This window comes from Segatella copri, assembly GCF_002224675.1.
GTDB lineage: Bacteria > Bacteroidota > Bacteroidia > Bacteroidales > Bacteroidaceae > Prevotella > Prevotella copri_U.
The window spans coordinates 1-57,671 of the sequence record NZ_NMPZ01000024.1; the positions used below are offsets into that span (position 1 = coordinate 1).

At 45.8% G+C, this 57,671-nt stretch carries 40 protein-coding genes, 4 tRNA genes and 2 pseudogenes (1 of these 46 running past the window's edge); 21 read left to right on the top strand and 25 right to left on the bottom strand.

Annotated features, from left to right (window positions below; genetic code table 11):
• Window positions 1-191: pseudogene (locus CFT61_RS12805) on the bottom strand (helix-turn-helix domain-containing protein); the annotation flags it as partial.
• Between the two features lie 397 nt (window positions 192-588).
• Here CFT61_RS12805 and CFT61_RS12815 point away from each other — a divergent pair.
• From CFT61_RS12815 to CFT61_RS12840, 6 genes and pseudogenes are all read left to right on the top strand, one after another.
• Complete coding sequence (locus CFT61_RS12815) at window positions 589-1,071, top strand: DUF3408 domain-containing protein (RefSeq protein ID WP_089544814.1); 483 nt, start codon at window positions 589-591, stop codon at window positions 1,069-1,071.
• A gap of 401 nt (window positions 1,072-1,472) precedes the next feature.
• Window positions 1,473-1,703, top strand: coding sequence for a hypothetical protein (locus tag CFT61_RS12820; RefSeq protein ID WP_089544815.1), 231 nt, complete (start codon window positions 1,473-1,475; stop codon window positions 1,701-1,703).
• Window positions 1,693-3,801, top strand: a complete 2,109-nt coding sequence (locus CFT61_RS12825) for a hypothetical protein (RefSeq protein WP_089544816.1) — start codon at window positions 1,693-1,695, stop codon at window positions 3,799-3,801. Before CFT61_RS12820 ends, CFT61_RS12825 begins: the two co-directional genes overlap by 11 nt.
• A gap of 5 nt (window positions 3,802-3,806) precedes the next feature.
• Window positions 3,807-5,997 (top strand): annotated as a pseudogene (locus CFT61_RS12830) (peptidase domain-containing ABC transporter).
• A gap of 12 nt (window positions 5,998-6,009) precedes the next feature.
• Window positions 6,010-6,486, top strand: coding sequence for a hypothetical protein (locus CFT61_RS17335; protein WP_233522190.1), 477 nt, complete (start codon window positions 6,010-6,012; stop codon window positions 6,484-6,486).
• Between the two features lie 629 nt (window positions 6,487-7,115).
• Entirely contained in the window at window positions 7,116-7,382 is a 267-nt protein-coding gene (locus CFT61_RS12840; RefSeq protein ID WP_142990639.1) for a hypothetical protein, read from the top strand.
• Window positions 7,383-7,519: 137 nt separating this feature from the next.
• Here CFT61_RS12840 and CFT61_RS12845 read toward each other — a convergent pair whose 3' ends face one another.
• The 13 genes from CFT61_RS12845 to CFT61_RS12910 form a co-directional block, all read right to left on the bottom strand.
• Window positions 7,520-10,195, bottom strand: a complete 2,676-nt coding sequence (locus CFT61_RS12845; protein ID WP_089544818.1) for a DEAD/DEAH box helicase — start codon at window positions 10,193-10,195, stop codon at window positions 7,520-7,522.
• 3 nt (window positions 10,196-10,198) lie between these two features.
• Window positions 10,199-12,142 carry a site-specific DNA-methyltransferase gene (locus CFT61_RS12850; RefSeq protein WP_089544819.1) on the bottom strand — a complete coding sequence of 648 codons (1,944 nt, stop codon included), beginning with the start codon at window positions 12,140-12,142 and terminating at the stop codon, window positions 10,199-10,201.
• Between the two features lie 5 nt (window positions 12,143-12,147).
• Entirely contained in the window at window positions 12,148-12,330 is a 183-nt protein-coding gene (locus CFT61_RS12855) for a hypothetical protein (protein WP_089544820.1), read from the bottom strand.
• A 545-nt stretch (window positions 12,331-12,875) separates the two neighbouring features.
• Window positions 12,876-14,447: an AAA family ATPase gene (locus tag CFT61_RS12860; protein WP_089544821.1), complete on the bottom strand. Its 1,572-nt coding sequence runs from the start codon at window positions 14,445-14,447 to the stop codon at window positions 12,876-12,878.
• A gap of 295 nt (window positions 14,448-14,742) precedes the next feature.
• Window positions 14,743-15,243: a pyruvate ferredoxin oxidoreductase gene (locus CFT61_RS12870; RefSeq protein WP_089544823.1), complete on the bottom strand. Its 501-nt coding sequence runs from the start codon at window positions 15,241-15,243 to the stop codon at window positions 14,743-14,745.
• The gene (locus CFT61_RS12875) at window positions 15,233-15,748 is read right to left on the bottom strand and encodes an RNA polymerase sigma factor (protein ID WP_089544824.1); all 516 of its coding nucleotides are present in this window, start codon (window positions 15,746-15,748) and stop codon (window positions 15,233-15,235) included. Before CFT61_RS12875 ends, CFT61_RS12870 begins: the two co-directional genes overlap by 11 nt.
• Window positions 15,749-15,813: 65 nt before the next feature.
• Window positions 15,814-16,587 (bottom strand): acetylglutamate kinase, encoded by a 774-nt coding sequence (gene argB, locus CFT61_RS12880; RefSeq protein WP_089544825.1) that lies wholly within the window; start codon window positions 16,585-16,587, stop codon window positions 15,814-15,816.
• A 19-nt stretch (window positions 16,588-16,606) separates the two neighbouring features.
• Complete coding sequence (gene speA, locus CFT61_RS12885) at window positions 16,607-18,499, bottom strand: biosynthetic arginine decarboxylase (RefSeq protein WP_089544826.1); 1,893 nt, start codon at window positions 18,497-18,499, stop codon at window positions 16,607-16,609.
• A gap of 108 nt (window positions 18,500-18,607) precedes the next feature.
• On the bottom strand, window positions 18,608-19,135 hold the full coding sequence (locus tag CFT61_RS12890) for a shikimate kinase (protein WP_089544827.1): 528 nt from the start codon (window positions 19,133-19,135) through the stop codon (window positions 18,608-18,610).
• Window position 19,136: 1 nt separating this feature from the next.
• Window positions 19,137-21,473, bottom strand: a complete 2,337-nt coding sequence (topA, locus tag CFT61_RS12895) for a type I DNA topoisomerase (RefSeq protein ID WP_089544828.1) — start codon at window positions 21,471-21,473, stop codon at window positions 19,137-19,139.
• A 106-nt stretch (window positions 21,474-21,579) separates the two neighbouring features.
• The gene (locus CFT61_RS12900) at window positions 21,580-22,113 is read right to left on the bottom strand and encodes an NUDIX hydrolase (protein WP_089544829.1); all 534 of its coding nucleotides are present in this window, start codon (window positions 22,111-22,113) and stop codon (window positions 21,580-21,582) included.
• Window positions 22,114-22,176: 63 nt separating this feature from the next.
• On the bottom strand, window positions 22,177-23,631 hold the full coding sequence (locus tag CFT61_RS12905) for a sialate O-acetylesterase (RefSeq protein WP_089544830.1): 1,455 nt from the start codon (window positions 23,629-23,631) through the stop codon (window positions 22,177-22,179).
• A 120-nt stretch (window positions 23,632-23,751) separates the two neighbouring features.
• Entirely contained in the window at window positions 23,752-24,930 is a 1,179-nt protein-coding gene (locus tag CFT61_RS12910) for a TlpA disulfide reductase family protein (RefSeq protein WP_089544831.1), read from the bottom strand.
• Between the two features lie 194 nt (window positions 24,931-25,124).
• Here CFT61_RS12910 and pnp point away from each other — a divergent pair, with 194 nt between their 5' ends.
• Window positions 25,125-27,443 (top strand): polyribonucleotide nucleotidyltransferase, encoded by a 2,319-nt coding sequence (gene pnp, locus CFT61_RS12915; protein ID WP_089544832.1) that lies wholly within the window; start codon window positions 25,125-25,127, stop codon window positions 27,441-27,443.
• A 319-nt stretch (window positions 27,444-27,762) separates the two neighbouring features.
• Here pnp and CFT61_RS12920 read toward each other — a convergent pair.
• Window positions 27,763-27,836 (bottom strand) — tRNA-Asn (locus tag CFT61_RS12920).
• Window positions 27,837-27,886: 50 nt separating this feature from the next.
• A tRNA-Asn gene (locus CFT61_RS12925) sits at window positions 27,887-27,960 on the bottom strand.
• 211 nt (window positions 27,961-28,171) lie between these two features.
• Between CFT61_RS12925 and CFT61_RS12930 the strand changes: the two genes are divergently transcribed.
• The 9 genes from CFT61_RS12930 (at window position 28,172) to CFT61_RS12970 (ending at window position 40,305) form a co-directional block, all read left to right on the top strand.
• A complete protein-coding gene (locus CFT61_RS12930) occupies window positions 28,172-29,836 on the top strand; it encodes a S41 family peptidase (RefSeq protein ID WP_089544833.1) in 1,665 nt (554 codons plus the stop codon).
• Between the two features lie 154 nt (window positions 29,837-29,990).
• Window positions 29,991-30,458 carry a ribosome assembly cofactor RimP gene (rimP, locus tag CFT61_RS12935; RefSeq protein WP_089544834.1) on the top strand — a complete coding sequence of 156 codons (468 nt, stop codon included), beginning with the start codon at window positions 29,991-29,993 and terminating at the stop codon, window positions 30,456-30,458.
• Between the two features lie 3 nt (window positions 30,459-30,461).
• Entirely contained in the window at window positions 30,462-31,724 is a 1,263-nt protein-coding gene (nusA, locus tag CFT61_RS12940; RefSeq protein ID WP_089544835.1) for a transcription termination factor NusA, read from the top strand.
• Between the two features lie 64 nt (window positions 31,725-31,788).
• Complete coding sequence (infB, locus tag CFT61_RS12945) at window positions 31,789-34,683, top strand: translation initiation factor IF-2 (RefSeq protein ID WP_089544836.1); 2,895 nt, start codon at window positions 31,789-31,791, stop codon at window positions 34,681-34,683.
• Window positions 34,684-34,776: 93 nt separating this feature from the next.
• Window positions 34,777-36,228, top strand: coding sequence for a Fe-S cluster assembly protein SufB (gene sufB, locus CFT61_RS12950; protein WP_022120773.1), 1,452 nt, complete (start codon window positions 34,777-34,779; stop codon window positions 36,226-36,228).
• Between the two features lie 43 nt (window positions 36,229-36,271).
• Window positions 36,272-37,027 carry a Fe-S cluster assembly ATPase SufC gene (gene sufC / locus CFT61_RS12955; RefSeq protein WP_089544837.1) on the top strand — a complete coding sequence of 252 codons (756 nt, stop codon included), beginning with the start codon at window positions 36,272-36,274 and terminating at the stop codon, window positions 37,025-37,027.
• A gap of 14 nt (window positions 37,028-37,041) precedes the next feature.
• The gene (gene sufD, locus CFT61_RS12960; RefSeq protein ID WP_089544851.1) at window positions 37,042-38,385 is read left to right on the top strand and encodes a Fe-S cluster assembly protein SufD; all 1,344 of its coding nucleotides are present in this window, start codon (window positions 37,042-37,044) and stop codon (window positions 38,383-38,385) included.
• A gap of 36 nt (window positions 38,386-38,421) precedes the next feature.
• Window positions 38,422-39,636, top strand: coding sequence for an aminotransferase class V-fold PLP-dependent enzyme (locus CFT61_RS12965; protein WP_089544838.1), 1,215 nt, complete (start codon window positions 38,422-38,424; stop codon window positions 39,634-39,636).
• A gap of 60 nt (window positions 39,637-39,696) precedes the next feature.
• Entirely contained in the window at window positions 39,697-40,305 is a 609-nt protein-coding gene (locus tag CFT61_RS12970) for a ribonuclease HII (RefSeq protein ID WP_089544839.1), read from the top strand.
• A 156-nt stretch (window positions 40,306-40,461) separates the two neighbouring features.
• On the opposite strand, the gene CFT61_RS12975 is transcribed toward CFT61_RS12970, so the two are convergent.
• Window positions 40,462-40,543 (bottom strand) — tRNA-Leu (locus CFT61_RS12975).
• A 50-nt stretch (window positions 40,544-40,593) separates the two neighbouring features.
• Window positions 40,594-40,675, bottom strand: a tRNA-Leu gene (locus tag CFT61_RS12980).
• A gap of 199 nt (window positions 40,676-40,874) precedes the next feature.
• Here CFT61_RS12980 and CFT61_RS12985 point away from each other — a divergent pair.
• Complete coding sequence (locus CFT61_RS12985) at window positions 40,875-41,978, top strand: mannose-1-phosphate guanylyltransferase (protein ID WP_428848525.1); 1,104 nt, start codon at window positions 40,875-40,877, stop codon at window positions 41,976-41,978.
• Window positions 41,979-42,021: 43 nt separating this feature from the next.
• Here the strand turns inward: CFT61_RS12985 and CFT61_RS12990 are convergent, their stop codons facing one another.
• The 3 genes from CFT61_RS12990 to CFT61_RS13000 form a co-directional block, all read right to left on the bottom strand.
• Entirely contained in the window at window positions 42,022-42,423 is a 402-nt protein-coding gene (locus CFT61_RS12990) for an HIT family protein (RefSeq protein WP_089544840.1), read from the bottom strand.
• Between the two features lie 111 nt (window positions 42,424-42,534).
• Window positions 42,535-43,002: a transcription elongation factor GreA gene (gene greA / locus CFT61_RS12995; RefSeq protein WP_089544841.1), complete on the bottom strand. Its 468-nt coding sequence runs from the start codon at window positions 43,000-43,002 to the stop codon at window positions 42,535-42,537.
• Window positions 43,003-43,216: 214 nt separating this feature from the next.
• The gene (locus CFT61_RS13000) at window positions 43,217-46,723 is read right to left on the bottom strand and encodes a DEAD/DEAH box helicase (RefSeq protein WP_089544842.1); all 3,507 of its coding nucleotides are present in this window, start codon (window positions 46,721-46,723) and stop codon (window positions 43,217-43,219) included.
• A 200-nt stretch (window positions 46,724-46,923) separates the two neighbouring features.
• Between CFT61_RS13000 and CFT61_RS13005 the strand changes: the two genes are divergently transcribed.
• Both CFT61_RS13005 and CFT61_RS13010 read left to right on the top strand, forming a co-directional pair.
• A complete protein-coding gene (locus CFT61_RS13005) occupies window positions 46,924-47,391 on the top strand; it encodes a nucleoside deaminase (protein WP_089544843.1) in 468 nt (155 codons plus the stop codon).
• A gap of 140 nt (window positions 47,392-47,531) precedes the next feature.
• Entirely contained in the window at window positions 47,532-48,839 is a 1,308-nt protein-coding gene (locus CFT61_RS13010; RefSeq protein ID WP_089544844.1) for a nucleobase:cation symporter-2 family protein, read from the top strand.
• 260 nt (window positions 48,840-49,099) lie between these two features.
• On the opposite strand, the gene CFT61_RS13015 is transcribed toward CFT61_RS13010, so the two are convergent.
• Window positions 49,100-50,086: a YqiA/YcfP family alpha/beta fold hydrolase gene (locus CFT61_RS13015; RefSeq protein WP_089544845.1), complete on the bottom strand. Its 987-nt coding sequence runs from the start codon at window positions 50,084-50,086 to the stop codon at window positions 49,100-49,102.
• A gap of 171 nt (window positions 50,087-50,257) precedes the next feature.
• Here CFT61_RS13015 and xpt point away from each other — a divergent pair, with 171 nt between their 5' ends.
• The gene (gene xpt / locus CFT61_RS13020; protein WP_089544846.1) at window positions 50,258-50,824 is read left to right on the top strand and encodes a xanthine phosphoribosyltransferase; all 567 of its coding nucleotides are present in this window, start codon (window positions 50,258-50,260) and stop codon (window positions 50,822-50,824) included.
• A 69-nt stretch (window positions 50,825-50,893) separates the two neighbouring features.
• On the opposite strand, the gene CFT61_RS13025 is transcribed toward xpt, so the two are convergent.
• Window positions 50,894-52,087 carry an SGNH/GDSL hydrolase family protein gene (locus CFT61_RS13025; RefSeq protein ID WP_089544853.1) on the bottom strand — a complete coding sequence of 398 codons (1,194 nt, stop codon included), beginning with the start codon at window positions 52,085-52,087 and terminating at the stop codon, window positions 50,894-50,896.
• A 126-nt stretch (window positions 52,088-52,213) separates the two neighbouring features.
• Between CFT61_RS13025 and gluP the strand changes: the two genes are divergently transcribed.
• Entirely contained in the window at window positions 52,214-53,425 is a 1,212-nt protein-coding gene (gene gluP, locus CFT61_RS13030) for a glucose/galactose MFS transporter (RefSeq protein ID WP_254918978.1), read from the top strand.
• 110 nt (window positions 53,426-53,535) lie between these two features.
• Here the strand turns inward: gluP and CFT61_RS13035 are convergent, their stop codons facing one another.
• Entirely contained in the window at window positions 53,536-55,170 is a 1,635-nt protein-coding gene (locus tag CFT61_RS13035; protein WP_089544847.1) for a RagB/SusD family nutrient uptake outer membrane protein, read from the bottom strand.
• Window positions 55,171-55,198: 28 nt separating this feature from the next.
• Window positions 55,199-57,671, bottom strand: partial view of a SusC/RagA family TonB-linked outer membrane protein gene (locus tag CFT61_RS13040; RefSeq protein WP_089544848.1) — the 3' portion only. 719 nt of this gene lie beyond the right edge of the window; the window shows 2,473 of its 3,192 coding nt (coding positions 720-3,192); the start codon falls outside the window, past its right edge; the stop codon is at window positions 55,199-55,201.

The window sequence follows — 57,671 nt, forward strand, 5'->3', positions numbered from 1 at the left end:
CCGTTGTCCCGAAGCGTCTGTACTGTCCGTGGGCAGATGTTGAGCGTCTGACACACGTCCTGCGTGTCGAGCCACTTGTTCATGGTCTTGTCCTCACTGCGCTCACGGATTCTGTCCATGCGCTTCACGAAGTTCTCCAACTGGGCATCAAGATAGTTGAATGCCTCTTCCTCGAATACGATGAATCCCATACTTTTCTTTTTTCTAAGTTAATACTATGTTATATGTCGCAAAGCTCCACGCATATGCTGTGCTCCACGTTTGTGAGTGCAAAGATAAGGCACGGCAATCTAAAAACAAGCGTTTTCAATTTCTGTGGCAGTATGTTGCCGGGGTTTGCCGACTTCAACGCCAAAAACAACAAGAAAAACTTGCACGACTGCAACGAATACATGAACAATGATGAGTTGAGAAATACGTTGAAGTTCTCACAACTATCTCGGTATGCAAATAAGCAAGCCACAACTAAATTGCCACGTTACACCCAATCAGTTGCATGGCTGCACTCAGTACACTTACTTTGCACCCGACAATCGGTCAATGGTGCTAACCGTGACCACTATACTAACAAATAAAACAGCATAAGCTATGGCAAGAACAAAAGATGCAGTCTTGGCTCCTGAGCAAAAGGAACTGATGGAAAAAGAGTATTTGGATTTTGTTAACCCATCTACGTATGGCAACAAAGCCAATCCAAGTAGTTGTAATTCTCTCTATGATGATGTAGAGAACCCAGAGTTGAGATCAATTGTAGAGAAAGTTGCTGCAACAACTCCCTATAGAGAGGAAACATCAACGAACGAGGCTCAATCGCCACCGAATCCGCAGAAGCGCATCAGCGGCAAGCAGCGCAAGGCGACATTGGAGGAGTATCAGCAGACCTTCCTCCAGGTTCCAAGGATTGACGACCGCAAGCCAGTCTTCGTCAGTTCCGATGTACGAGACCGTCTTGATCGTGTCGTCCGCATCCTCGGAGGGAGACGCATGAGCGTATCGGGCATCATCGAGAACATCGTGCGCCACCACCTAAGCCTTTATGAAGAGGACTTCGAGGCTTGGCGCAAATTGTGAGAATTAAGGTCTGCGACCTTGGACGTGGATAGCTGAAAGGCAGTAGTTCCAACTAACGTGTTCTGAGAGGGAGCGAGGTTATGTTTTGGGAATCCCAAAACGCCTCGCTCCACCATGAGGGCGGAGGAATTTTGCTCCCGACGGTCGCAGAAAGTGAGTGTACCAACTGTAAACAGTGTACAGAATGACAAGCATACAGGAATATAGTTACCAAATAGTAGCACTATACAATGCAACAGAATACAGCTAAAATCCACCCAAAATTAGCATTTTCAAACATTTTATATTAAACTGTGTTAAAAGATGCGCAACGTTTTGATAAAAATATTATTTTTGTAGTTTTATAGCAATAAGAACAATTCAATATTAATTTAACAGGGTAGGATCCTAAAACATCAAGTATGGAAGAAAGACATTTTTCTACATTAGTATCCTTATTGGGAGAAGATGTCCTGTCTGACGATTGTTTGGTAGTCGTGACAGGTGGTAATGATGACAAAAATCAGAATCAGAATCAGCAATTTGAAAAGGGAGAGAATTTACCTTGCATACTTAACAAGAAATATGGTAAGGAGAATTATATTATAGAAGATTTTTACAACTTTTTAATAGAAAGTAATAATGAGAAATAGTTTTTGTATATTTTTTCTTCTTTGGGTTACTTTGGATGTTTTTAGTGGGGAAAAATGTCTTTTCACAATAGACTCTGATTTTATAGTAACCGATACAATATCAAAGAGCTTGTCTGATACATCTAGAATCTTTAGCTTGTCAGATGTCGTTGTGAAAGGTTCAAATATCATAACAAAATCAGACCGCTTAATATTAATTCCAACTTCTAATATGCAGAAGGCATCATCATCTGCATGGGATTTGCTGAGCAAAATAAAACTGCCAGGAGTAATCGTTGACCGCCAGAACAAGAATGCAACAACTATTGATGGAAGTAATATACTTTTTAAAATCAACAACATTGATGCCACTATTGCAGATTTTTTGACGATAATCCCAAGCGATGTAAAAAAGATAGAGCTTTTTGATAAATTAGGAGCACGATATAATGACAGCAACATTAGTGCAATCATTAACATTGTAACCAAAAGGCATACTTCTGGTGGACAATTTGGACTCTATGAAGATGCAGCTCTAACAACAATGTCGCTATATAATAGTGCTTATGTCAAATTTAACAAGGCAAACAGTTTGTTTAGCCTAAGCTATAATAGCAAGTACCGAGATTATTCCAATTCATACACAGATACGTATCTAGAAAATGAAGATGTTGAAATATCCAGAAAGGGCATCGAATCGCCATATGGATACTTTCTTCAAAATATAGATGCTGCATATAATTATTATAAGAATAACTTTACATTTAATATAAAATTCAACTATAGTACAAACCGAAACACCAATCAAAATTGCTCACAGGAGATATTTGATAAGAAAAGTTTGATAGGAAATTCATTTAGGTCACCAAAAGACAAAAGTCATTCACCTGCAATAGACTTGTTTTCTGAATATAAAATTTCCTCCAAACAGTCATTGCTCTTTAATATGGTAGGAAAAATATTACAGACAAACTATGATTATTCATATACTGAAAATGTAAACGAAAATAATTCCCATTTTGAGTATGGGGTAGAAGGAAAGCGTAAGTCTCTTATAACAGAAATCATGCATACTTATTCTTTAAAAAATCTTTCATGGGATTCTGGTTTAAGATACAAATATTCAGACACTCACAATTTATATAGTTATGATATTATAAATGATTTTGATTCAAAAGACCAAAATTTATATGCTTATACCCAATTCTCGGGGAATGTTAAAAATATCTACTACATGGGAGGAATAGGTATAAATTGGGTTAGTTTCAAGGAAGGTGGCAATTCTTTTTACAAAGTATTATATCGTCCTTTAGGCAGAATTAAGTATATGCCTTTAGACAATTTTAGTATGTCTTATCAATTTTCAATGCAACCAACAATACCAAGCTTGTCAACATTAAGTGGAATTACAAAAAGTTTGAATAGATATGAATTCGAAACAGGCAATTCTGCCTTGCATCCTTATGACAACATAAAACATAAATTATCTTTATCTTGGAATCCTAACAGATGGTATATTTCACTAAACTACAATATCGAAAGTGCAAAAAATCTTTTTGCGCCTGGTATTTATTGTCAAAATGGGAAATTAGGTTATCAACATATAAATTTTGATTCAAAAACTGTTAGTAAAATAGATTTTTACACAAGCTTTGACATCATAAAGGATATGTTGTTCATTGATGGTTATATTTCATACAACTATTATAAATTTAGAATAGAAGACGAAACTTTCTCTTTAACAGACTATACATATGGTGGGAAGATAGTGTTCTACCTGAAAAACTTTTCTGCAAATATATCTTTCAATCATAATCCAAAGGAATTATTTGGAATGAAAAGTTTTTACGGAGAATCCACAGGTAGCGTTGATTGTTCCTATAAATACAAAAGAATGACTTTCTCACTTGGAATATGGAATCCGTTTAAAAAATATGTTCAGAGTTCTGGTTTCGAGTATGCTAGAAATGATTTATATAAAACTGAGCATTTCAGAATAAAAGACAATGCTAATATGATAACCCTAGGTGTTGCCTATGACATAAATTGGGGTAAATCTTATAAGGCAAGAAATAAAAGATTAAATAATTCGGACAACATAGATGGTATCGTAAAATAAAAATAATGAAAAAATTTCCACTTTTCATACAACATGATTCTATGCAATGTGGCATAGCTTGTTTGTGTATGATATGTAAGTTTTTCGGTCGTAGCATTTCCATAGAAACTATGGCAAACTTATGTCATGCTAATAAAGAGGGAGTGTCTTTAATGGGATTAAGTGAGTCTGCTACGATTCTTGGTTTTCATGCTATAGCTGCAAGAACCAGTATCAATAAGTTACAAATTGTTCCTCTTCCTTGCATTTTGCATTGGAATCAAAATCATTTTGTCGTTTTATAAAGAACAACAAATACTATATTGCTGACCCAGGAAAAGGTTTGATAACTTATACTCTTGATGAATTCAAGAAACATTGGCTAAGCACAAATACCAATGGTGAAGATAAGGGCATCGCTATGTTCTTGGAAACTACACCTGCCTTTTTTGCTTACAAGATGCAGAATGAAGAGAGCATAAAAGAAAAGCGGTCTTTTCGTTTTCTCTTGGGGTATGTGAAGAAATATCGTAAGTATTTTGGGCAAATTATACTAGGTTTGGTTGTTGGAAGCCTTTTACAGTTAGTCTTGCCATTTCTCACCCAATCTATTGTTGATGTTGGCATCAAAAACCAAGACATTGGTTTTGTTTGGCTTATATTGTTGGGACAGCTAATGCTAACAATTAGCCGAACTGCTATTGACTTTATCCGTAGATGGTTATTGCTTCATATCTCCTTGCGCATTAACATTTCACTATTGAGTGACTTCTTCATTAAATTACTGAAGCTTCCAATGTCTTTCTTTGACACAAAGCTTATGGGAGATTTGATGCAAAGAATGAGTGACCATAGTCGTGTGAATAAATTTCTCACACAGCAGACACTCAACATAACATTTGCGATGTTCACTTTTGTTGTGTTTTCTGTGGTGCTGTTTTTATACGATAAATTTGTGTTTGCTATCTTCTTGCTTGGAAGTGTTCTCTATGGCGCATGGATGACTCTATTCTTAAGACGGAGGAAAGTACTAGATTATGAGTTATTTGAACAGCAAGCCATCAACAACAACAAAACTTATGAGTTCATCACCTCTATGCAAGAAATCAAATTGCAGGATTGTGAGCAACGCAGAAGATGGGAATGGGAAGATACACAAGCTGATTTGTTTGGAGTACAGATGAAATCGCTCAAACTCCAACAAATGCAAGAAGCTGGGTGCATATTCATCAATGAAACAAAAAATACCATCATTACAGTTATAGCTGCAACAGCGGTAATTCACGGAGACATGACCCTTGGCATGATGCTTGCCATACAGTATATTATTGGTCAATTAAATACACCTGTAGATCAATTGATGAACTTCTTTTATTCCCTGCAAGATGTGAAGATTAGCTTGGAACGTATCAACGAGATTCACCAGATGGATGATGAGAATGGAAAGGAAGGCTTGCTGACTTCTATTGAAGATAAGAATGAGGGCATTGACATCAAGAACATCATATTCAAGTACGACCCACATGCTTTGCGCAAGACCATAGATGATGTGCGCATTCACATTCCGCACGGTAAGGTAACAGCCATCGTTGGCGCATCTGGCAGTGGAAAGACCACCCTCATCCGCTTAATGCTAGGTTATTATTCTGTCTTGGAGGGACAAATCAACATTGGCAATACCAACATTAACAAGCTCAACAAGAAATGGTGGCGCAGACAATGTGGCGTAGTGATGCAGGATGGCGTTATCTTCTCGGAGAGTATAGCACGAAACATTGCCGTTGACGATGCGATATAGACAAGGAACGGTTGTTGAAAGCAGCCGAGATAGCTTGTATCAAGGAGTATGTAATGGCTTTGCCTCTGAAGTTCAATACCAAGATTGGACGTGATGGCGTGGGACTAAGCCAAGGACAGAAACAGCGTATCTTGATTGCAAGGGCGGTTTACAAGAATCCTGACTATATATTCCTTGACGAGGCTACAAACTCGCTCGATGCCAATAATGAGAGAAGCATCGTGGAGAACTTGGATAAGTTCTATAAGGGCAAGACCGTTGTGATTGTGGCTCATCGCCTAAGCACGGTGAAGAATGCCGACCAAATCGTGGTCATCGACCATGGAAAGGTGGTTGAGATAGGCAACCATGAGTCTTTGACCGCCAAGCGAGGGGCATATTATAACCTTGTGAAGAATCAGTTGGAATTGGGAAACTAAAATGCTTTTGATATGGAACAGAATGAAAAAGAATCAGATAATATCGAGTTGAGAAGCGAGAAGGTGAGGAACGTGATAGGCAAAGTTCCTCCTCGCCTCGTCAGCTTGGGAACGGTTGTCATTACGATAATAGTCCTCGCCCTCGCAGTTGCTTTCTACAAGATACCTTATCCTATATCCATAGAGGCTAATGGTGAGGTCATCAATCAAAGAACAGTGCAAGTGTTTGTGCCATACAAGTATTTGTATCTTTTCGATGAGCCAAGGACGGCTCATGTATCTTTCGAGGGCAACGATAATGCATCTTATAACTGCGACATCACAAGCCATAAAGCCAGGCTCATACATAGGGAAGATGGTAACTATTTTATGGCTATAGCCACTGTGAGTACACAGGGACAAAAGTCCCCTGTGTTGCAAAAGTACATGAAAGCCGATGTCAGAATCATCGTCAGCAACAAAACGTTATGGCAGCAGGTATTCGGATAAGCTATATCCGAATACTGCTGTTTGTTTTTGGATACATATTGTTGGTAAGCATCAGATTTAACTCAAAAAGTTCTAAATTCCGTAAATTTCTCCTTGCTAGTTATGGGATATTTAGAAAATTGTCGTATCTTTGTCCCCGAATTGAGGCGTTCTTTGCATATTGCAAAATACAGAAACGAGCAGAAGTCCGCTCGTTTCCATATTGTTACCTATATAATATAGGCAAACGCCCAACTTCTTGATTTTCAATCAAAGCCCAATTTAGAGTGAGTTAGATTCGTTAACAAAGAGGGCAAGGAGTTAACAGGTTAACAGTTAACAGCTGTTTTTTGCATCCTCCCCCTCCTGCGTACCTTATTATATTTAAATATATATATACTTATTATTATATGTGAGCGGGGAGTAGTATGCATTTTCGGGCTGTTAACTGTTAACCTGTTAACCCCCATCAGGAAAACCACCCCCTTCAAGTTCTCCTTCTTGAGCTAGTCGGGAGCCATCAATGATGACTGGCAGGAGGCTTAAATGATGACCGGCGTGAGCCATCAATGATGACAGGAAAGTCTATAAAAGACTACGTATATCCCTCTTTCCAATCGTATTATTAGCAAAAACAAATGAAATATCGCATGACACAGAAAGTTTTATACATGACTTATAAGGTAATCGACCTGCCGGTATTGACCTTCGTGGCTCGCCAGAAGGATGAGGTTTGGAATCATCCTTTCGTCTGCGTATATGAACCAAGTTCTGATACAGAACCGGGCGAAATTGCATCGGTAGATTACTTTACCCCAAGTGAGCAGGGTGCCGTGGGCATCATCGTGAAACTGAAGAATGGAACCGAGCAGCGCATCGTCTGCTCGGAGAATGGAAAAGTTAGCCTTTCTAATTAATTTTACAAGGCAATCCCTATAGCAATGGTTTATTATCGCTATAGGGATTGTTTTTGTTGTATAGCTAAGCCATTATAAAGGCGATTTCATCTCGTGAGCAAGGGAATACTTATGATAGAGTTGCTGGTCGATGCTCTCTATTGATTAGCCCCTAATTGCTGGAGATTGTTGATGAAAGTATTGACACTTACCGCTCCTTCTATGGGGGAATTCTCAAATACCATAAAATAGTAGAATTTAGCTCCTGCCAACTTAGACCATGTATCTCCACAAACCAACTTGTTCTTGCTATCAGAACCATCAAGATAATTGCCCTTGGTCTCTAACATGACTGTGATGCCATTGTTGAGAATAATGATAAAATCAGGATAAGCATTGATAAAACCATTGATGCAGAAACCTTTCCCTCTTTCTTGATTGCGATGCCAGCATTTTACGCAGTCAAGGCTGATTACCTGCTCAATGACTGTTCTCTCAAACCCATTGAAGCCTTCTTCCTCTTGATACATTTTCTTCTCAATGGCTGGTGCCTTGTCTTTGCTCAATATAATATCGTTAGGGAGATGTTCTGTGGGTTGCAAAGAGATTTGCCCGGAGCGTATCTTGCCCTCGAATTGTCTCTTAGCATAGGATATTTTGAGAGCCTTGACTTTGCTCTTGAACGACTGCACGGTCTCATTCAAGTTCTTTCCTAACATTTGGAGGTGCGACAAGTCGTAATCTTGAAGCACGTTTGTAATGTAGGTATGCAATTCGCCGTCAGATATGCTGTTGTCTTGTGTTATATCGTCTCTGATGGACTTAGACAACTGAACGATAATGCTATTCTTGTCTTGGATGTTGCCATAGAAGTTTTCTAATTCGAAGGCCTCTTTCTCCTTGACTGTAAAAGCAGTGATGTCATTCTCGTTGTTCTTGTCAATGTCAATCCTTCTGATGTTGGAAGTGTTATAGTTGAATTCGATGTGACGGTCTTCTGCCAAGAGATTGAAGCCTTCGAGCAATACTTCTGGAGTAACGAGAATCTTGGTGCTGCTTGTACCGAATATCCCATAGTCTTTTTCGGTATTGACATAGAACTTGGGCAATAAGATACTCTCTGCTAAATCTTCGTAGCTTTTTCTGATAGGGTATATGTTTGTCTTTTGCATGATTTCTTCGCTTATTCCACTATTGGTGGATTCCTTCACTTGCCGTTCGTAAGTTCGGCTCATTTCCTCCGCCTGTTTCATGAGCGAAATGGTGGCGGAGTCTTCTTGTATCGCTTTTTGTTGTGAGGTAGAAGGCATGATGATGTCTTCTGCTTTAAAGTTCCATTCGGATTGCTCTTCTTGGGCGGTCTCGCCATTCTTGGGATCGTTAACACTGCCAAGTTTTAGAGCTTCGTCGTTTCTGAAGTTTAGCATAGGTTCATTTGGAGTATCCGTCTTGTTTATCGTCGTGTCGTTTGCGATATAGTCACGACGGCTGTACCCCGACATTCTCAGGCATTCCACCACATTGTCGATGGTGGTGTGGAAATTGGTGGATGATGTGAGTACATACGACATGTTGAGCAAGGCACTGCCATGCTGTCTCGTGTAAGGCTGGCGCAAGATACGGCCTAATATTTGTTCCACGTCAATCTTGGAAGAGCGATTGGCTACCGATGCCAAGATGTAGGCGAACGGACAATCCCATCCTTCTTTCAAGGCGTTGACTGTGATGATGTATCTCACAGGACATTCTCGGCTCATCAAGTCGATGCCTTTCAACTCATTTTGATTGGCTGTCTTTATCTTGATTTCCTCATTTGGGATTCCTGCTTTCACGAGTTTAGCCTTGATGTTGGAGAAGGTTACGCTGTCTTCGTCATTCTTGGGTTGTGCTTGGAAAAGGACGATAGGACGAATATAGTCGCCGCCATTCGTCTCTTCGCTCTTGGCTTTGTCTTCCAAGTTCTTTCTGAGGGCTATGGCGCTATTGATTACATCTATATGATTCTGGTAGTTGCTCACCATGACAGGGAGTTTGACCATGTTTTCTCTTTTCAGGCTTGCTGGGTCAACAAAACTGATGATGTTGCTCTTGTTGCGTGGAGTGGCTGTCAGGTTGAGCACGAAGCAAGGGTTGATGTTGGTAAGCGTATCGATGCGTAGGTCACCCTCGAAGTTATGGCTCTCGTCGATAATCGTGACGGGATTGAGATGGGCGATGACTTGAATGAGTGAGGTCTCGTCGGCACCTTCGATATGTTTCTCGTTAGGAGAGTAGGTCTTGGCAAACTCGGCAAGATTCTCATTCTCGTTATACACTAATCGCTTGTCTGTGGCTTTCGTGGCAAATGATTGGATGCTCAATACGAAAATACTCAGTTGCTCTTTTATGATAGTTGGGTTGAAGTTTTGACCGAATAGAAGGGCTTGCTTGTCATACACTTCAACTCTTCCATTGAAGAGCGTATCAATTCTTTGACGATAAGGATGTTGTGGATTCTTTAGATTCTCGTATGTCTGTTTGAGTATTGTGTCTGATGGTACAAACCATGCTACGACTTTAGTCCTATTCACAGGCATTGCGTCGAAGATAGTGCGTATGGCATTGCAGGCGATAAAAGTCTTACCTCCTGCGGTAGGTACTTTTATCGTCATGTTTGGAGCTCCATTCATGGTGTCGCAATAGGGATGAAAGGTCTCTTCACCTTGTTGGAGGGTAATGCCATTTTGCTTCCAGTAGGTGGAGAAAGCCTTATGGTTGCTTCCTTGCTCCTTTAGGATAGCTATGTATTGGGCAAGGTCGTTGAGGACTGCTTGCTGATATTGTTTCAATTCCATAATCTAAAATCGTTTGATGTCACGTGGTATCTTCTTGAACTTGATGTGATGCTCAGTCATGAACTTCTCATCGAGCAAACAACGGTCGGCGTAGATGATGTACATCTCGTGCTTGTTTTTTACGATGTTTGCCAATGTGTCGAAGCTTAGTGTTGTTGCCTTGTCTGTTTGATAATAGAAGTAATAGCCTGCTCGGTTGTACTCGTCGAGTAGGAATTCTTCGTCCTTGTCATGTTGGCGTAAGAGAGGCTGCTTGGTCTCGGCATAGTATATGTATTCTCTTATCTTTTCTATGCCGACCTCCTCGTTCAAGTTGCCATCTTCGTTGAAGAGTGGGGCACCTAATTCGTAATAGTCGAATGCACCGCCTAAGCCTTCCATTTTGTCATCATATATTTTCGTGCCGATTACTTTCAGGCAGTTGTCTGCAATCTTTGGCTTGCTAATCTTGGTATATTCGTTGACCTTTTCAATAGAGATGCTTTCGGCTTCTTTCAAAAACTCTTCGGCATTGAGGATGTTCTTGGCTGTCAGTTTCTTGCAGTAAATTTCCTCTTCTTTCTTGCCCTTGAAGAGATAGCCTGAAATGGCACGGCGAATACGTTCGGCAGCAACCGTTTCGGCATAGTCCATGATGTCAATCATGATAAACTTGCGTTGGCTTTCAGGCTTCTGTTGGTTCTCCATCAATACAGCATGACCTGTAGTCCCGCTTCCTGCAAAGCAATCGAGAATGATGCTGTCTTCTTCCGTCGCTATGTCAATGATGCGCTTCAACAAGCGGGTGGGCTTGGGTGTTTCGAATGGGCATTTGCCTTCGAAGATGGTTTTGATTTCTTTCTTGGCTTCATCGGTGTGGCCGACTTCTGAGTAGGGCCAAAAGTTTGTGGCAAGTTTGCCCTCAACCTTTGTAAGGTATGTTTTACGTGCGATGCCTCCCAAGCCTCCTTTCGTGAAGTAGAACTTAGGCCATTGCCCTCTCTCATATACGGCTTTAGCCTTGGCTTGTGATATTTCTAAAGGTTCTTTTAGCATGATAGCCTTGATGCCTTCCCTAACCTCAGTTGGCGAGACACCACAAATCTCGGCTCTGCGGTCCGCATCGTTGATGTCGCGCAGTTCGTATTCGCACCAACCGTTCATGTGATTAAGCATGTCTGTTTGTTGGTAACGCCAACATGAAGCATTGTATGGATATAAAAGTTCACCAGTAAATGGATGCTGGATGGCGTAAACCATCGTTTGGTGAGTCCTTGCGTTAGGGGCGCAAGGATTGTCGCTTCTCCATAATGCAAAATCATTGTCTGGATTCTTGTATTTGGAATCCATTTCCTCGGTGCGTTCGAGCTTGTATGGTGTCCAGTTTGGGTTCTTACCATACACGTATAAATGTTCCGTTTCGGTAGGTAATCCCTTCTTGTCGTTTCTTGGCGAATAGGTCTTTTGCCATGCAATATTAGCCACAAAGCAAGTTACTCCAAAAATCTCATCGCAGATCTTGCGTAGTTGTGCATCCTCAGCATCACCAATAGATATAAAGATTGCACCATCCTCACTCAAAAGTTTCTTCATCAATACGAGACGAGGATACATCATGCAGAGCCACTTGTCGTGTCGGCTCAAGTCTTCTCCTTCTTTGCCCACTACTTCTCCAAGCCATTTCTTGATATGAGGGTCGTTTACATTGTCGTTATAAACCCAATTTTCGTTACCTGTGTTATAAGGAGGGTCTATATAGATGCATTTGATTCTTCCCTCATACATGGGCATAAGAGATTTGAGTGCCAACAGATTATCTCCATGGATAATCATGTTGCCACTATGGGTTGGTTCTGTTGTCTGCCCTTTTTCGGCAGAATAACCGTATTGATGTTCCAATACATGATAGGGCACATCATTATGATGCCCCACCACTTTGTCTTTTCCTATCCAATTAAGTGTTGGCATTATATCTATAGTTTATGGGAGTGAGGAGTAAGGACTTTAACAGGCACTTTCTTCATGCTTGGAAAAGCAGAAATAGGCATCGTTATAGAACGACCGTCTTGCAGGGTAACTTCAAACTTACCTCTCTTTTGGAACGATACAGCCTTGATTTTAGGCTTCACATTCCAATAACCTTCATTCTGATACATGTTCTTACTTTTTTATTTTTATTATTCTTATAGTTTTACCTTCCTTGAATTGCTTCCATTGGTAAAGGAGTTCCTTCGTAAGTACGACTGCTCGATGTTGAAGATGACTTCTCTGTTACGTGATTTCATCTTGTAAGACGCCTTATTATGAACCCACTGCAAAAATACAAACTTTTTTCTAAACTCTCGCATAAATGAGGGAAATATTTTCATTTATCATTCGTTTTAAGTAATAAGTCCATTTGGTGCGTATTATCCATATAAGCGATAGACGCACCCAATAGTGTCGCTTTTTAGTCCCTAGTATCGATTGAGCCTCGTCCCTAGTATCGATTGAGCCTCGTCCCTATTAGGGATCTTTTAGAATGATGAACGGAATCATAATTGAAATGAAGAAAGAAATGGTATCCCATAGGTGAGATAAGGTTCGCCACATCCGTCGCCATTCTTTGTTCGATAAAGAGGGTGTGTCATAGTCCATGACGCACCCTCTTTAATATCTCAATAGTTCGTTAATATTTCGTTCATGTGTTGCTTCTATATTGTTATCTCTTTTTTACAGTCTCTATCTTGCAACTATGTTTCTTGGAATGTTTATCGTAGTTAATACCTACAAGGATTACATCGCCAACATAATGCATCAAAGGTTTCACGTAATTCTGCCGCTTGATTTGACTGATTGCAGTTTCCGCCTTCTCATTCCATTTCAATTCCAGAACAACAGCAGGAACATCTACATTTCTATGAGGCAATAGTACTATGTCGGCAAAACCTTTGCCCGTTGGCAATTCACGAATTATCTCATAGCGATTTCTCGCTGTATAAAATGCCAAGGACAGCACACAAGCCAAGGAATTTTCATCGTTATACTTCAATATGCTGGTATTCTGTTCATGTATTTCCGCTACACATGAAGCCACCTCTTCCTCATCGCCATGAAGCAAATGAACCATTAAATCCTCCGAGTGTTCCAAAGCACTCGTCACCTCTCGCCAACTTGTGTCGGCAATGGCCGTTTCAAATTCCTGGCGTACTTCATAGTTTGGAATGCTAGCGCATTTGGTTTCATTGTTATATGAGAGATAGCCCAAATGGCAAAGAAGGGTGAGCACGTCATCTTTACAATCCACTTTGTGCATATCATTGCTAAAACGCAACGCATTCACCCGTACAGGAACATCATTGAGAGCACTGATGATATCATCCTTCAAACCTTCAAAGTTCATCGTGATATAACGTTTCAAACTTTCAAAAGTATTAGTACTAGTCCAAAAACTCTCATACGATTTGCGCTTCAAGGCACGCATCACAGCATACGGATTGTACATAGCTTTCTCTGCGCCCAACTCATATCCGTCATACCATCGTTTCATCTTATAGGCATCCATTCCCACTTCGGTACACAACTGCTCTACTTCATTTTCCGTAAAGCCGAAATAAGGTGCAAGTTGAGCAGGACTCAGCATTGTATATTCATCGAAATTATTCAGTGCTGATTGTGTATTATAGCGTTTGATAGGCAGAATGCCAGTCATGTATGAGCATGCAAATACATATTCTGACATGCTTCCTTTGAAAAGACGGCGCAAAAGGTTGACATATTCGTCCATTTGCTTTTCCTGTCCCTCACGACAAAGCGCATCCCATTCATCTATTAAGCACACAAACTTCTCTCCTGTCTGATTTACGATACTTACAAGCAAATCCATCAAATCGTCATTAGGCTTCATCACAACACCCTTGTACAACTCCAGTAATTCCTCGCAAATATCACGTTTGATATGCTCTACCAACTGTTCATCATTGCCATATTTGGTCACAAAATCCGTCATGTCTAAATAGAGTACAGGATAGCGATTGAGATGTTTCTCGAAATCCTCGTCTTTGCTAATGGCAAGTCCTTGAAACAAGTTCTGGGAATCGCATGACTTATCATAGTATGCATTGAGCATTTTTACGGCTACCGACTTGCCAAACCTTCGGGCACGAGTAACACAGAGAAAGCGATTCTCTGTCATCATCGCAGAGTTCACTTCCGCTATCAGCAAACTCTTATCCACAAACTTTGAGTTGCGTAGCGATGCAAAACCATCATTTCCCTTATTAAGATAATTCATATATTGCTGCCATTTTTATATTTGTGGCAAAGTTACGAAAAATAACGAGACTAACAAAGAAAATGCTTGAAAAAGAGGATTGTTCTCTGTCTTTTTCTTCTCATCGCAATAAGTAATCTTCTTTTTCGATTCGTATTTTCTGTTACCTTTTATATAAAACAGCAAGGGCTGCCAGTACATCCTGGCAGCCCTAATACGTTAGTATGTTATGAAAAATTTGAGAGAATTGAAACTTCACAGTTTCAGAATTGTTTTACTAAACATGATTTTTTATATAGAGAAAGCATAGAAATAACTACTTCAATATCGTAGGGGAAGCAGTGGTGGTGCTTATCTGGTCGATGCCCGTGCGCTGCATGGAGTCAACCGAAGCAGAATCGCCCATGGCTACGGAAACGCCCTTGCCACTCTTGGTGTATCCTACGTTTTCAATCTGGTTATCGACATCGTTCTGGAATGGAACCTGGGCAGCGTTGCCCAAGGTCAGGACGATAGCTACTACGGCAGCAGCCTTGAAGAGAGGCTTCAGACGCTCTGTCAATGAAACGACCTTCGCCTTGTTAGGCTCCTTGGTGTATTCATCTTCAATCATCGCCATCATCTTCTGATCGAAGTCATCACCCAGTGTCTCTTGCTTAGCCTCGCCCATCTCGTAAGAGAAGAGCGCCTGATATGGCTTCAGCTCGGCAGGCAACTCGTCCTGGCTGAAGAATGCACGGAGAATCTCCTCTTCTTCGAGAGAAGTCTCGGCCTTCCAATAGCGGTCCAAAAGTTGGTTGATGTACTTATAATCCATAACTGTCGAATTGTTGAAATCTTTGTTTAACTGTTTGTCGAGCCCTGAAGATGTTCACCTTGACCTGGTCTTCGGTGATGCTGAGGATGTCTGCTATTTCCTTATAGGATTTTCCTTCGATATCTCGAAGTTGCAGACAGCTGCGCTGCTTCTCGGGCAACTCATTAATGATGTTCCTTACGATGTTCAGTTTGTCTTTCTGAATCATTCGTTCGGAAGGAGTGGATGATGTCTCGTCGAGCCTTTCCGTGGTCTGCTCTTCCAGCGAATCATTCTGATTATCCATCTTCTTGATGCGGTCGAGCGAGAGGTTGCGGGCGATGGTGAGGCTGTAGGCCTCGATGGAGTCAAGCTCCTGCCATCTGTCGCGGGCATTCCAGACTTTAATCATAGTATCCTGCACAACGTCCTCCGCTTCCTCCCGGTTGAGAGTAATGCGAAGTGCCAGCCTGAAGAGTTTATTCTTCAGTGGCAAAACATCGTTTTGGAAACTGATTTTTTTCATCCCTCTATAATTAATGACGACTTACCTGTAAGAAAGTTACAGGCAACTCTGAATTATTTCTATTTTTAACACTTAATAACGGTTCCGTGCTTTCCGTCAATAGCGGTAGCAAGGGTGATAATCACCTCTTTCACGCCTGCATCGATGGCTGCGAGAGCATTCTCCAGTTTTGGAATCATGCCGCCTGCCACGGTACCGTCTGCTTTATATCTCTCAAAATCGGCATGGGTAATCACTGGAATCACGCTGTCGTCATCCTCAGAATTGCTGAGCACGCCTTTCTTTTCAAAACTATATATCAATGTCACGCCGTAGTAAGGAGCCAGAGCCTTGGCTGTCTCGCTTGCGATGGTGTCGGCATTGGTATTGAGGATATTGCCCTTTCCGTCGTGGGTCAGCGGAGCCATCACTGGGGTGATGCCTTCGTTGATCAGGGTCTGGAGCATCTTGCCGTTGGCACGCTCTACATCGCCTACGAATCCGAAGTCAATGCCGTCCTTCAATGGGCGCTTATGACTATGGATTACGTCCATGTCGGCACCTGTCAGACCGAGGGCATTCACGCCGTTAGCCTGAAGCTTGGCAACCAGGTTCTTGTTTACCAAACCGCCATAAACCATGGTAACCACCTCCAGCATGTCTGCATCTGTGATGCGACGGCCGTTTACCATCTTGCTCTCAATGCCAAGGGCTGCGGCTACCTTGGTGGCACGGCGTCCACCGCCATGTACCAATACTTTCTTGCCAGGAATGGCTGCGAAATCCTTCAAGAGCTGTGCCAGCTGTTCGCTGTCTTCAACGATGGCACCGCCTACCTTTACTACTGTTACTTTTTCCATCTTATCTTATGTTGAATGTTTATTGAAGATATGTGTATCCAAAGAGACCATTGCGATAGGTGCCCAGAAATTCCTTGCCCTCATCGAGTGAAATCTTGCCTTCCTTCACACTCTTGGTTACCCACTGCTCCAACTGGCGGACGAGCTTCTTTGGATTGTACTGTACGTAATCCAATACCTCCTCTACGGTCTCGCCATCGAATATCTGGTCGATGCTGTATTTGCCGTCTTTTACGGAAATATGGGCAGCATTGGTGTCGCCGAAAAGATTGTGCATGTCGCCCAGAATCTCCTGATAGGCACCTACAAGGAACACACCGAGATAGTATGGCTCGTTCTTCTTCAATGGATGAAGAGGGAGAACGTTGCCGATATGACCATCGGTTACGAAGTTGGCAATCTTGCCGTCGCTGTCGCAGGTGATGTCCTGCAAGGTAGCGTTGCGGGTAGGACGCTCGTCCAGACGCTGGATAGGCATGATAGGGAAGAGCTGGTCGATAGCCCAACTGTCTGGCAGGCTCTGGAACAATGAGAAGTTGCAGAAATACTTGTCGGCAAGAATCTTGTCCAGTCCTCTCAGCTCCTCAGGCACGTGCTTCATGTGTTTGGCAAGATTATTGATCTCGTGGCATACGCTCCAGTACATCGCCTCAATCTCGGCACGGGTCTTCAAATCTACGATACCATGAGAGAAGAGCTGCAATGCCTCATCGCGAATCTGCTCAGCATCGTGCCAGTCTTCCAACATGTTGCGAGGATTCAGGTTGTCCCATATCTCATAAAGGTCCTTCACCAGCTGGTGGTCAGTCTCCTTTGCCTCAAACTCCTCTGGCATTTCCGGCAGGGAAGCAGTCTCCAAGACATCAATCACCAATACGGAGTGGTGGGCAGAGAGCGAGCGGCCACTCTCGGTGATGAGGTTAGGATGGTTGATATTGTTCTTGTTGGCTGCATCAACGAAAGTATAGACACAGTCGTTTACATACTCCTGGATAGAATAGTTCACGGAGCTTTCGCTGCTGGCAGAACGGGTGCCGTCGTAATCTACGCCAAGACCACCGCCACAATCTACGAAATCTACATTGTAGCCCATCTTGTGGAGGTTGATGTAGAACTGTGCTGCCTCACGGAGAGCCGTCTGGATGCGGCGGATTTTGGTAATCTGGCTTCCGATATGGAAGTGGATGAGGCGCAGGCAGTCGTGGAATCCCATCTCCTCAATCTTGTTGAGGGCGGTGAGCAGTTCGGCGCTTGTCAAACCGAACTTCGAAGCATCGCCACCGCTCTCAGCCCATTTTCCTGAGCCTGAAGAAGCGAGCTTGATGCGGATACCGATGTTTGGCTTCACGTTGAGCTTACTTGCCACCTTGGCGATGATATCCAGCTCGTTGAGCTTTTCTACCACGATGAAGATGCGCTTACCCATCTTCTGTGCGAGCAAGGCAAGTTCGATGTAGCTCTCGTCCTTGTAGCCATTGCAGATGATGAGCGAGTCGCTCTGTGCCTGTACGGCGATAACGGCATGAAGCTCTGGCTTGGAACCGGCTTCCAGTCCCAGGTTGAACTTCTTTCCATGAGAGATGATCTCCTCTACAACCGGCTGCATCTGGTTTACCTTGATAGGATAGATGACAAAGTTTTCCCCCTTGTAACCATATTCCTCCTTTGCCTTCTGAAAACAGCTTGCTGTCTTCTCGATGCGGTTGTCGAGGATGTCTGGGAAACGGAGCAGTACGGGAGCGTTGATGTCGCGTAATGCCAACTCGTCCATGATGTCGCGCAGGTCTATCTGCGTATTGTCCTTGCATGGAGTTACATAGACATCACCCTTGTCGTTGATGCCAAAGTAAGAAGTGCCCCAACCACCTATGTTGTAGAGCTCCTTCGAGTCTTCAATAGTCCATTTCTTCATTTTCTGTTCTTGGTCTTGCTAAAAAGTTTGTTCTATAATTTTTTCTGTTTATGATAAATCGTAGAAAGGTAAGCCGTCTCTTGTCTTGAGCTGGCTTACCTTTTTTCTTTATACGTTCAGCAGGCTACGAACCTCCTGTACCGTTTCGTTTACTTTATCCAAGTTGTCCATCACATTGATGTCTATGATATGTTTTGCCTTCTCATAGAAAGGCTCGCGCTGCTTCAGCTGCTCGCGGATGAATACCTGTACTTCCTCCGGAGTCTTGTTGAGCAGCAGGGGGCGTACGCCCTTGCCCATCTTGAGGTGAGCATAGAGGGTTTCTGGCGTTGCCTTGAGGTAGATGGTGTTGCCCGACTGGTTCATATACTCCATGTTGTCGAAGAAACAGGGTGTTCCTCCGCCACAGCTAACCACTACGTTTTCAAACTCCGCCACCTCGTGTAGCATGTTATGCTCTATCTGGCGGAATCCCTCTTCTCCTACTTCGTCAAAGATCTGCTTCACGGTTTTGCGCATGCGGCTCTCGATGTACCAATCGAGGTCGTAGAACATCACGCCAAGCTCTTTGGCGAGGGCCTTGCCGACAGTAGTCTTGCCGGCTCCCATATATCCAATGATGATGATAGACTTCATTTTATTCTTTTTTACTTCTTCTGCCTCTAGCCTTTGGTTCTGGTGCTTCCTTGATGATGGTCATGCACTCCTCGTAGCTGAGTGACTCTACGTTCTCCTGCTTTGCTTTCGGAATGCGATAGTTCTTGCCATCGAATGCGATGTAAGGACCATAGCGCCCGTTCAGGAGCTCCAGCTTGTTGTCTTCCTCAAAGGTCTTGATGTGGCGTTTCTGCTCGTTAGAGCGTTTTTCGTTGATAAGTTCCACTGCCTGTTCCAGGGTAATGGCCATTGGGTCGATTTCCTTTGGAATGGATACATACTTGCGGTCATGGAGTACGTATGGACCAAAACGGCCGCTTCCGATGGTTACGGTAGAGCCTTCGAACTCACCAACCTGGCGAGGCAGCTTGAAGAGTTCTAATGCTTCCTCCAGAGTGATGGTCTCAATGCTCTTGTCGGCAGGTAACTGGGCAAACTGTGGCTTGTCCTTGTCTTCGGCGGTACCAATCTGAACCACTGGACCGAATCTTCCGATCTTTACGAATACAGGGCGGCCGCTCTTTGGGTCCTTGCCCAGTTCTCGTTCACCGGCCTTGTGCTCGCTGCGTGCTTCCATCACACCCTTCACTTCCGGTTCGAAACGCTTGTCGAAGTCCTTCATCCATTTGGTCCACTCGGTCTTACCCTCGGCGATATCATCGAACTTCTGCTCTACGTTGGCAGTAAAGTTATAGTCCATAATGTTAGGGAAGTTGGCCATCAGGAAGTCGTTTACCACAATGCCGATATCGGTAGGGAGGAGCTTGCCCTTTTCAGAACCAGCCTGTTCCTTCTTGGTCTTCTGGGTAATCATGATACCCTTCAGCGTATCTACGGTGTAGGTGCGCTCCTCGCCCTGCTTGTCGCCCTTCACAACGTATTCACGCTGTTGGATGGTGCTGATGGTAGGAGCATAGGTAGATGGACGGCCAATGCCGAGGTCTTCCAGCTTCTTCACCAGACTTGCTTCGGTGTATCTTGCTGGTGCCAGAGAGAATTTCTCTGTGGCGATGATTTCACGGCGCTGCAACTCATCGCCTTTCTTCATGGCTGGCAGGAGATGGGTTGAATCTTCTACGTTCTCATCCTCATCGGTAGATTCACGATATACCTTGAGGAAACCATCGAATACTACAACCTCACCATTGGCAACAAACTTCTCGCTGGTGTTGTCGATGCTGATATTGATGGTAGTCTTCTCCAACTGGGCGTCCTCCATCTGCGAAGCGATGGTACGTTTCCATATCAGGTCGTAAAGACGCTTCTCCTGGCTGGTGCCATCGATGCTTGTCTCGCTCATGTAGGTAGGTCGGATGGCCTCGTGAGCCTCCTGTGCACCCTTGGAGTTGGTGTGATAGGCACGTGGCTTGCTGTATTCCTTGCCGTACTCCTTGATAATTTCATCCTTGCTGGCATTGCTGCAGAGGGAAGAGAGATTCACACTGTCGGTACGCATGTAGGTGATGCGTCCACCCTCGTACAGACGCTGAGCCACCATCATGGTCTGGCTTACGGTGAAGCCGAGCTTGCGGGCTGCTTCCTGCTGCAGGGTTGAGGTGGTGAAAGGAGGCGCTGGTGTACGCTTCAGCGGTTTCTTGGTGACAGCCTCTACGGTGAACTTGGCATCCTTGCACTTCTCCAGGAAGGCTTCCACCTCTTCATGGGTCTTGAAACGGTGGTCGAGTTCAGCCTTTACCTCTGTGGCTGCGCCATTCTCGCTGATCAGGGCGAATACGGCGTTGACACGATAGTATGGTTCGCTCTTGAACTTCTGGACTTCACGCTCACGCTCCACGATGAGGCGTACGGCAACACTCTGTACACGACCGGCAGAGAGGGCTGGCTTCACCTTTCTCCACAATACAGGAGAGAGCTTGAAGCCCACGATGCGGTCGAGCACACGACGTGCCTGCTGGGCATTCACCAAGTTCATGTCCAGATGGCGTGGGTGCTCAATAGCGTCCAAGATGGCAGGTTTGGTAATTTCATGGAAGACGATACGGCTTGTCTTCGCTTCATCCAGTCCGAGTACTTCGCAAAGGTGCCAGCTGATGGCTTCTCCCTCGCGGTCCTCATCGGATGCTAACCAAATCTTCTTAGCTTGCTTCGCTGTTGATTTCAATTCTGTGACGAGCTTTTTCTTTTCCTCAGGAATCTCATAACAAGGTTCCATGGTCTTCTCGTCTATACTGAGTTCCTTCTTCTTGAGGTCACGGATATGACCGTAAGAAGACATCACCTTGAAGTCTTTACCTAAAAACTCTTCGATTTTCTTAGCCTTTGCAGGGCTCTCGACGATTACTAAATTTTCTTGCATACGCTTCTACACAATTTCTTTTGGTCTGCAAAAGTAAATAAACTTTTTGCTTATACCTTATTATATAGTGATTTTTTTGGTTTTTTAAATGTTTTGGGGCGTATTTTCATTCTTTCGTCTTGAGTTTTGCAAGAAATTTGGCCACACCTTGTCTTATGGAGCCTAATCCGAACTCTTCGGGATGGAGGTTGCTGAGAGGAATCCAGTATGACTCCTCGGCATCGTCCATCGCCTCCACATGAGAGAGGTCTTTCACCTTTGCAACATAGAACATATCAAGGGTATGAACCAGAAAGTCGGAATAGAGATAGAGGTTGGGGATGCTGAACTGATAGTTTGCCCCGATTACCTCCAAACCCGTTTCTTCCTTTACTTCTCTAGCCACGCCTTCTTCACCGGTTTCATCCATATCTACGAAACCACCCGGCAAGTCGAGGGTGCCTTTGGCAGGTTCGTTTTTTCTGCGAACCACCAGAAGTTCTTCTTTCTCGTTGAGAATGAAGGCTACTGTGGCACTGCTGGGATTCAGATAGTAGGTGAATCCGCAGTCCTTGCATTTTTTACTCTTGAAGTTGTTGATCTCGAAATGTTGAGAACCGCAAACAGGGCAAAACTTGAATTTGTCTAAAACGTGACTCATAATATATATATTAAAGAGCGGTCGGTCTTTGGATTTCACAAAGATCGACCGCTATGTTATTAATTACCAATTGTCTGTTCGGAATGGGAAGAGAGGCAGACCGCCTGCATTCGCCATGTTGCCGAGCTGGAAGTTGCGGAAGCAGTAGCGCAGAGCTACCGGCTTCTTGACTTCAGGGCTGGTTACGATGACGCACTCGTTCCATCCGTCGTTGCCTTCCTGCCAGAAATGCTTGGCTGTGGCAGGATGGAACACCTTGTCTTCGCCGGCTACCTCGAAGCCCTTGATGCCTTCAAAGCGGTTATAGGCTCCGTAGGTGTTGTCGAAGTGAACCTTCACAGTGTCGCCAACAATCTTCATCTCCTTGAAAGTCATACTCTCGCAGAAGAGTCCCTTCATACCGTAGGTTTTGCTGAGTGCCTGAAGAGCCAGACGCTCACCTACAGGCTGCTTCTGGCATGGGTGAATCTGCTCTACCTCGTATGGATAAACCAGATCTTCGGTGCAGACGATGCCACTGTTCGGGATGATCTTGGCTGCATTAAACTGCTGCTCGCGAAGTCTTGGACCTGCATCACCATTCATATCGCCATTATGATAAGGTGCAATCTGCACGAAATAGAATGGCAGTTCGCCCTGCTTGAAGTCTCTGCGCCACTGGGCTACGAGGTCGGCAAGACGCTGTGTGTATTGACCTGCCGGGTCGCCCACGTTGGAACAGCCTTGATAGAAGAGGATTCCCTTCACGCTATAGTTGAGGATAGGATGGAAGGTTCCGTTGCCCCAGAGAAGAGGGTAGAGGAAGTCCCACTTGAACTTAGGATTCTTCGTCATCTTGAGGGAGTCGAGGTCTTCTTTCGTGTTCTTTTTCAGATAGTCACGATCGAGCCAGCTTTCTACTCGGCTTCCGCCCTTGTTTGCCATCACCAGTCCCACTGGTACGTCGAGCGCCTTGTTGACTACCTGTGCAAAGAAATATCCGGTGGCAGATGCATCGCCCACGGTTTCCGGATTAATCTCCTTCCATTCGCAGTTGGCGTCATCGAGTGGCTTGCTGCTCATCACGCTAGGAATCTTCACGTAGTGTACTCCTTTATATTGGTTGGCTTCCAATACAGCCTTGTTGTAGCCTTCTACAGGGCAGTTGCCGAAACCTTTTACCGGCATCTCCATATTGCTCTGTCCGGCGCAGACCCATACTTCACCAGCCAAGATGTTCTTGAGGGTGGTCTTTTCGCCATCATCGAAGGTAATGGAGAGCGGAGTGTAGCTAGCCTTGGGAGTCTGTACCTTGACAGCCCACTTGCCATCCTTTCCGGTCTTTGCAGAATATTTCTGCTGCGACCATGAGGTGCTTACCTCTACCAGGGTACCAGGCTTGTCCCAACCCCAGAGGTTGGCTTCTGAATCTTGTTGGATAATCATGTTGTCACCCAGGATGTGTGGCAACTTTACTTTAGCGTTTGCTCCTGCTGTTACGAGAGCTAATGCTGCGAAAGCTAAAAGTTTCTTGTTCATTTTTTAGTGCTTAAAATTTATTGTTGCTGTTAATCTATTGTAGCTCGTATTGGATGATAGAAGCCGGAAGTCTGGAGAAAAGTCCAGACTTCCGACTTGTCTGTTGTATGAAAGCTCGTATTAAAGAAGGTTCTTGATGGCTGCATCAATGTCCTTGATCTGTATGTCGCGGGCTCTCAGAGTATTGCTTCTGTCAATGAGGAAGAAGGTAGGGATGCTCTGCACGTTGTAGAGCTGGAGACTTGTTCCCTGGATACCGTTCTCTTCACGTACGCAGATCCATGGAAGGGCAGCGGTAGATGTTTTCCAGAAGTGCTCATCTGGATCTACGGAAACCTGATAGATTTCCAGTCCGGCAGCATGATATTTGTTGTAAAGCTCACGGAGCATCATGATGCGCTTGGTGCTCTCGTTGCTGGCGAAGATATGGAAATCGAGCAATACCACCTTGCCGGTGAGATCAGAGAGGCGGCGAACCTGTCCCTTGTTGTCCTGTAGGGCAATTTCTATGCATCCGTTTACGCTCACCTTGCTTGCCTCAATCTGCTGCTGTGCACGCTGCCTGTCAATGATACGGATATCCTTCATGCCTTCGATGGCGATGTTGTGCAGGTTCTTGCCACGCTCTGCGCCTGGATAGTAAGTATCCCAGCTTGTAGCTACGGCAGCGAATACTTTCACGTCATCCTTGTTGTTGCGAGGGTTGAAGATGAGTGAGTTGGTGTTGCCCAACTGGATAGTCTGGAAGAGTGCATAGTAAGAGGAAGCCTTCATCGGCTCCTTGAAGATGTAGTTGGTCTTTACATCCTGCTTGTATGCAGCCAGCATGCGAGCCACGATGACATCCATGGAATCTACCCCGATGTTAGGGCTCTTGATGATGCCATTGATGTTGCTCTGCAGAGTCATCTGCTTGAGCGAAAGTTCCTTGATCTTGCTGCAGTTCTCTGAGCCTTCCACCTCGTACTTGTAGCTCATCTGAGGATAAGCTGCCTTCACGTTGACGGTCTCGGTTGAGTCGATACTGAGGTTGATGCTCTGGTTGGCAATGCGGAGACGGTAGAATTCAGGAGTGATGCTGTCCATCGCATTCTCTTCGAAAGCGAAGGATCCATCTTCACCCAGTTTCACCGAGTCGATCTTCACCGGACCATTCAGACTGAGATTCTCCAGGTAGAGCATAGAGTCCTGAGCCTCGGTAATATTACCGTTGATATGAAATTTCTTGTTGTTACAAGAAGTGAGAGCCAGCGCAGCTACCATAATCACTGCCGCTGAATAGATTCTAGATATCTTCATGAATTTTAGTATTTTGCGAAATTATCGACTGCAAAGGTAGTAATAAAATCGGGAATAATGCACCTTAGATAGATAAAATTATTAAAAAAGTAGAAAATAGTTGCCCAAATATTCGTTTATTAATTATTAAAGAGGTATCTTTGCACCGTTTTAGATATTAGATGTTAGACAAAACAATAAGTTTTAATAATTAGATGAACGTAATTACAAAAAGTGTTCAGTTGCCTGATGGAAGAACCATCACAATTGAGACCGGAAAAGTTGCAAAACAGGCTGATGGTGCTGCGGTTCTCCGCATGGGTAACACAGTGCTTCTCGCAACTGTTTGTGCAGCAAAGGATGCAGTTCCGGGTACAGATTTCATGCCTTTGCAAGTAGATTACCGTGAGCAGTACAGTGCTGCTGGCCGTTTCCCTGGTGGTTTCACCAAGCGCGAAGGCAAGGCTAGCGACGAGGAGATCCTTACCTCTCGCCTTGTGGACCGTGCTTTGCGTCCACTTTTCCCTTCTAACTACCATGCAGAAGTTTACGTACAGGTAATGTTGCTCTCAGCCGATGGTGTTGACCAGCCAGATGCCCTTGCAGGTTTCGCTGCTTCAGCTGCCATGGCTTGTTCAGATATTCCTTTCGAGCACTACATCTCTGAGGTTCGTGTAGCTCGTATCAATGGTGAGTATGTTGTTAACCCTACATTCCAGCAGATGGAAGAGGCTGACATGGATATCATGGTTGGTGCTACCAAGGAGAACATCATGATGGTGGAAGGTGAGATGAAGGAAGTTGCTGAGCAGGATCTGATCGGTGCCCTCAAGGCTGCTGCCGAGGCTATCAAGCCTATGTGTGAGCTCCAGTATGAGTTGGCTAAGGAGAAGGGTACTGACGTGAAGCGTGAGTATGATCATGAGATCAACGACGAGGAACTCCGTGAGCAGATCAAGTCTGAGCTTTACAAGCCTGCTTATGATATCAACCACCAGGCTTTGGAGAAACATGCTCGTCAGGATGCTTTCGACAAGGTTTTGGCTGACTTCCTTGAGAAGTATGACGCAGCTCATACCGATCTCTCTGAGGAAGACCTGGAGGAGAAGCACGCTGAGGCTACCCGCTACTATGATGACGTAATGCGCGATGCTATGCGTCGTTGCATCCTCGATGAGGGCTTGCGTCTTGATGGTCGTGCTACTACAGATATCCGCCCTATCTGGTGCGAGGTGTCTCCACTCCCAATGCCTCACGGAAGCGCTATCTTCCAGCGTGGTGAGACTATGTCTCTCTCTACATGTACTCTTGGTACAAAGATGGATGAGAAGCTTATCGACGGTGTGCTCGAGAAGAGCTACCAGCGCTTCCTCCTTCACTATAACTTCCCTCCATTCTCTACAGGTGAAGCTAAGGCTCAGCGCGGCGTAGGCCGTCGTGAGATTGGTCACGGTCACTTGGCATGGCGTGGTTTGAAGGGTCAGATTCCTGCAGACTTCCCTTACACCGTACGTTTGGTAAGTCAGATCCTGGAGTCTAACGGTTCTTCTTCTATGGCTACTGTTTGTGCCGGTACTCTCGCCCTGATGGATGCAGGTGTTCCTATGAAGAAGCCAGTTTCTGGTATCGCTATGGGGCTTATCAAGAACCCAGGTGAGGACAAGTACGCTATCCTCAGTGATATCCTCGGTGATGAGGACCACTTGGGTGATATGGACTTCAAGACCACAGGTACCCGCGATGGTTTGACCGCTACACAGATGGATATCAAGTGCGACGGTTTGAGCTTCGAGATTCTCGAGGAGGCTTTGATGCAGGCTAAGGCTGGTCGTGAGCACATCCTCAACTGCATGATGGAGACAATCTCTGAGCCACGTGCTGAGATGAAGCCACAGGTTCCACGTATTGTAGCATTCGATATTCCTAAGGAGTTCATCGGTGCTGTCATCGGCCCTGGTGGTAAGATTATCCAGCAGATGCAGGAGGATACTGGTGCTACTATCACTATCGAGGAGACTGATGGTAAGGGTCACGTACAGGTATCTGCTCCTAACAAGGATTCTATCGATGCTGCTTTGGCTAAGATCAAGGCTATCGTAGCTGTTCCTGAGGTTGGTGAGGTTTACGAGGGTACTGTTCGCTCTATCATGCCTTACGGTTGCTTCGTAGAGATTCTCCCAGGTAAGGATGGTTTGCTCCACATCTCTGAGATTGATTGGAAGCGTCTTGAGACAGTTGAAGAGGCTGGCATCAAGGAAGGCGACAAGATCAAGGTGAAGTTGATGGAGATTGATCCTAAGACTGGCAAGTACAAGCTCTCTCATCGTGTGTTGATGGAGAAGCCTGAGGGTTACGTAGAGCGTGAGCGTCGTCCACGTCCAGAGCGCGGTGAGCGTCGTGGTCGTCGTGATGATCGTCATGAGGGCCGTGGTGAGCGTCCAGCTCGTCAGCCACGTCGTTACGAGCATCGTAACGAGGAGCAGGCTCCTAAGGATTTCAACGATTCTTTGGATCATAACAATGATGTAGAATAATCCTAGTATTATATACATTAATAAATATAGATGGGTGCATTTCGTCAAAAAAGCGGAATGCACCCGTTTTTTTGTCAGAACCCTATGAAACTGTTTCCTTAAGGAAAAAAATAAATATCCTTAAGGAAAAAAATATTTTCCCTTAAGGAAAAAATATATTCTCCTTAAGTACACTTTTAATTGCAGAATTATATGTAAAAGATTCGTGATGAGTGTAAAGGGGGATAGCCTAAGAACATTGGGTGTAAACAGGGGGGACTTTAAGATGTCTAAAAACAATAAAGCCCTGCAAGTGAAAACTTGCAAGGCTTATGTAATGCGCTTCAAGATGGGCTTGAACCAACGACCCCCTGATTAACAGTCAGGTGCTCTAACCAACTGAGCTATTGAAGCATTTGGTTTGAAAAAGAACAGAGTTACAAGTAAAACCTGCGACTCTTTTGCGCTTCAAGATGGGCTTGAACCAACGACCCCCTGATTAACAGTCAGGTGCTCTAACCAACTGAGCTATTGAAGCATTTTGCATTGCGGAATGTTGCGTTCCTTATTTGCGTGTGCAAAAGTACTAACTTTTCTTCATTCAGCCAAATTTTTCGGCAACTTTTTTCTGTTTTTCCTTAAAAAAGTGCATTTTTCGGTGGTTTTCACTACTTTTTGCATCAATTATGGCAGTTTTCGAGAAGAAATGAGTACTTTTGTGGTCGAATAATCATATAACTAAGGTAAACATGAAAAAAGTATTGGTTTCATTGCTGATGGCGCTCCTCGTGGTGCCATCTATTGCACAAACAGATAAAGATCACGACTTCAAGATGGCTAAGAATATGGATATCTTCAATGCCATCTATAAGAATCTTGACTTGATGTACGTTGATACGCTCGATGCCGAAGAGGTGGTGGGCAATGGCGTTAAGGCGATGTTGGGAAGCCTCGACCCTTATACTACCTACTATCCGGAGGAAAAAGTCAACGAACTGAAGAATATGCTCACCGGCAAATATGCTGGTGTGGGTGCTGTGGTGCGCTATAACTTCCAGTTGCAGCGTGTGTGTATCAGTGAACCTTATGCCAATATGCCTGCTGCAGAAGTGGGATTGAAGAAGGGTGATATCATCCTGAGTATCGATGACGAGGATATGACCAATAAGGAAGTGAGCTATGTAAGCGATCATCTTCGTGGAGAACCGGGTTCTTCCTTTATGTTGAAGGTAAAGCGACCAAGTACTGGTAAGATTCTGAAGGTAAAGGTAACTCGCCGTACTATCCAGATGCCTTTCCTGCCATATTACGGAATGATGGAAGGTGGTATCGGTTATATCAACTTCAATTCTTTCACCGATAATTGTGCCAAGGATGTGCGCCGTGCTTTCATCGACCTGAAGAAGCAGGGAGCCAAGGGACTCGTCTTCGACCTCAGAAGTAATGGCGGTGGTTCGGTGAGCGAGGCCGTGAGCATTGTCAATATGTTCTTGCCAAAGGGAAAGACTGTATTGAAAATGAAGGGTAGATTGCAACGTTCCAACAATGAATACAAGACTACGGTAGAACCTGTTGACTCTGTGATGCCGATGGTAGTTCTGGTGAGTGGAAACACAGCCAGTTCCAGCGAGATAATGAGCGGTAGTCTGCAGGACTATGACCGTGCTATTATATTAGGTACGCGCACGTATGGAAAAGGTCTGGTACAGACCACTATGGATTTGCCATACAATGGACAGATGAAACTTACTACAGCCAAGTATTACATTCCAAGTGGCAGATGCGTGCAGGCACTTAATTACAAGCATGCCAAAGGCGGCTATGTGGAGCATGTCCCAGATTCACTTACCAAGGTGTTCTATACTGCCGGTGGCAGAGAGGTGCGTGATGGAGGCGGTGTGAAGCCGGATGTAGAGGTGAAGCCGGATTCCTTGCCAAACATTGCTTTCTATCTCGCCGGTGCCCGCGACAGTAATGAGGTGATGCTCAACTACGAAGTGGATTATATCGCCAAACATCCTACTATCGCACCTGCCAAGGATTTTGCTTTGACAGATGCCGACTATGATGAGTTCAAGTCCCGCGTTCTGAAAGCGGATTTCAAGTACGACCGTGAGACCGAGAAATATCTCAAGGATTTGGAGAAACTCGCTAAGTTTGAAGGATATTACGAGGATGCAAAACCTGAGTTCGAGGCATTGAAAAAGAAGTTGAGTCACAATGTGGCAAAAGACTTGGATTTCAATAAAGACTACATCAAGCAGCTTTTGGAAAACGACATCGTGGCAGCTTATTATTTCCAGGCTGGAGCCATCCAGAATTCCCTGCGTTACGACAAGCAGGTCAAGGCTGCTGTCAAGTTGTTAAATTCTCCGGAAGAATACGGAAAAATACTCCATCCTGTGAAGAAATAACAACAAAAACCTGCACAATCGCCTAAAATTGCGCAGGTTATGAATAAAAAACAGAAAAATCTTTGGAGATTTTCAAAAATATTAGTAATTTTGCACACGTTCAGTGGAATGAGGGGCTCGCAAGAGTTCCTCATTTTATTTTAAATAGGTATATATGATAGATAAAAACGTCGTAAAAAAATTAGTTGATGAATGGCTCCAAGATCAGGAATATTTCTTGGTGGACATTGAAATCAGTCCAGACAATCGTATCGTAGTCGAGATTGACCATGTAGATGGTGTATGGATTGAAGATTGTGTGGCTTTGAGTAGATATATCGAGGAACGATTGAGTCGTGATGACGAGGACTATGAGCTGGAAGTAGGTTCTGCTGGTCTGGGTCAACCATTCAAGGTTCCACAGCAGTATATCAACTTCATTGGCAAGGAGGTAGAGGTGCTCGATGCTGACGGTATCAAGGTAAAGGGTATCTTGAAGGCTGTGGATGGCAATGATTTCACAGTAGGCGTAGAAGAAAAAGTGAAGGTAGAGGGCAAGAAACATCCTGTAAAGCAGGAGGTTGACCATGTTTACCAGATGGATAAAGTAAAATATACAAAATATATAATCAGTTTCAAATAAGCTATGGCTAAAAAAGAGCAAGAATTAACAGCGAGTATGATTGATACATTCCGCGAGTTTAAAGAAACCAAGAATATCGACCGTACAACATTGGTAAGTGTATTGGAGGAAAGCTTCCGCAATGTACTTGCCAGAATTTTCGGTAGTGATGAGAATTTCGATGTAATCGTAAACCCAGACAAGGGCGATTTCGAGATTTATCGTAACCGTGTCGTTGTTGCTGATGGTGAGGTAGAAGATGAGAACAAGGAGATTACGCTTACCGAAGCACGCAAGATTGAGCCTGACTATGAGGTAGGTGAGGATGTGAGCGAGAAGGTAGATTTCAATAAGTTCGGTCGCCGTGCTATCTTGACTCTTCGCCAGACTTTGGCTTCTAAGATTCTTGAGCTTGAGCACGACTCACTCTACAATAAGTATAAAGACCGTGTTGGACAGGTAATCTCTGGTGAGGTTTATCAGGTATGGAAGCGCGAGGTTCTTATCGTTGATGACGAGAACAACGAGTTGATGTTGCCTAAGACGGAGCAGATTCCTGGCGATATGTATCGTAAGGGCGAGACTGTACGTGCCGTCATCCTTCGTGTTGACAACGATAACAACAATCCTAAGATTATCTTGAGCCGTACAGCGCCAATCTTCCTGCAGCGCCTGTTGGAGGCTGAGGTTCCTGAGATTGCAGATGGCTTGGTTGCTATCCGTCGCATTGCCCGTCTCCCTGGCGAGCGTGCCAAGATTGCAGTAGAGAGCTTCGATGAGCGTATCGACCCAGTTGGAGCTTGTGTAGGTGTTAAGGGTAGCCGTGTTCACGGTATCGTTCGCGAGCTTTGCAACGAGAACCTCGACGTCATCAACTATAGCTCTAATACCAAGCTGTTTATCCAGCGTGCCTTGGCACCAGCCAATATTACGTCTGTGAATATCGACGAGGAGAACAAGAAGGCAGAGGTGTTCCTGAAGCCTGAGGAGGTTAGTCTGGCTATCGGCCGTGGCGGTATGAACATCAAGTTGGCTTCTATGTTGACAGAATATACCATCGATGTATTCCGTGAGGTAGATGAGAATGAGGCTGACGAGGATATCTACTTGGATGAATTCTCTGACGAGATTGACCAGTGGGTTATCGATGCTATCAAGGGTATCGGTTATGACACAGCTAAGCAGGTGCTCAATGCACCACGTGATATGATCGTAGAGAAGGCTGACCTTGAGGAGGAAACCGTGGATAACGTACTCAAGGTATTGAGAGCTGAATTCGAACAATAATTTCCCTAGCTGGCGAGTGCTTGCAGGGAATCTAACTTTAAAAATAGGAGAATAAAATAAATTTATGAGCATCAGATTAAATAAAGCACTACGTGAATTGAATATAGGACTTCAGACGGCAGTTGAATTCCTAGAAAAAAGAAAGGACCTGGGAGAGGTCAAGGCCGAACCGAGCTTCAAACTCAGCGACCAGCAATACAAGGCATTGAACGATGCCTTCAGTCAAGATAAGGAGGTTCGTGATCAGGCCGAGAAACTCATCACCAAGAAGGCCAAGGATAAGAAGCGTGCGCCTGAGCAGAAGGACCATCGTGCCGAAAGCTTATTGGAGTCGAGCAACCAGCAGCAGTATAAGCCGTTGGGTAAGATTGACTTGGATAGCATCGGAAAGGGTAAGTCTGTAGAGTCTGCTGCTAAAAAGTCGGAGGCACCGAAGCATGAGACTGCTGCCGTCAGTCATGCGCCAGTGAAAGATGCTCATCGTAATGAGCCAAAACATGACCAGAGATCTACCCATGGATCTCACCAAAAACAAGAGATGAAACAAGAGAATCAGCAAAAGTCACAGCAGCCAAAGATGAACGACTTTAAGGGTCAGAAGAATGCTGCACAAGGTAACAAGAATGTAGAGGCTCAGCAGCAGAATGCTGAGCAGAAGGCTGCTGACAACAGCCAGCCTTCTAGCGTGTTCACATTGAAGAGTGAGAAGAAATATACTTCAAATGAACCTAAGGTGTTGGGTAAGATTGATCTTTCTTCTCTCAATCAGAGCACTCGTCCTAAGAAGAAGTCTAAGGAGGAGCGTCGTAAGGAGCGTGAAGAGAAGTTGGCGCAGCAGCACAATGATCGCAAGAAGCGTGTTCGTATCAACAAGGAGCGTGTTGACATCAATGCCGAGGCTAAGAACAACAGTGCCGATGGTAATGGCCAGAATAAGGGCAACAATGGTGGCAACAACAAGAAGAATAGAAACAAGAATAGAAATAATAATAATAACAATAATAACAACCGCGGCAATAACAATAACAACCGTGGCAATCAGCGCCAGATTGAGGTGGACGACGAGGCTGTAGCACGCCAGGTAAAGGAGACTCTCGCTCGCTTGACTAGCAAGAGCCAGAACAAGAAGGGTGCTAAGTACCGCAAGGAGAAGCGTGAGGCTGTTCAGGAAAAGTTGCAGGATCAGGCTCGTCAGGAGCAGAAGGAAAGCAAGACCCTGAAGCTCACTGAGTTCGTTACCGTTAGCGAGTTGGCTACGATGATGGACATCAGCGTTACTCAGGTTATCTCTACCCTGATGGGTGTAGGTATCATGGTATCTATCAACCAGCGTCTGGATGCTGAAACCATCAACATGGTGGCTGAGGAGTTCGGTTTCAAGACCGAATACGTGAGTGCCGAGGTTCAGGAGGCAGTGAGCGAGGAAGAGGATGATGAGAACGACTTGGTTCCACGTGCTCCAATCGTAACCGTGATGGGTCACGTTGACCACGGTAAGACCTCTTTGCTCGACTATATCCGCAATACCAATGTGATTGCCGGTGAGGCGGGTGGTATTACCCAGCATATCGGTGCTTACAGTGTGACTCTGAACAGTGGTCGCAAGGTAACCTTCCTGGATACTCCAGGTCACGAGGCGTTTACCGCCATGCGTGCCCGTGGTGCCCAGGCTACCGATATCGCCATCATCATCATCGCAGCCGATGACTCCGTGATGCCTACTACCAAGGAGGCTATTGCTCATGCGCAGGCTGCCGGTGTGCCAATGGTATTCGCCATCAACAAGATTGATAAGCCAGGTGCCAACCCAGACCGTATCCGTGAGGACTTGGCTAACATGAACCTGCTCGTTGAGGAGTGGGGTGGTAAGTATCAGTGCCAGGAAATCAGTGCCAAGAAGGGTATCGGTGTTCACGATCTGCTCGACAAGGTGCTCCTCGAGGCTGATATGCTCGACTTGAAGGCTAACCCTAACCGTCGTGCAACAGGTACCATCATCGAGTCTTCTCTCGACAAGGGTCGTGGATATGTTTCTACCGTATTGGTTGCCAACGGTACCTTGAAGGTAGGCGATATTGTTCTCGCAGGTACTTCTTGGGGTCGTGTCAAGGCGATGTTCAATGAGCGTAATGCCAATATCAAGTCAGCTGCTCCTGCAGAGCCAGCTATCATCCTCGGTTTGAATGGTGCGCCTACAGCAGGTGACCAGTTCCACGTAATCGAGACAGAGCAGGAGGCTCGTGAAATCGCCAACAAGCGTGAGCAGTTGCAGCGTGAACAGGGCTTGCGTACTCAGAAGCGCTTGACCTTGGGTGATATTTCTCACCGTATCGCACGTGGTGAGTTCCACGAGTTGAACGTCATCGTAAAGGGTGATACCGACGGTTCTGTTGAGGCATTGAGCGACTCATTCATCAAGCTTTCTACTGAGAAGGTTCAGGTGAACGTAGTCAACAAGGCTGTGGGTCAGATTTCTGAGAACGACGTGATGCTGGCATCTGCTTCAGATGCAGTCATCGTTGGTTTCCAGGTTCGTCCATCTGCCGATGCTCGCAAGGCTGCCGACCGTGAGGGAGTTGAAATCAACACATACTCTATCATCTACGATGCTATCGACGATATCAAGAGTGCGATGGTAGGTATGCTCGACAAGGTGAAGAAGGAAATCGTTACCGGTCAGGTTGAGGTGAAGCAGACCTTCAAGATTTCCAAGGTGGGTACTATTGCCGGTGGTCTCGTTACCGAGGGTAAGGTACACGCTAAGGATAAGGCTCGCGTCATCCGTGACGGTATCGTGATCCGTACAGCAGAAATCGGTGCCTTGAAGCGTTACAAGGACGATGTCAAGGAGGTGGTTACCGGTATGGAGTGCGGTTTGAGCCTCGTCAACTACAACGATATCCAGGAAGGCGACGTTATCGAGACCTTCACAGAGATCGAGGTAGAGCAGAAGTTGTAATATAGCATATATTATATATAATAAGGTAGGGATGAGTCCTCAGCGGCTTATCCCTATTTAGGGTTAAAATAACGAAAGGTTATTCTAAATAAAATGGCAGAAATAGAGAAAGAACAGAATCAGGTTGTCAAGGATGTGATAGACCAGAAATATGAGTATGGTTTTACCACCGATGTACATACTGAAATCATAGAAAAGGGTCTCAACGAGGATGTTGTGCGCCTGATCTCGCAGAAGAAGGGAGAGCCAGACTGGATGCTCGAATTTCGTCTGAAAGCCTACAATTACTGGAAGACGCTCAAGGAGCCAAAGTGGGGACACGTGCACGTGCCACCTATTGACTACCAGGAGATTTCATACTATGCCGATCCTTTGGCAAAGAAGCCGAAGAACAAGGAGATTGATCCTGAGCTGGAGAAGACATTCGATAAGCTCGGTATTCCTCTGGAGGAGCGCTTGGCATTGAGCGGTACCGCCGTAGATGCCATCATGGACTCTGTGTCGGTGAAGACTACCTTCAAGGAGAAACTCCGTGAGAAGGGCGTCATCTTCTGCAGTATCGGTGAGGCTGTGAAGGAGCATCCTGATTTGGTAAGAGAGTATCTGGGAACTGTGGTTCCTTATCGTGATAACTTCTATGCAGCCTTGAACAGTTGCGTATTCAGTGATGGCTCATTCGTTTATATTCCTAAGGGCGTACGCTGCCCTATGGAGTTGAGCAGTTACTTCCGCATCAATGCCCGTAATACCGGTCAGTTTGAGCGTACATTGATCATCGCCGATGATGATGCCTACGTTTCTTACCTGGAGGGATGTACAGCGCCAATGCGTGATGAGAATCAGCTTCATGCGGCTATCGTAGAGATAATTGTCAAGGACAATGCTGAGGTGAAGTACTCTACCGTTCAGAACTGGTATCCTGGTGATGAACATGGTAAGGGTGGCGTGCTGAATCTGGTAACCAAGCGAGGCGACTTGCGTGGTGTGAACTCTAAGTTGAGTTGGACTCAGGTAGAGACGGGTTCTGCGATTACCTGGAAGTATCCTTCCTGCATCTTGCGTGGCGACAACTCTGTGGCTGAGTTCTACAGTGTGGCTGTTACCAACAACTATCAGGAGGCTGATACCGGTACCAAGATGATTCACATGGGTAAGAATACCAAGAGTACCATCATCTCTAAGGGTATTTCGGCAGGACATAGCCAGAATTCCTATCGTGGATTGGTTCGTGCTACATCCAATGCCGATAATGCCCGTAACTACAGTTCCTGCGACTCTTTGTTGCTGGGTAGCGATTGCGGAGCGCATACCTTCCCATATATGGATGCTCATAACGACACAGCCGTGTTCGAACATGAAGCAACTACCTCGAAGATTTCAGAAGACCAGCTCTTCTATTGCAATCAGCGAGGCATTCCTACCGAGGAGGCTGTCGGCTTGATCGTAAACGGTTATGCCAAGGATGTGCTCAACAAGTTGCCTATGGAGTTTGCCGTAGAGGCACAGAAACTCCTGAGTGTTTCACTCGAAGGAACCGTAGGATAATCATTATCATTCTCGATGAAATCGATAAAAATTGACTAAAATTATGTTAGAGGTTAAGAATCTGCATGCTACTATTGCAGGCAAAGAAATATTGAAAGGTATCAACCTGACTATCAACGATGGTGAGATACATGCTATCATGGGACCTAACGGTTCCGGTAAGTCAACCTTGAGCGCTGTGCTCACAGGTAACCCTCTCTATACAGTAACAGAGGGCGAGGCTATCTTCAACGGCAAGAACCTTCTGGATATGAAGCCTGAGGATCGTGCCCGTGAGGGATTGTTCCTCTCTTTCCAGTATCCAGTGGAGATTCCTGGTGTATCCATGACCAACTTCATGCGTGCGGCTATCAATGCCAAGCGTGAGTATCAGGGCTTGGAGCCATTGAACACCAGCGAATTCATGAAGCTGATGCGCGAGAAGCGTGAGTTGGTGGAACTGGACAGCAAGTTGGCTCGCCGTTCTGTAAACGAAGGCTTCTCTGGTGGTGAGAAGAAGCGCAACGAGATTTTCCAGATGGCAATGTTGGAGCCAAAGCTCTCTATCCTCGATGAAACCGACTCTGGTCTCGACGTGGATGCGATGCGTATTGTGGCTGACGGTGTGAACAAGATGCATACCGACCAGACATCTGCCATCGTCATTACTCACTATGAGCGTCTGCTCGATATGATTAAGCCAAGTGTGGTTCACGTTCTCTATAAGGGTAGAATCGTGAAGACTGCCGGTCCTGAACTTGCCAAGGAGATTGAGGCTCGTGGCTACGACTGGATCAAGGCTGAAGTAGATGAGAAATAATTAGGAGGATGGCTATGCTTTCAGAAAATCAATATTTAGACTTGTATCAGTCTTCTTCGAGAATGATCAAGAAGAACAGTGCTGAGGTGCTCAATGCGGTGCGCGATGCTGCCTTCGAGGACTTCCGTCGCCTGGGCTTCCCTTCCCGCAAGGTGGAAAGATACAAGTATACAGATATGAGCGCCATCTTCGAGCCAGATTATGGCTTGAACTTGAATCGCCTGGAAATCCCTGTAGATCCATACGAGGCTTTCCGTTGCGATGTGCCTAACCTGAGTACTTCGCTCTACTTCGTGGTGAACGATGCTTTCTATAACAAGGCATTGCCTAAGGTGGAGTTGCCGGAGGGTGTCATCGTGGACTCTTTGAACAAGATTGCTGCAGAAAACCCAGAATTCATCGGGAAATACTACGCTAAGATTGCCAAAACCGATGAAGATGGCATCACGGCATTGAATACATTCCTGGCACAGGATGGCTTGCTTATCTACGTACCAAAGAACGTGAAGGTGGAGCGAACCATTCAGGTCATCAATATTCTCCGTTCGGATGTAGATTTGATGGTAAACCGCCGTGTGCTCATCGTGATGGAACAGGGTGCTGAGGCTAAGTTCCTCTTCTGCGATCATGCAGCCGATGATAAGAACTTCCTCGCTACCCAGGTAATCGAGGCTTATGTAGGCGAGAATGCCAGTCTCGACCTCTATTGTCTGGAGGAGACTCATTACAAGAACCGTCGTGTCAGCAACGTTTATATTGAGCAGCAGGCTAACAGCCGTGTAAACCATAACGTGATTACACTCCATAACGGTATCACCCGCAACCGCCTCGACCTCGTATTCAAGGGCGAGGGAGCCGAGTGCTTCTGTAATGGTTGTGTGATTGCTGATAAGAACCAGGTGGTAGATAACAATACGCTCATCGATCATCAGGTGGGTCATTGCACCAGCAACGAGCTTTATAAGTATGTGCTCGATGGTGAGGCACGTGGTGCTTTTGCCGGTAGAGTATTGGTTCGTCATGGTGCCCAGAAGACTACTTCTCAGGAAACCAACCAGAACCTCTGTGCTACGAAGACTGCCCGCATGTTCACCCAGCCGATGCTGGAGATTTATGCCGACGATGTGAAGTGTGCACACGGTAGTACTGTAGGTCAGCTCAACGATGCGGCATTGTTCTATATGCAGCAGCGTGGTGTGAGCCGTGAGGAGGCTAAGTTGCTCCTTCAGTTTGCATTTATCAACGAAGTCATCGACAAGATGGAGCTGGAGCCATTGCGCGATCGCCTACATCATCTCGTAGAGAAGCGATTCCGTGGTGAACTCAATAAGTGCGAGGGTTGCAAGCTTTGCAAGTAGATAATATCCTTTTAAAGGAGTTAAGTTCTTAAAAATATGTATGATATCAATCAAGTAAGAGCAGATTTCCCGATTTTATCGAGAACGGTATATGATAAGCCATTGGTGTATCTGGATAATGCGGCAACCACGCAGAAGCCATTGTGTGTGCTCGATGCCATGCGCGACGAGTATCTCAACGTAAATGCCAATGTGCATCGTGGCGTTCACTATCTCTCTCAGCAGGCTACCGACCTTCATGAGGCAGCCCGCGAAACCGTGCGCAAGTTTATCAATGCGCCTAAGGTTGAGGAAGTCATCTTTACCCGTGGTACTACCGAGAGTCTGAATCTCGTGGTTTCATCGTTCAGCGATGCCTTTATGAGCGAGGGCGATGAGGTGATTATCTCTACCATGGAGCATCACTCCAATATCGTACCTTGGCAGTTGCAGGCTGCCAAGAAGGGAATTGCCATCCGTGTAATCCCAATCAACGATAAAGGTGAGATTAACCTCGATGAATTCGCCAATTTATTTACCGAACGTACCAAAATCGTGAGCATTGCCCAGGTGAGCAACGTGCTCGGTACGGTGAATCCGGTAAAAGAGATGATTAAGATAGCTCATGAGCACGATGTACCTGTCATGGTGGATGGTGCCCAGAGTACTCCTCATTTCGCAGTGGATGTGCAGGATATGGATTGCGATTTCTTCGCTTTCAGCGGTCATAAGATTTATGGTCCTACCGGTATCGGTGTGCTTTACGGCAAGGAAGAATGGCTCGACAAGTTGCCTCCTTATCAGGGAGGTGGTGAAATGATTGAGAGCGTAAGTTTCGAAAAGACTACATTCGAGAAGTTACCTTTCAAGTTTGAGGCTGGTACTCCTGATTATGTTGCTACCCACGGTTTGGCTAAAGCCATTGATTATGTCTCAGCGCTCGGTATGGACAACATCGCCAAGCATGAGCAGGAACTCACCCGCTACTGTATGGAGCAGATGCGAACCATCGATGGAATCAGACTTTTCGGTGAGCAGGAAGGTAAGGATGCCGTTGTCAGTTTCTTGGTTGGTGATATTCATCACATGGATATGGGAACATTGCTCGACCGTCTGGGTATAGCTGTCCGTACCGGTCATCACTGTGCTCAGCCTTTGATGGACCGCTATGGCATTCTGGGAACCGTTCGTGCAAGCTTCGCCTTGTACAACACCAAGGAAGAGGTTGATGCGCTTATAGCAGGCGTAAAACGCGTTTCTCAGATGTTCTAGGTCGGACAGTGAACTTGTTCGTCTTCTTAACTTCATTTATCTTCTTAAGTAGATAAGAATATGTTAGAAAGTCATTATTATAAGGATATGATTGAGGCGGGCTGCGATGAGGCGGGCAGAGGTTGTCTGGCTGGTAGCGTCTATGCTGCAGCAGTGATTCTTCCTCCCGATTATCAGAACCCTGACCTCAATGATAGCAAAAAGCTGACTGACAAGAAACGCAAGGCGCTCCGTGAACAGATAGAGCGTGATGCTGTGGCTTGGGCTGTGGGCATTGTTACTCCCGAAGAAATCGATCAGATCAATATTCTGAATGCGAGTTTCCTGGCAATGCATCGTGCCTTGGACCAGCTGAAGGTACGTCCTGAGGCGGTGATTGTGGATGGTAATCGTTTCAAGCCTTACAAGGACCTGCCTTATACCACGATTGTAAAAGGAGATGGAAAGTATCTCTCGATAGCTGCGGCAAGCATTCTTGCCAAGACTTATCGTGATGACTATATGGATGAGCTTGCAGAGGAATATCCACAGTACGACTGGAAGGGTAACAAGGGTTATCCTACCAAGAAGCATCGTGCTGCCATCAGGGAGTTTGGCATTACGCCTTATCATCGCAAGAGCTACAATCTTCTAGGCACAGGTGAACTCTCACTCGATTTTAAAGACTAGGCATCATAGCTGCAGTGCTATGATTTCCATATAAAAAAGCCGTTCAACAGATTTGCCTGTTGAGCGGCTTTTGATTTTGATTAGAAGTCGAGGGTGATGCCCTTTTCCTAATCAGGCAAAAAAAAAGAGCCGCAAGTAAAAACTTGCAGCTCCTTGTACCCAGACCCGGGATCGAACCGGGATGGGTTGCCCCACTGGTGTTTGAGACCAGCGCGTCTACCGATTCCGCCATCTGGGCGATGGTGTTTGCAAAGGAAAGAGCCGCAAGTAAAAACTTGCAGCTCCTTGTACCCAGACCCGGGATCGAACCGGGATGGATTGCTCCACTGGTGTTTGAGACCAGCGCGTCTACCGATTCCGCCATCTGGGCGATTGCGTGTGCAAAGGTACAAATAAAAATTGAAATAGCAAACTTTTTGGTGATTTTTTTTCTGAAAAAACAATTCCAGAGGCGAAAAAAGCTAAAAATGTGTTTTATTTCTCCTATTCTTTATTAAATTCTTAGAAAAGATTTGGCTTTCTCGCAGATAATGAGTAATTTTACACTTGAATTTAGTAACTTATAAAAAATGAACTATAATATGACACTTAATGATAATAATAATTATTGTGTGATTCTCGCAGGTGGAAAAGGTCGAAGACTTTGGCCATGCAGTCGGAGCAGTCATCCAAAACAGTTCATTGACTTCTTTGGAGTCGGACGTACCCAATTGCAGCAGACATTCGATCGCATGGCAAAGATAGTACCTGCCGACCATATTTATATCAATACCAACGAGGAATATGTAGATTTGGTGAAAGAGCAGTTGCCAGAGGTGTCTGCCGACCGCATTATGGCTGAGCCTATTCATCGCAATACGGCTCCAAGTATGGCTTGGGCTAACCATCGCATCTCCATGCTGAACCCTGATGCGTGCATCATCAATACTCCTTCCGATCAGGCCATCTTCAATGAAGAGGCTTTCCGCAAGAATGTATTGGAGGGCTTGGCGTTTGTTGCAGCTAACGACCGTTTCCTGACGATGGCTGTCAAGCCTACCCGTCCGGAACCGGGTTATGGTTATATCCAAATGGGCGATGTGGTAGAAGAGGATATCTATGCCGTACAGTCGTTTACGGAGAAACCTGAGCGTGATTTCGCCAAGATCTTTGTTGAGAGTGGCGAGTTCTATTGGAATACAGGTATCTTCCTGAGCAATGTCAAGCATCTGCGTGAGTGCTTCTGCAAGATTCTGCCTCCTGTGCTTCGTGAGTATGATAAGAAATATCCGGAGTTCAGCATAGAGACGGAGAATGCCTATATGAAGGAGACCTTCTCTTCTTACCCTAATATCTCGGTAGATTTTGGCGTATTGGACAAGCCATCCAATGCCTGCATGATGAAATGCGACTTCGGATGGGCCGACCTGGGTACCTGGCACAGTATCTATGAGGCGATGCAGAAGAGCGAGGATGACAATGTGGTGATAGACAGCGATGTCTTCATCGAGGATTGCCATAATACGGTGGTGAAGATGCCGAAAGGCAAGCTTGCCGTACTCAATGGTCTTGATGGCTTTATCGTTGCCGAGAAAGACAATGTGCTCCTGGTATGCAAGAAGGAAGATTCTTCTGCCCTTATTCGCAAGTATGTGAATGAGATACAGATGAAGAAGGGCGATGAATACGTATAGGATAGAAAAAGAGCAGCGAATCTTCGCTGCTCTTTTTTATTGCTTATAACTTCTGGAATTCTGTATAAATCTTGTTGGCGATTTCCTTGAACTCCTCTTCTGAGAGCTTGAGGTGCTCCTTGCGGAAGTTCACGTCTGCCTCACTGTTCATAGGAATGAGATGGATGTGAGCGTGAGGAACTTCCAGTCCCAAAACCACCTGAGCCACCTTCTTGCATGGGAAGGCTGCCTTGATAGCCTTGGCTACTTTCTTGGCGAATACTTCAAACTCAGCCAGGTCTGCATCCTCCATATCGAAGATGTAGTCCACTTCCTTGCGAGGAATCACCAAAGTATGACCTTTGCCGATAGGGCTAATGTCGAGGAAAGCATAGAACTTGTCGCTTTCTGCACACTTGTAGCTAGGAATCTCTCCTGCTGCAATCTTTGAAAAAATGCTTGCCATAATCTCTATTTCTGTTTAAAATGAATAATATATCTTGATGGGCTTACATATAACATAAAAAGGAACCGTCATACGGGCATCACTGTCCGTATGATAGTTCCTTTATTCTTTTTATTCAAATGAAATCTTGTCGATGCGAAGATTGATGATTCCGCGAGGAATCTTGATCTCTGCAATTTCACCAACCTTCTTGTTGAGCAATCCCTGTGCGATAGGGGTCTTGATGGAAATCTTGCCTTCCTTCAGGTTAGCCTCGCTCTCGCTCACGATGGTATAGGTCATCTTTGCCTTGTTAGCCATGTTGGTCATTTCTACCTTCGACATGATCTGCACGCTGTCGGTGCTGAGCTGCTTGGTGTCGATGATTTTAGCCTCGGCAATGGTGAGCTTCAGACGATTGATCTTATCTTCTAGATGAGCCTGAGCCTCTTTAGCGGCATCATACTCAGAGTTCTCACTTAAATCACCCTTATCGCGGGCTTCAGCAATTGCGGCTGATGCCTTAGGGCGCTCTACAGTTACGAGCTGTTTCAGCTCAGCTACGAGATTGTCGTAGCCTTCTTGTGACATGTAAGCCATAATTTTCTTTTTGTTTATTGTTATTAATTAAGTTGGCAGGAGGCATAAAAAATAAAGAATTCCAGTGCCTGTTGAGCACCGGAATCCTATATCTTATTGTGTCTCTTGTTTATCCTTTTGTTTGTAATCCGATTGCAAAGATAGGACTTTATTTCTGAATCACCAAACTTTTTGGGGGAAATTTTGCAAAACGAGAAGCTTTTCCTGCTTTTATTCAACTTTCCTTCGCTTTTCTTTCCAAATATCCTCCCTTGCCTCTTACGTATTCTATTAATTCGCTAAAAATCTGATTATTGCGCAGTATCTCCGGATTACCGGTCATAATCATCTGTTTCCGGGCTCGGGTAATGGCGACATTCAGCTTGCGGTCAATGATGGCTCCGTCTTCCACAAAGCTGTTGCCGGCAAGAAAATCGAGCTGCCAGATGTTCTGGATGGTGAAACTGTAGATGATGACATCACGCTGACTGCCCTGATAGCGCTCCACGGTGTCGATGCTGATCTTTTCCAGTTCCGGGATGCCCAGCTTTTCGATGCCTTTGCGCACCATGGCTATCTGGTTGCGATAGGGTACGATGACGCCCACCGTCTTCTGGGCATCAAACCTGTCGCCGTAGAAACGGTGGATGCGGCGAAGCATATCTACTACGATTTCTGCCTCGTTGGCATTGATTTTGTCCGACACATTCGGTTCCTTACAGAATCTGGAAGGGAGGAAGATCATGCGGTGTTCCTTCAGCAGGTCATCAAGAGCATCTTCTGATGGGAGGGTGTACGACAGTTCCGACTCCAACTGATGCGGACAAGGTACGGGTTCCAGTTTCTCCCGGCGATAGAACATCCGGTTCGGAAACTCGGCAATCTCCGGGTGCATCCGTCCTTGTCGGCGCAGGATGCCGATGAATTCGGTGCGCTCCTCGTGGTCTTCCCATCTGATCAGGCGCTCGAAGAGGGAGTTGCGGCAGTTGGTGAGGCAGATGTCCTGCAGGATACTCATATCGATGACACCTCCTTTCTGACTGTCGTTGATGGTAGGGATGCTCGAATCTTTCTCGCTCTGCTGCACGACGGCAGGCAACTGCTTGTAGTCGCCGATGAGGATGAACTTATCTACCGCCGATAGCAGACCGATGAGATTAGGCTCCAGTATCTGGCTCGACTCATCGATGATGGCAAGCTTGAAGTGCTTCAGCGTAAAGATGAAGGGCTTGGAGGTCATCATCGAAGTGGTGCCCACAATCACGCGCGTACCTATTATATATTGCTTGATGGCTTCCAGCTTCGGACAGTCGCTGATAGCCTTCTCTATCAGATAAGGGCGGAATCGCTCATCGCAGGAATACTCGCTGCCGAGGCGCAGAAATGGAATGCCGGAATCTACCAGCATCTCGCAGATTTCGTCCACGGCACGGTTGGTATAGCTCATCAGCAGGATAGAGGAAGCAGGCTGAAAAGCCGACTTGCCTCCGGCGGCGATGCTTTCTGCTGTAGGCTTTCCAGTTCCGTCGTTCAGTTCTTCTTCCACCATGAACTTCAGGGCACGACTGGTCTTTCCTGTTCCAGGAGGTCCCACGAGCAGGAAGTAATCCTGTGCCTGCTTGGCACGGAGGATGATGTCGTCCAATACATCGTCATAGTGTCTGGTCAATTCCTGCGAAGTGTCTCTCTCTGGAACACGCTGGCCCAGAAGAAGGTCGCGTTTGTCCTTTGGTGCACAGATAAACTGGTGCAGGTTGCGGATGCTTCCTCCCGTAGAGGCATCACTCGTTCCGTGTTCGATGGCATACGGCAGGTTCGTCTCAAAGATGTCGGCGTTCTGCTGTCCATCGGTCAGGTGAACCACGATTTCATCACAGTGAATCTCCTGCAGCACACCTTTATATAATATAGCCTTTCTCACATCCGGTTCTTCCTTGAGCTTGTAGGTATAGAGATACACCATATCGCCGATGCGGAAGTTGGGCAGGAAGTCCTTGCCCTGGTCGGGTACGCTCAGGGTGATGGTATCATATCCGCTTCCGGCGCAGCTCTGTTCCTTTCGGATGATGTGCAGGTCGGTATAGATATTTCCGGCATCCTTCTTCTCGCTGAGTGGCATGGTCCAGAGGTCGCTGCTCGATGTGTTCGTTCCTTCCTGTGCACCCACCTTGCTGATCATCTGTTCCCGTAATACGAAGGTCATCATGCGACAGAAGTAGGCTTCCTCCAGGGGCGATAGGGTATGGAGCGGCTTGGTGATGGCTTCTATCTGTGGTTTCAGATACTTGTTGTAGAAGAAGTCCTGAGTGCCTGCCACATTCAATACCTCGGGGGTAAACTCGTTTAGCGCATGTTCGAAACCCTCCTTGGCTATCTCGAAGGAGGCGGCTACCAGCTGGTTGCGGTATTGGATGGCTTCCTTGAAGAGCTTCTGGTAGTAGGCTACCACCATCAGTCCGTCCTGTGGACGGTATTTGGAGTAGAGCAATCGGATGTTCACGCGGTCGTTGCTCAACTTGAAGTTGTGCTGCAATACACCATAGTAGAGCAGGAGCTGCACATAGTGAGGCTCCAGCTGATAACTGTGATAACCTGGATCCACCTGATGGGTTTCGATATTCATGTTGCGTCCTGATTTCTGTTCCACCAGCAGTTTGCAGTCGGTGGTCATCAGATCCACACGACCCTGAATGCCGAGGGCTTCGCAGACGAACGAAGGTTCCAGGATTGCTTTCTTCCGGTCGTAAAGACTTTCGCCACGTAAAGCCGTCATCTGTACCTGAGATGCGGTGCGGGGAAAGAGAATATCCACAACCTGCTGCAGATTGAAAGCCTGCAGGCTGGCATCGGTATAGAACTTCTTGGGGTCAAACCAGGGACAGGTGCAGAATTCCAGGGCTTTCTCCCGGAAGTTTGTCTTCACCGTTTCGTTCATCTGGTATTTGCCGTGGCTGTTGATGATGTCATCCAGCGCAGCTCCGGCAAAGTTACCCAGCAGGGTAGCCTGGGTGTTGGCTCTGGGCTTCATCAGGTTGAGAAGATAGAGCAGGGGATGATGGCCGAAAGCCGTAAAACAGGTGGCGATGCTACTGATATCTACCAGATAATCCGGTTCCACCACGATGAGACGGGGAGTGATGATGGGCTGCTTCACCTGACAGTCGAGCAGGTTGAGCTGCATCCCTTCCTTCAGGATATCCCAGAGATAGGTATGGTCGATATGATTCTCCTCATCCTTCAACTGCACGAGATATTCCTCCTTATCGGCATCCTGGTCGATGTCCACACGGATGAAATCTCCGTCCCAGTTCTTCACGATGCATCGGATACGGCGGTTGTTGATTTCCAATCCCTTCTGATAAGGTCGGGGAGTATGCGGAATGAGCACGTTGAGTTCGTGGGGAACATCCACTCCGAAGACAGCGGAGATGAAGAGGGCGAGGGCACGTGCATCGTATTTCAGGTCTTCGCCCGAAAGCGGTTCCTGCGAGTTGCTGTGTCGGCGCATGGTCTGGATGGCAATCTTGTCTGCCACCTTGATGCCGCGTGCCTTGCAGAGATAGTCCACCTGTGAGAAAAGGTTACCGAAAGCCTGTTTCGTATCCTTTACTCCTTCGTGGCAGCAGAGGATGAGCGTGTCGTGCATCATCTTGTTGCGAGTCTGCGGTTCCAGTTCTGGGAGCATTAGGAGTTCCCTTACCCTTTGGAAAAGTTCTGCGGCGCTGATATTGTTCTGATTCATGAGATATTGCTAATTCTTGAAATGTAGGTACAAAGATACATCAATTTATAGATAAAAGCAAGAAAATAGAGATAAAAGAAAAAAGCCGTAGGGCTTTTTCTAAAATATAGGTAAGAAATGCTTGCCGTATCATTTCTTTTTTGTATATTTGTAGCCCCCAAATGAAAGATGGGATATTATTAATCTAAAAAATTAAACGAATGACAAAAGAAGAATTGATGCATAGAGCCATTGAGCTCTCAAAGAATAGTGTGAAGACCGGTGGCGGACCTTTCGGTGCCGTTATCGCCAAGGACGGAATCATCATCGCTGAGGCTTCCAATAGCGTAACCATCGACCTCGATCCTACGGCACATGCCGAGGTGAACTGTGTGCGCCAGGCTTGTTTCAAGCTGAAGACCTTCAATCTGGAGGGCTGCGAGATTTATACCTCCTGCGAGCCATGCCCGATGTGTTTGGGTGCTATCTACTGGGCACATCTCGACCGTATCTATTATGCCAACGACAGAAAGGATGCAGCCAAGATAGGTTTCGATGATGAGTTTATCTACGAGGAGATAGACCGCAAGATAGAAGACCGCCATAAGCCGATGATTGCCCTGATGCGAGATGAGGCGCTTGGAGCCTTCCGTATGTGGGAGGAAAATACAGAAAAAACGGAGTATTAACACTCCGTTTTTTTATTGTTCAACGAATTATTCTACTAAAAGAACCGATTTCTCAGATTTTCTTTGTAATTTTGCCGCCAAATTCAGAAAAACCCTGAATTCTCTGATTATATGGAAATTCTCTAATTATTATAACGACAATGGAACAGTCAATAGAAAATCTCTACAAGCTTGACGGTAGAGTGCCCGTCGGTAAAGCACTCCCATTTGGTCTTCAACATGTGTTGGCGATGTTCGTAAGTAACATTGCGCCAATTATGATTCTTGCTGGTGCAGTAGGATTGGATAGTTCGGTGAGCGCTGTGCTCATCCAGAACTGTATGGTTATCGCCGGTATCGGTACTCTGGTACAGCTCTATCCGGTATGGCGCATCGGTTCCCGTCTGCCTATTGTGATGGGTATCTCCTTCACCTTCCTTTCGCTTGCCATCGCCATCGCCGGTGCTCATGGCATGGGTACGCTGATTGGTGCAGTCATCATCGGCGGTTTGGTAGAAGGTACGCTTGGTCTCTTCGCCAAGTATTGGATTAAGTTGATTCCGCCTGTAGTAGCCGCTACCGTGGTAACAGCCATCGGTTTCTCGCTGCTTCCTGTAGGTGCCAACTCTTTTGCCGGTGGTCAGGGTGCTGCCGACTTCGGTAGCATGAACAATTGGGTCGTGGGTTCAGTAACCTTGCTCGCTTGTCTCCTCTGCCAGATTTTTGCCAAGGGATTCCTCCGCTCTCTGTCGGTATTGGTTGGTCTGCTGGTAGGCTATGTCTTGGCTCTCTTTATGGGAATGATAGATTTTAGCGGACTTTCCGGCCTTTCTATCGTTGCCTTGCCAAAGCTCCTTCCATTTACTCCGGAGTTTAATGTCGGTGCCATCCTCTCGGTGATAGCTGTTTATCTGGTTTCTGCCACAGAGACCATCGGTGATACTTCTGCGCTCTGCAACAGTGCCTTGAAGCGCGATCCTAATACCAAGGAGATGGGTGCGGCAGTCTGCTGCGATGGTTTCGTAAGCTCAGTATCGGGTCTCTTCGGATGTACTCCTATCACTTCGTTCAGCCAGAATGTAGGTTTGGCAGCCATGTCGGGAGTCGTAAACCGCTTTACCATTGCCTTGGGTGCCATCATCATGATTATCGGTGGTGTGTTCCCGGCTATCGGATATGTGCTCACCACCATTCCTCAGGCAGTATTGGGTGGATGTACCATTATGATGTTTGGTAGCATCCTCTTTGCCGGTTTCGGTATGATGGCTCGCACGGGTTTCTCTCAGCGCAACATGGTCATCGTGAGTCTTTCACTCAGCGTGGGTCTCGGCTTTACATCAGCAACAGGTATGTTCAATATCTTCCCAGAGATTGTGCGCACCGTTTTTGCTGATAACTGTGTGGCAGTAGTCTTCCTGCTCGCCGTGATCCTGAACCTCGTATTGCCGAAGAATATGGATAAGGCATAATCGCAGCTCGCCCTGAAAGAAAAGGTAAATCGCCACACGCCCTGAAAGGGCAGAAGCTCCTAGCCCAGGGTAACACCCTGGGGGTATGATGATTTTAACAACCTCGCCCTGTAAGGGCAAAAGCTTTGATTATGTGAAGCTTTTGCCCTTACAGGGCGACATTTTTGTTTGTATGTTAACCCAGGGTGTTACCCTGGGCTAGGAGCTTCTGCCCTTTCAGGGCGTGTGGCGAAGAAGAAGAGAATTCTTCCCTCTTCCCTTTACTGTCCTCCCAGTCTTTCGAAGAAGGTGATGATTTCTTCGAAGGTCTTGAATTCATCGCTGCCGTATTCTATCGTCGTACCCATGAAACCATCGCATGGGCGAGGGTCGATGAAGTAATCGCCGTAGAGCAGGTTCTTCTGATTGCAGAAGATGATGTGGTTGTAGGCTGGGGTAGAGAGATATTCCTCTACCCAGGTCTGCACCTTCGCCATATATTCATGGTCGTTGGTTGGCGCTGGGGCTACGATATATACGTTGTAATGCTCTATCAGCATCTCGTAAGCCTTGTGCATCGAGCTGGTTGCCTTCATGTAACTGTCGTGCAGGGCATCGAAGTCTATATATACGATAGGGCGCTCCTTGCCGTTCTGCTTGTCGTCAATCCATCGGATTACGGGACAGAGATAGTGGAATGCCACCTTGTCGATGAGTCGGTGCTCGCCATGGAATGGGATGGCGAGCGGATAGTGCTCATGGAAGAGGTCGAAGGTATGGACCAGCGGATCTGCATCTCCGAAGAGACCGTAAACACGTTGCTGCTCCTCGGGAGTAATGTCCTGGAAGCAACGCTCGGTAAAGTCACGGTATTCCTTGATGAGGCCTTTGTTAACCATCAGTTCGTTCACTCCGTCCTTTCTCGGGTTCTGGAATTCCTGCTTGCCGGTCATGCTGCTCATCGTATCGCCCATCTTGAAGGCTGGGTTTACGAGGATGCGGTCGAATCCTTTCAGCAGTTCGGTATACATGCCTCCCATCGAGGTACCGATGATGAGGTCGGGCTTCTCAGTCTCCGCCATCTTCTGCAGCATCTCTATGCCCTCTTCCGGATGTACCGGGATGTCTTCAGCCACGAGGGTGGCATTCGGCATCAGTTCCTGCAACATCTTTACGGTGCCGCTCTGTGCAGAAGAGAGGAAACCGTGAACATACATGATTTTCTTGCCCGCCATGAGGTCGGGGAATTGTTTGATATATGGATTCATATTCTTATAGTTTTATAGGGGGCATCATATCATGCTCCCTGAACATCTTATTCATTTCTGCTGCAAAATTACGCTAAATTGCAGACAAAACAAAATTATTGGGCGATAAACTTCCTTGTTTGCGAAAAAAGTAGTAATTTTGCACCCAATAACCAAAAAGTTCAAGTCATAATGGATTTACTGAAAGAAAGAATTATGCAGGAGGGCCGCTGCTTTCCTGGTGGAATCTTAAAAGTAGATAGCTTCGTAAATCATCAGATGGACCCAATCCTGATGATGGACCTGGCTAAGGAATTCGTGCGCCTTTTCAAGGACATCAAGTACAACAAGATTGTTACTATCGAGGCTTCGGGCATCGCTCCAGCCATCATGGTGGGTTACCTGACCAATCTTCCTGTTGTCTTCGTCAAGAAAAAGCAGCCTAAGACGATGGAGGGTATGATTACCTCGGTGGTTCACTCTTTTACCAAGGATTGTGACTATACGGTTTGCGTGAGCAACAGCTACCTGACTCCAGAGGATCACGTGATCTTCATCGATGACTTCCTCGCCAACGGTAACGCATCCAAGGGTGTGATGGATCTCTGCGAGAAGGCTGGTGCCAAGATTGAGGCGATGGGCTTCATCATCGAGAAGGCTTTCCAGCATGGTGGCGACTTCCTGCGCAAGGAGGGAATCCGTTATGAGGCGCTCGCAACCGTAGAGAGCCTGGATGATTGCAAGATTGTCTTGAAGTAATACACCTATTATTATATATTGTAAAAGCCGCCTGTTTATACAGGCGGCTTTTGCTGTTTTTTATATCGGCTATTTTACAATGTCTGCTGCATAGATTCCCATCGCCTTATAGCCTGTTGGGTTAGGATGGAGCCAGTCGTTGCTGGCGTATTCCCGCTTCATTCTTCTGTCATCATTCGGATCTTGAAGCAGCTTGGCGAAATCCAGGATGCCATCCACGTTCTTCGCCTGACTTCGGATCCAGTCGTTTACATAGAGTCGGGCAGCTTCGTGGAAGTGGGTATAATATCCTGCGCCCTTGAAAGGGGTGATGGTTCCCAGATAAACTTTCATCTTCCGGGCTTTTGCCTTCTTTACCATTCCCTGGATGCTCTCGATGATCTGTCGGGCTACGGTTTCGCTGCTGCCGCTCCTGGCTGCACCGATGTCGTTGACTCCCTCGAAGATCACCACCTTCTTGACGCCGCTCTGCATCAGGATGTCTCTGTCGAAACGTTCCTTGGCGAGGGCTCCGAAACCGCCAGGTACGGTTACGCGGTTGTTGCCGATGCCCAGGTTCAGCACACCCTGATTGGTTATCTTATGCTTCAGCTGCAGCATCTCTGACATCACGTCGGGCCATCGGTTCTGGGCATTGTCGGTAGAGCATTTTCCGTCGGTGATGGAGTTTCCGATGATGGCGATGGCGCTCATGTTGTTGCTCATCGTATAGACATCGATGCCGCTGATGTTGTACCAGTGGTTCTCCCGGAAAGCCTTCGCAAAGTTGGAGTGGGCATTGGTTACACCTTTCATGATATAGGAGGTGGTGCGCGAACCCATGTGCACGGTTGGAATTTCGGGAGCCGAGGTGTAGTTGATGGTGATGGCTACACGCTCCAGATTCCTGAGTTTGAACTTCAGGGCATTGCTCACAATCTGCTTGCCGGCAGGGATGACGGCCTTGTAGCTGTTGCCGAACTTGAAGTATTGCGCCGTTTTGGCATCGATGTCGGAGGAATCCTTGGCATGAGCGATGTAGATAGATCGGATCTCTACGGGTTGCATCGAATAGATGTTGCTCAACTTGAGGCGGATCACGTCGCCTCCTATGCTAACCTTTACCACCTGGCGTACCGAACGGTTAGTCATGCAATTGTTATAGGGCATAAATGATTTGACTACAGTTTGCGGAGCTGTGGCCCAGGTGCCTACCCAGTTCTGTGCCAGAGAATAAGTTGATAGGGCACAGAACATCATTAAGAAAACTAATAATCTTTTCATCATACGTGCAAAGTTAGATAGAAATGGCAATAAAACCAAGAAATTTAAAAACTTTTTTCATAAAACTTTGGAGAATATTGAGAAAAGTTGTACCTTTGCCCAAAATTCTAACTAAAATATAAGTCTATGCAACCAACAAAAAGTTTTGCGATTCCATTGTCGTTCATTGGAATCATGTTTTTCTCTTTGGGCTTTGCCCTGGGTATTAATTCCTTGCTGGTGCCTGTATTGCAGGGCTCGCTGGGTATTTCCAATGCTGCCTCTTATCTCATCATCGCAGCCACCTTCATTCCGTTCCTGATTTTCGGTTATCCTGCCGGACTCACCATCAAGGCTATCGGTTACAAGAAGACGATGTCGCTGTCGTTTGTCATCTTCGCAGCAGCATTCTATCTCTTCATCCTTTCTGCCGATGAGAAGAGTTTTCCTCTGTTCCTGCTTGCATCTTTTGTAAGCGGTGCTGCCAATGCCTATCTTCAGGCATCTGTCAACCCTTACATCACCATTCTGGGTCCTTTGGATAGTGCAGCCAAGCGTATCAGTATGATGGGTATCTGCAACAAACTGGCGTGGCCAATCCCATCTATGTTCATCGTATGGCTGTTGGGCAAGGATGTTCATCTCATCGGAATCGAGGATTTGTCCAAGCCATTCTGGATCATCATCGTAGCTTTCCTGGCTTTGGGTGTTCTGGCATTCCTGGCTCCATTACCAGAGGTAAAGGCTGCCGGAGAGGATGATTCTGAGGAGGAGGAAGAGTCTGCTACCTGCACTTATGCGGCAACCAAGACCTCTGTCTTCCAGTTCACTCACTTGCTTTTGGGCTGTCTGGCGCTGTTCCTGTATGTAGGTGTTGAGACGGTTTCTCTCGGAACATTGGTAGATTATGCCAATTCCCTGGGTTTGCCGGGGGCTGCCAACTATGCCTGGATTGCTCCTATCGGTATTGTTATCGGTTACATCTGCGGTATCATTCTGATTCCTAAGTATATCAGTCAGGCAGTAGCCTTGAAGCTCTGTTCGTTCCTGGCAATTGCCGGAGCTTTGCTGGTGGTGCTTACCCCAGCCGAGATTTCCATCTATTTCATCTCATTGATGGCATTGGGTTGTTCTCTGATGTGGCCTGCCCTCTGGCCATTGGCAATGGCAGATCTGGGTAAGTTTACCAAGTCTGGTTCTTCCCTGCTCATCATGGCGATGTTTGGTGGAGCCGTTCTTCCTACGCTCTATGGCAGTCTGAAGGATGCAGTAGGTGCTCAGCAGGCATACTGGCTCTGTCTCCCTTGCTTCCTCTACATTTTGTATTACAGCATCCACGGCTACAAGATTCGTTCATAGTATCGTTTCTTATCAGCTGAGATGATAAAAAAAAGGTGTATCCCGCTTGCCCGATGTATGGGGCAAGAAGGATACACCTTTTTAATATTATACTGTTCTGAAAGATTTGATTAGTTAATCTTTGGAGCAGTTGCATCAGCATTGTAGTCGGTCTCGTTCAAAGGAACGCCCCATGTCCACTTGTTGCCATCTTCTGGCTTGATGGTGATGGCAACAGACTGATGTGCATTACCACCATCAGCAAATGACTTGCGGACAACAGCCTTGTTCCAACGCTTGAAGTCACTCCACTCGAAGCCCTCACCCCAAAGCTCAAGACAACGATAGTCCTGAATCTCTGAAAGAAGCTCCTCGCCAGTCTTTGTGCAGGTATATTCTGGGTTACGACCAGAAGTAGCATTCAGTTCAACCAATGCAGCCTGAGCTTCTGCTTCATGATGCAAGAAATAATTTGCCTCAGCCTCAATCAATACCATCTCGCTAGAGCGGATGAATGGCACATAGCTGATACCTGGCTGGCCAGTTACAAAGAACTTCAAATTGGCATCCAAGTAATAGAAACCTGCCTGATAAGGTGCATTTAATCCTTTTACTGCATGGGCCTTTACGATGGAATCTGCCTGTGCATAGATATTATCATCCGCCATACCGAGAATGCCAAATGTATAGTAATACTTAGACTCCTTAGAGAGGTCAAGGTCTGGGAACTTATCCTCTGTCAGGAAGTTCTGCTTACGGGCATCATTGTTTGGAATACGTGAAATCAACTCATGACCGATAGTACCAGCACCTGTTGCATTACCATCAGCAGTTGCATAGTAGCCATTACAAGCATCCTGTGTACCAAAAGACCAATACCAGTTGTTTTCTGCATCACCACCATAACTACCCATAATCCACTCAGATGTTGGCTCACAGAAACCAGCCTTATAATCAGCATTGCTCATCAATGGATAACCCTGCTTAGCAAGCTTAGCCTGATCAAGAGCAGTCTGGTAATCCTGGCGGAACAAAGCTGCACGTGCATAAACAGCATGAGCAACGTTTGCATTAGGAATCCAAACCTCAGAAGCAGGACGGTCGATGCCACTTTCGCCAAACAAGGTAATCGCTTCCTGGCAATCCTTGTAAATCTGATCTACGGTTTCTGCCAATGTTGCAAATGGAGCATCTCCTGTAGATTCATCAAGACGAAGAACCACGCCCTGTGAAGCACCATTGTTACTGTCCTGCCAACGATAGCAGTAGTAGTGAATCAACTTCTCGTAGCTGTAAGCACGGAAAGCCAAGGCAGAAGCCTTGATAAACTTCTTGTCAGAGTCGCTTCCAGCTGCTGCATCAATATGAGCAATGATAGTGTTAGCCTGACCAATGAGCTGGTAATAATAATACCAAGCATATCCATCATAGATTGTGCTTGTTCTATTATGGAATGTCTGATTATGGATTGGTGCCCAACCAGAAGCATAGTAGTTGTAGTTGTAATTCTGGCTAGGCAAGTTCTCATAGAGACGCATGATGGCATTCTCGCCAGCAAAACCCTGAGAAAAGGCATAATGCTGAGTAGTCTGGCAACGAGCGATACCATTCAATGCCTTATAAGCCATATCTGTTGTAGCAACAGCTGCCTCGGAACCAACAGAATCCGTTGGCTTTGTATCTAGATAATCGCTGCCACAAGATGTCAGCAAGGTTGCGGAAGCCAAAAGGGCGCAACCGAATATCTTATTTATATAATTTTTCATCTTTATATTCTGTTTATATTGTTATCTCTTAGAATGTCACAGACAAACCGAAGTTAAATACACGGGCACTTACGTAGGTATCACCAGAGGCACCATTGAAGCTGTACTGAGGGTTCATACCTTTGCGAGCTGTAAGAGTGAACAAGTTTTCTGCACCTGCCTTCACGGTCAAGCCCTGGATGCCCAAACTCTGAATCCATGTCTTTGGCAAGTTGTAGCTGAGGTTGATGTTCTTGAAGATGAGATAATCTGCACTAGTCAACCAACGATCACTTGTATCATTGTTGTATGTACTCAAGTTGAAGTCGATGATAGGAGTACCATTAGGGTCGATACGATTTGGAGAGGTCTCTGTCATACCAGCAGGTACACCATTCCAAGACTTCAAGATATCCTTGTGGTTTGCAGAAGCTGAAGAAGCAGAAGCTGTGCTCATCAAGCTCTTGTAAGTAGCATCATAAATCTTACCACCCAAGCTATAGGTGAACAATACTCCGAGGCTCAAGTCCTTCCAACGGAGGTTTGTACCGAATGAACCATAAACAGATGGGAGTGCTGTGCCAGCCCACTTACGCTCAGCATTGGCTGTCTCTGTGGTGTAGTTCTTGCCGTTGATAGTAACAAGAGTACCGGCTTTCTCTGCAGCCTCAACGTTCTCGTCTGCAATATCATACAAAGAATTACCTGTCATCTGGTCAACACCTGCGAAGTGATAAGTGAAGAACTCGTATGCAGAATGTCCCTCAGAATACTTCTGTACGCCATGGAGAATGTCCTTACCTCCAGGCAGCTTGATTACCTTGTTCTTCAAGGTAGTAGCATCTGCAGAAACTGTCCAGTTCCAATCCTTGTTCTTGATAATCTCACCACTCAAGGCGATTTCAAAACCACGGTTTGAAATAGTACCAATATTCTGATACTGTGACATATTAGACATGTCCTCATTATGAGGGTATGAACCTGCTGAATATGGCAAACGAACCTCGAAGAGAAGATCCTTAGAACGCTTGTCAAAGTAACCGATGCTGAAGTTCAAACGGTCGAACAATCTGCCCTCGATGCCAAAGTCAACAGTCTGTGTAGTTTCCCACTTGATGTTTGGAGCTGCCAAAGTCTGCTTAATCAAAGCTGTGTTACCACCATTCTTGGCAATCTCATAAAGTGCCTGATAACCATAGAGGCTCACACCAGCATCGTTACCAACCTCACCGTATGAAGCACGAACACGCAAGTCATTTAACCAATCAACATCCTTCAAGAAGTTCTCTTTCTTTGCATTCCAGTTCAAGCCGAAAGAGAAGAAGTTACCCCAACGAGCATCTTTGGCGAAGCGAGAAGAACCGTCACGTCGATATGAGAAATCTGCGAAATACTTCTCGTCATAGTTATAACGGATGCGCCCCAAGTAAGACTCTGTTTTGTATTCGTCATCAAAGCCTTTTAGGTAAGAGTTGGTCAAGAAGTTACCTAATGTAAAGTTGTCATCAACAGCCATATTGGTATTCATACCGTGATTAATTTTTCTCTGCCAGCTATAGTTCTCATGACCAGCGAGCACATCTACGCTATTCTTGCCATAAGAATGGTTCCAAGTCAACAACTCTTGTGCAGTATAAGTAGCATATTGATAGTCGTAGAAAATCAAACGACCATTGTTGGCAGCACCATCACCGATGTTAGGGTTGTTGTAGTTCAAACGGTTGGATGTGGTATTGTTTCCATTACCCTTAACCATCACAGAGAAGTCGTATGGCAAATTAATCTTGGCATACACCTGTGCGTCGATAACAGCACGACGAGTCTTGTCCTTGTCGGCAGTCATCTCGTATGCGATGTTACGGTTGGAAAGATACTCTGAAGTTGTATCAAACTGCTTCTCGCCATTCTCATCCAAAGCATAGCTACCATCTGCATTATGCATATACATAGGATAGATAGGTGCCATGTAACGACAAGTACTGAATGGGTTAGCGTACAATGAGCCTGCATCTTCCGCAGCATCATTGTATTGACGATTGGATACGTTGGCACTCAAATTGAGACCACCCTCAAACCACTTACTAGGATTGAACTTGGAATTGATACGACCCGTGAAACGCTCGAAAGACGAGTTCTTGGTATAACCCTTCTCATTCAAGTAACCAGCAGATGCATATACATTGAATTTCTCACCGCTTACGGCACCAGACACATTGTATTCTTGGCGATGACCTGTACGCTCTACGCCATCCTCCCAATCGAGGTCGTCATAACCTGCGAGACGAGAAGCAATGAGTTTACCATTGGCATCAAACAAAGCGTCATTGGCAGCATTATAGATATTTCTCTTGGCGTAGTCACTAATCAAATGAGTTGTAGCATATTGAGCAGCTGCGGCTGCATCTAATCCCATAGAACCAGACATGGCATAGTTCTTCATGGCTGTCCAAGAAGCCTCCATCCACTGGTCGGCGTTCAAACGCTCATACTCTGCAATACCACGAGTATATACACCATTGTTG

Coding starts and splice junctions, on each gene's coding strand:
- CFT61_RS12815 (WP_089544814.1), top strand. CDS start 589: ATGGCAAGAACAAAAGATGCAGTCTTGGCTCCTGAGCAAAAGGAACTG.
- CFT61_RS12820 (WP_089544815.1), top strand. CDS start 1,473: ATGGAAGAAAGACATTTTTCTACATTAGTATCCTTATTGGGAGAAGAT.
- CFT61_RS12825 (WP_089544816.1), top strand. CDS start 1,693: ATGAGAAATAGTTTTTGTATATTTTTTCTTCTTTGGGTTACTTTGGAT.
- CFT61_RS17335 (WP_233522190.1), top strand. CDS start 6,010: ATGGAACAGAATGAAAAAGAATCAGATAATATCGAGTTGAGAAGCGAG.
- CFT61_RS12840 (WP_142990639.1), top strand. CDS start 7,116: ATGACACAGAAAGTTTTATACATGACTTATAAGGTAATCGACCTGCCG.
- CFT61_RS12845 (WP_089544818.1), bottom strand. CDS start 10,195: ATGGAATTGAAACAATATCAGCAAGCAGTCCTCAACGACCTTGCCCAA.
- CFT61_RS12850 (WP_089544819.1), bottom strand. CDS start 12,142: ATGCCAACACTTAATTGGATAGGAAAAGACAAAGTGGTGGGGCATCAT.
- CFT61_RS12855 (WP_089544820.1), bottom strand. CDS start 12,330: ATGTATCAGAATGAAGGTTATTGGAATGTGAAGCCTAAAATCAAGGCT.
- CFT61_RS12860 (WP_089544821.1), bottom strand. CDS start 14,447: ATGAATTATCTTAATAAGGGAAATGATGGTTTTGCATCGCTACGCAAC.
- CFT61_RS12870 (WP_089544823.1), bottom strand. CDS start 15,243: ATGGATTATAAGTACATCAACCAACTTTTGGACCGCTATTGGAAGGCC.
- CFT61_RS12875 (WP_089544824.1), bottom strand. CDS start 15,748: ATGAAAAAAATCAGTTTCCAAAACGATGTTTTGCCACTGAAGAATAAA.
- argB (WP_089544825.1), bottom strand. CDS start 16,587: ATGGAAAAAGTAACAGTAGTAAAGGTAGGCGGTGCCATCGTTGAAGAC.
- speA (WP_089544826.1), bottom strand. CDS start 18,499: ATGAAGAAATGGACTATTGAAGACTCGAAGGAGCTCTACAACATAGGT.
- CFT61_RS12890 (WP_089544827.1), bottom strand. CDS start 19,135: ATGAAGTCTATCATCATCATTGGATATATGGGAGCCGGCAAGACTACT.
- topA (WP_089544828.1), bottom strand. CDS start 21,473: ATGCAAGAAAATTTAGTAATCGTCGAGAGCCCTGCAAAGGCTAAGAAA.
- CFT61_RS12900 (WP_089544829.1), bottom strand. CDS start 22,113: ATGAGTCACGTTTTAGACAAATTCAAGTTTTGCCCTGTTTGCGGTTCT.
- CFT61_RS12905 (WP_089544830.1), bottom strand. CDS start 23,631: ATGAACAAGAAACTTTTAGCTTTCGCAGCATTAGCTCTCGTAACAGCA.
- CFT61_RS12910 (WP_089544831.1), bottom strand. CDS start 24,930: ATGAAGATATCTAGAATCTATTCAGCGGCAGTGATTATGGTAGCTGCG.
- pnp (WP_089544832.1), top strand. CDS start 25,125: ATGAACGTAATTACAAAAAGTGTTCAGTTGCCTGATGGAAGAACCATC.
- CFT61_RS12930 (WP_089544833.1), top strand. CDS start 28,172: ATGAAAAAAGTATTGGTTTCATTGCTGATGGCGCTCCTCGTGGTGCCA.
- rimP (WP_089544834.1), top strand. CDS start 29,991: ATGATAGATAAAAACGTCGTAAAAAAATTAGTTGATGAATGGCTCCAA.
- nusA (WP_089544835.1), top strand. CDS start 30,462: ATGGCTAAAAAAGAGCAAGAATTAACAGCGAGTATGATTGATACATTC.
- infB (WP_089544836.1), top strand. CDS start 31,789: ATGAGCATCAGATTAAATAAAGCACTACGTGAATTGAATATAGGACTT.
- sufB (WP_022120773.1), top strand. CDS start 34,777: ATGGCAGAAATAGAGAAAGAACAGAATCAGGTTGTCAAGGATGTGATA.
- sufC (WP_089544837.1), top strand. CDS start 36,272: ATGTTAGAGGTTAAGAATCTGCATGCTACTATTGCAGGCAAAGAAATA.
- sufD (WP_089544851.1), top strand. CDS start 37,042: ATGCTTTCAGAAAATCAATATTTAGACTTGTATCAGTCTTCTTCGAGA.
- CFT61_RS12965 (WP_089544838.1), top strand. CDS start 38,422: ATGTATGATATCAATCAAGTAAGAGCAGATTTCCCGATTTTATCGAGA.
- CFT61_RS12970 (WP_089544839.1), top strand. CDS start 39,697: ATGTTAGAAAGTCATTATTATAAGGATATGATTGAGGCGGGCTGCGAT.
- CFT61_RS12985 (WP_428848525.1), top strand. CDS start 40,875: ATGAACTATAATATGACACTTAATGATAATAATAATTATTGTGTGATT.
- CFT61_RS12990 (WP_089544840.1), bottom strand. CDS start 42,423: ATGGCAAGCATTTTTTCAAAGATTGCAGCAGGAGAGATTCCTAGCTAC.
- greA (WP_089544841.1), bottom strand. CDS start 43,002: ATGGCTTACATGTCACAAGAAGGCTACGACAATCTCGTAGCTGAGCTG.
- CFT61_RS13000 (WP_089544842.1), bottom strand. CDS start 46,723: ATGAATCAGAACAATATCAGCGCCGCAGAACTTTTCCAAAGGGTAAGG.
- CFT61_RS13005 (WP_089544843.1), top strand. CDS start 46,924: ATGACAAAAGAAGAATTGATGCATAGAGCCATTGAGCTCTCAAAGAAT.
- CFT61_RS13010 (WP_089544844.1), top strand. CDS start 47,532: ATGGAACAGTCAATAGAAAATCTCTACAAGCTTGACGGTAGAGTGCCC.
- CFT61_RS13015 (WP_089544845.1), bottom strand. CDS start 50,086: ATGAATCCATATATCAAACAATTCCCCGACCTCATGGCGGGCAAGAAA.
- xpt (WP_089544846.1), top strand. CDS start 50,258: ATGGATTTACTGAAAGAAAGAATTATGCAGGAGGGCCGCTGCTTTCCT.
- CFT61_RS13025 (WP_089544853.1), bottom strand. CDS start 52,087: ATGAAAAGATTATTAGTTTTCTTAATGATGTTCTGTGCCCTATCAACT.
- gluP (WP_254918978.1), top strand. CDS start 52,214: ATGCAACCAACAAAAAGTTTTGCGATTCCATTGTCGTTCATTGGAATC.
- CFT61_RS13035 (WP_089544847.1), bottom strand. CDS start 55,170: ATGAAAAATTATATAAATAAGATATTCGGTTGCGCCCTTTTGGCTTCC.